Source organism: Flavobacterium notoginsengisoli, from assembly GCF_014207905.1.
Taxonomy (GTDB): domain Bacteria; phylum Bacteroidota; class Bacteroidia; order Flavobacteriales; family Flavobacteriaceae; genus Flavobacterium; species Flavobacterium notoginsengisoli_A.
Genome location: NZ_JACHLB010000007.1, coordinates 57,672 through 115,342, shown reverse-complemented (window position 1 = coordinate 115,342; position 57,671 = coordinate 57,672). Strand labels below are relative to the sequence as shown.

Annotated in this window: 53 protein-coding genes, 1 tRNA gene and 3 pseudogenes (2 of these 57 cut by a window edge); 26 read left to right on the top strand and 31 right to left on the bottom strand. The window is 32.3% G+C overall.

The features are described 5' to 3' along the window. The 9 genes and pseudogenes from HNP35_RS19615 to mobA (HNP35_RS23735) all read right to left on the bottom strand — a co-directional run. Positions 1–205, bottom strand: the beginning of a protein-coding gene (locus tag HNP35_RS19615) for a rubrerythrin family protein (protein ID WP_221433482.1). It extends 635 nt beyond the left edge of the window; only the first 205 of its 840 coding nucleotides appear in the window; its start codon is at positions 203–205; its stop codon lies off the left edge, out of view. Further along, positions 159–386: a hypothetical protein gene (locus HNP35_RS19610; protein WP_184166293.1), complete on the bottom strand. Its 228-nt coding sequence runs from the start codon at positions 384–386 to the stop codon at positions 159–161. Before HNP35_RS19610 ends, HNP35_RS19615 begins: the two co-directional genes overlap by 47 nt. 91 nt (positions 387–477) lie before the next feature. Beyond that, complete coding sequence (locus HNP35_RS19605) at positions 478–1,854, bottom strand: sensor histidine kinase (RefSeq protein ID WP_184166296.1); 1,377 nt, start codon at positions 1,852–1,854, stop codon at positions 478–480. Further along, positions 1,851–2,528, bottom strand: a complete 678-nt coding sequence (locus HNP35_RS19600; protein ID WP_184166298.1) for a response regulator transcription factor — start codon at positions 2,526–2,528, stop codon at positions 1,851–1,853. The genes HNP35_RS19605 and HNP35_RS19600 overlap by 4 nt, the downstream gene beginning before the upstream one ends. An 18-nt stretch (positions 2,529–2,546) precedes the next feature. Then, positions 2,547–3,023: a DUF2231 domain-containing protein gene (locus HNP35_RS19595; protein WP_184166301.1), complete on the bottom strand. Its 477-nt coding sequence runs from the start codon at positions 3,021–3,023 to the stop codon at positions 2,547–2,549. A 185-nt stretch (positions 3,024–3,208) separates the two neighbouring features. After that, entirely contained in the window at positions 3,209–3,973 is a 765-nt protein-coding gene (locus HNP35_RS19590; protein ID WP_184166304.1) for a phosphatase PAP2 family protein, read from the bottom strand. Between the two features lie 1,053 nt (positions 3,974–5,026). Next, positions 5,027–5,200, bottom strand: a pseudogene (locus HNP35_RS23835) (IS3 family transposase); the annotation flags it as partial. A gap of 39 nt (positions 5,201–5,239) precedes the next feature. Next, a pseudogene (locus HNP35_RS23830) lies at positions 5,240–5,532 on the bottom strand (relaxase/mobilization nuclease domain-containing protein); the annotation flags it as partial. A gap of 1 nt (position 5,533) precedes the next feature. Then, positions 5,534–5,919: pseudogene (gene mobA / locus HNP35_RS23735) on the bottom strand (conjugal transfer protein MobA). 994 nt (positions 5,920–6,913) lie between these two features. Here mobA (HNP35_RS23735) and HNP35_RS19580 point away from each other — a divergent pair. Further along, positions 6,914–7,393 carry a hypothetical protein gene (locus tag HNP35_RS19580; protein WP_184166307.1) on the top strand — a complete coding sequence of 160 codons (480 nt, stop codon included), beginning with the start codon at positions 6,914–6,916 and terminating at the stop codon, positions 7,391–7,393. 7 nt (positions 7,394–7,400) lie between these two features. On the opposite strand, the gene HNP35_RS19575 is transcribed toward HNP35_RS19580, so the two are convergent. Both HNP35_RS19575 and HNP35_RS19570 read right to left on the bottom strand, forming a co-directional pair. Then, on the bottom strand, positions 7,401–7,712 hold the full coding sequence (locus tag HNP35_RS19575) for a DUF6922 domain-containing protein (protein WP_184166310.1): 312 nt from the start codon (positions 7,710–7,712) through the stop codon (positions 7,401–7,403). Between the two features lie 47 nt (positions 7,713–7,759). Next, positions 7,760–8,449 (bottom strand): nucleotidyl transferase AbiEii/AbiGii toxin family protein, encoded by a 690-nt coding sequence (locus HNP35_RS19570; protein WP_184166313.1) that lies wholly within the window; start codon positions 8,447–8,449, stop codon positions 7,760–7,762. A gap of 216 nt (positions 8,450–8,665) precedes the next feature. On the opposite strand from HNP35_RS19570, the gene mobA (HNP35_RS19565) reads away from it, so the two are divergent. From mobA (HNP35_RS19565) to HNP35_RS19550, 4 genes are all read left to right on the top strand, one after another. Continuing rightward, a complete protein-coding gene (gene mobA / locus HNP35_RS19565) occupies positions 8,666–9,097 on the top strand; it encodes a conjugal transfer protein MobA (RefSeq protein ID WP_113666921.1) in 432 nt (143 codons plus the stop codon). After that, a complete protein-coding gene (gene mobB / locus HNP35_RS19560) occupies positions 9,094–10,383 on the top strand; it encodes a conjugal transfer protein MobB (protein ID WP_184166316.1) in 1,290 nt (429 codons plus the stop codon). Before mobA (HNP35_RS19565) ends, mobB begins: the two co-directional genes overlap by 4 nt. 280 nt (positions 10,384–10,663) lie before the next feature. Continuing rightward, positions 10,664–10,819 carry a hypothetical protein gene (locus HNP35_RS19555; protein ID WP_184166319.1) on the top strand — a complete coding sequence of 52 codons (156 nt, stop codon included), beginning with the start codon at positions 10,664–10,666 and terminating at the stop codon, positions 10,817–10,819. Then, a complete protein-coding gene (locus HNP35_RS19550) occupies positions 10,803–12,326 on the top strand; it encodes a recombinase family protein (protein WP_184166323.1) in 1,524 nt (507 codons plus the stop codon). Before HNP35_RS19555 ends, HNP35_RS19550 begins: the two co-directional genes overlap by 17 nt. Here HNP35_RS19550 and HNP35_RS19545 read toward each other — a convergent pair. Beyond that, positions 12,317–12,391, bottom strand: a tRNA-Val gene (locus tag HNP35_RS19545). The genes HNP35_RS19550 and HNP35_RS19545 overlap by 10 nt on opposite strands. 262 nt (positions 12,392–12,653) lie before the next feature. Here HNP35_RS19545 and HNP35_RS19540 point away from each other — a divergent pair. Further along, on the top strand, positions 12,654–14,444 hold the full coding sequence (locus HNP35_RS19540; RefSeq protein WP_184166335.1) for an ABC transporter ATP-binding protein: 1,791 nt from the start codon (positions 12,654–12,656) through the stop codon (positions 14,442–14,444). A 139-nt stretch (positions 14,445–14,583) separates the two neighbouring features. Here HNP35_RS19540 and HNP35_RS19535 read toward each other — a convergent pair whose 3' ends face one another. Beyond that, on the bottom strand, positions 14,584–15,753 hold the full coding sequence (locus tag HNP35_RS19535) for a proline dehydrogenase family protein (protein ID WP_184166337.1): 1,170 nt from the start codon (positions 15,751–15,753) through the stop codon (positions 14,584–14,586). Between the two features lie 241 nt (positions 15,754–15,994). Here HNP35_RS19535 and aroB point away from each other — a divergent pair, with 241 nt between their 5' ends. From aroB to recQ, 5 genes are all read left to right on the top strand, one after another. Further along, positions 15,995–17,062: a 3-dehydroquinate synthase gene (aroB, locus tag HNP35_RS19530; protein ID WP_184166340.1), complete on the top strand. Its 1,068-nt coding sequence runs from the start codon at positions 15,995–15,997 to the stop codon at positions 17,060–17,062. A 305-nt stretch (positions 17,063–17,367) separates the two neighbouring features. Next, positions 17,368–18,771, top strand: a complete 1,404-nt coding sequence (locus tag HNP35_RS19525; RefSeq protein ID WP_184166343.1) for an arginine decarboxylase — start codon at positions 17,368–17,370, stop codon at positions 18,769–18,771. Positions 18,772–18,880: 109 nt separating this feature from the next. Beyond that, entirely contained in the window at positions 18,881–19,849 is a 969-nt protein-coding gene (locus tag HNP35_RS19520) for a deoxyhypusine synthase family protein (RefSeq protein ID WP_057117936.1), read from the top strand. Positions 19,850–19,857: 8 nt separating this feature from the next. Beyond that, on the top strand, positions 19,858–20,274 hold the full coding sequence (locus HNP35_RS19515; protein WP_184166346.1) for a DNA primase: 417 nt from the start codon (positions 19,858–19,860) through the stop codon (positions 20,272–20,274). 137 nt (positions 20,275–20,411) lie between these two features. After that, positions 20,412–22,529, top strand: coding sequence for a DNA helicase RecQ (recQ, locus tag HNP35_RS19510; RefSeq protein WP_184166349.1), 2,118 nt, complete (start codon positions 20,412–20,414; stop codon positions 22,527–22,529). Between the two features lie 130 nt (positions 22,530–22,659). Here recQ and HNP35_RS19505 read toward each other — a convergent pair whose 3' ends face one another. From HNP35_RS19505 to HNP35_RS19485, 5 genes are all read right to left on the bottom strand, one after another. Then, positions 22,660–23,175, bottom strand: coding sequence for a DinB family protein (locus HNP35_RS19505; RefSeq protein WP_184166352.1), 516 nt, complete (start codon positions 23,173–23,175; stop codon positions 22,660–22,662). A gap of 21 nt (positions 23,176–23,196) precedes the next feature. After that, a complete protein-coding gene (locus tag HNP35_RS19500) occupies positions 23,197–25,782 on the bottom strand; it encodes a phosphoenolpyruvate carboxylase (protein WP_184166354.1) in 2,586 nt (861 codons plus the stop codon). Positions 25,783–25,873: 91 nt separating this feature from the next. Then, positions 25,874–26,353 carry an Lrp/AsnC family transcriptional regulator gene (locus tag HNP35_RS19495; protein ID WP_008468989.1) on the bottom strand — a complete coding sequence of 160 codons (480 nt, stop codon included), beginning with the start codon at positions 26,351–26,353 and terminating at the stop codon, positions 25,874–25,876. Positions 26,354–26,430: 77 nt separating this feature from the next. Then, positions 26,431–27,585, bottom strand: a complete 1,155-nt coding sequence (locus HNP35_RS19490; protein WP_184166357.1) for a M14 family metallopeptidase — start codon at positions 27,583–27,585, stop codon at positions 26,431–26,433. Between the two features lie 231 nt (positions 27,586–27,816). Further along, positions 27,817–28,368: a 1-acyl-sn-glycerol-3-phosphate acyltransferase gene (locus HNP35_RS19485; protein ID WP_184166360.1), complete on the bottom strand. Its 552-nt coding sequence runs from the start codon at positions 28,366–28,368 to the stop codon at positions 27,817–27,819. Positions 28,369–28,432: 64 nt separating this feature from the next. Here HNP35_RS19485 and HNP35_RS19480 point away from each other — a divergent pair, with 64 nt between their 5' ends. The 6 genes from HNP35_RS19480 (at position 28,433) to HNP35_RS19455 (ending at position 33,194) form a co-directional block, all read left to right on the top strand. Next, a complete protein-coding gene (locus HNP35_RS19480) occupies positions 28,433–29,098 on the top strand; it encodes a spermidine synthase (RefSeq protein WP_184166363.1) in 666 nt (221 codons plus the stop codon). Between the two features lie 6 nt (positions 29,099–29,104). Continuing rightward, entirely contained in the window at positions 29,105–29,782 is a 678-nt protein-coding gene (locus HNP35_RS19475; protein WP_184166366.1) for a peptidoglycan DD-metalloendopeptidase family protein, read from the top strand. 6 nt (positions 29,783–29,788) lie between these two features. Continuing rightward, entirely contained in the window at positions 29,789–30,265 is a 477-nt protein-coding gene (locus HNP35_RS19470; protein WP_184166369.1) for a hypothetical protein, read from the top strand. A 13-nt stretch (positions 30,266–30,278) separates the two neighbouring features. Continuing rightward, a complete protein-coding gene (locus tag HNP35_RS19465; protein WP_184166373.1) occupies positions 30,279–30,803 on the top strand; it encodes a hypothetical protein in 525 nt (174 codons plus the stop codon). A 48-nt stretch (positions 30,804–30,851) separates the two neighbouring features. After that, positions 30,852–31,322 (top strand): nuclear transport factor 2 family protein, encoded by a 471-nt coding sequence (locus HNP35_RS19460; RefSeq protein ID WP_184166376.1) that lies wholly within the window; start codon positions 30,852–30,854, stop codon positions 31,320–31,322. Positions 31,323–31,451: 129 nt separating this feature from the next. Next, positions 31,452–33,194 carry an APC family permease gene (locus tag HNP35_RS19455; protein WP_184166379.1) on the top strand — a complete coding sequence of 581 codons (1,743 nt, stop codon included), beginning with the start codon at positions 31,452–31,454 and terminating at the stop codon, positions 33,192–33,194. Between the two features lie 242 nt (positions 33,195–33,436). On the opposite strand, the gene HNP35_RS19450 is transcribed toward HNP35_RS19455, so the two are convergent. Next, positions 33,437–34,924 carry an aminotransferase class V-fold PLP-dependent enzyme gene (locus HNP35_RS19450; RefSeq protein ID WP_184166381.1) on the bottom strand — a complete coding sequence of 496 codons (1,488 nt, stop codon included), beginning with the start codon at positions 34,922–34,924 and terminating at the stop codon, positions 33,437–33,439. A gap of 182 nt (positions 34,925–35,106) precedes the next feature. On the opposite strand from HNP35_RS19450, the gene msrA reads away from it, so the two are divergent. Both msrA and HNP35_RS19440 read left to right on the top strand, forming a co-directional pair. After that, complete coding sequence (msrA, locus tag HNP35_RS19445) at positions 35,107–35,640, top strand: peptide-methionine (S)-S-oxide reductase MsrA (protein ID WP_184166384.1); 534 nt, start codon at positions 35,107–35,109, stop codon at positions 35,638–35,640. 173 nt (positions 35,641–35,813) lie between these two features. After that, positions 35,814–37,382 carry a protein adenylyltransferase SelO gene (locus HNP35_RS19440; protein WP_184166387.1) on the top strand — a complete coding sequence of 523 codons (1,569 nt, stop codon included), beginning with the start codon at positions 35,814–35,816 and terminating at the stop codon, positions 37,380–37,382. Between the two features lie 80 nt (positions 37,383–37,462). Here HNP35_RS19440 and HNP35_RS19435 read toward each other — a convergent pair whose 3' ends face one another. Then, a complete protein-coding gene (locus HNP35_RS19435; protein ID WP_184166390.1) occupies positions 37,463–38,431 on the bottom strand; it encodes a YpdA family putative bacillithiol disulfide reductase in 969 nt (322 codons plus the stop codon). 1 nt (position 38,432) lies between these two features. Continuing rightward, positions 38,433–38,906 carry a CYTH domain-containing protein gene (locus HNP35_RS19430; RefSeq protein ID WP_184166393.1) on the bottom strand — a complete coding sequence of 158 codons (474 nt, stop codon included), beginning with the start codon at positions 38,904–38,906 and terminating at the stop codon, positions 38,433–38,435. 182 nt (positions 38,907–39,088) lie between these two features. Here HNP35_RS19430 and HNP35_RS19425 point away from each other — a divergent pair, with 182 nt between their 5' ends. Next, positions 39,089–39,997, top strand: coding sequence for an OmpA family protein (locus HNP35_RS19425; RefSeq protein WP_184166396.1), 909 nt, complete (start codon positions 39,089–39,091; stop codon positions 39,995–39,997). Positions 39,998–40,012: 15 nt separating this feature from the next. Beyond that, entirely contained in the window at positions 40,013–40,558 is a 546-nt protein-coding gene (locus HNP35_RS19420; RefSeq protein WP_184166399.1) for a hypothetical protein, read from the top strand. A 149-nt stretch (positions 40,559–40,707) separates the two neighbouring features. Here HNP35_RS19420 and HNP35_RS19415 read toward each other — a convergent pair whose 3' ends face one another. The 6 genes from HNP35_RS19415 to HNP35_RS19390 all read right to left on the bottom strand — a co-directional run bounded on the left by HNP35_RS19415 (position 40,708) and on the right by HNP35_RS19390 (position 47,475). After that, positions 40,708–41,745 (bottom strand): o-succinylbenzoate synthase, encoded by a 1,038-nt coding sequence (locus HNP35_RS19415; RefSeq protein ID WP_184166402.1) that lies wholly within the window; start codon positions 41,743–41,745, stop codon positions 40,708–40,710. Positions 41,746–41,815: 70 nt separating this feature from the next. Beyond that, a complete protein-coding gene (locus HNP35_RS19410) occupies positions 41,816–43,054 on the bottom strand; it encodes a tetratricopeptide repeat protein (protein ID WP_317618024.1) in 1,239 nt (412 codons plus the stop codon). A gap of 166 nt (positions 43,055–43,220) precedes the next feature. Further along, complete coding sequence (locus HNP35_RS19405) at positions 43,221–43,898, bottom strand: metal-dependent hydrolase (RefSeq protein ID WP_184166406.1); 678 nt, start codon at positions 43,896–43,898, stop codon at positions 43,221–43,223. 31 nt (positions 43,899–43,929) lie between these two features. Further along, complete coding sequence (gene menA, locus HNP35_RS19400; protein ID WP_184166409.1) at positions 43,930–44,892, bottom strand: 1,4-dihydroxy-2-naphthoate octaprenyltransferase; 963 nt, start codon at positions 44,890–44,892, stop codon at positions 43,930–43,932. A 104-nt stretch (positions 44,893–44,996) separates the two neighbouring features. Further along, positions 44,997–45,830: a 1,4-dihydroxy-2-naphthoyl-CoA synthase gene (locus HNP35_RS19395; RefSeq protein ID WP_012024845.1), complete on the bottom strand. Its 834-nt coding sequence runs from the start codon at positions 45,828–45,830 to the stop codon at positions 44,997–44,999. Between the two features lie 793 nt (positions 45,831–46,623). Beyond that, positions 46,624–47,475, bottom strand: coding sequence for a CvfB family protein (locus HNP35_RS19390; protein ID WP_184166412.1), 852 nt, complete (start codon positions 47,473–47,475; stop codon positions 46,624–46,626). Between the two features lie 160 nt (positions 47,476–47,635). Between HNP35_RS19390 and HNP35_RS19385 the strand changes: the two genes are divergently transcribed. Further along, entirely contained in the window at positions 47,636–48,985 is a 1,350-nt protein-coding gene (locus HNP35_RS19385; RefSeq protein WP_184166415.1) for a M20/M25/M40 family metallo-hydrolase, read from the top strand. A gap of 43 nt (positions 48,986–49,028) precedes the next feature. On the opposite strand, the gene HNP35_RS19380 is transcribed toward HNP35_RS19385, so the two are convergent. After that, positions 49,029–49,370 (bottom strand): DUF2853 family protein, encoded by a 342-nt coding sequence (locus tag HNP35_RS19380; protein WP_184166418.1) that lies wholly within the window; start codon positions 49,368–49,370, stop codon positions 49,029–49,031. An 89-nt stretch (positions 49,371–49,459) separates the two neighbouring features. Continuing rightward, positions 49,460–51,121, bottom strand: a complete 1,662-nt coding sequence (menD, locus tag HNP35_RS19375; RefSeq protein WP_184166421.1) for a 2-succinyl-5-enolpyruvyl-6-hydroxy-3-cyclohexene-1-carboxylic-acid synthase — start codon at positions 51,119–51,121, stop codon at positions 49,460–49,462. A 178-nt stretch (positions 51,122–51,299) separates the two neighbouring features. Here menD and HNP35_RS19370 point away from each other — a divergent pair, with 178 nt between their 5' ends. Beyond that, positions 51,300–52,475, top strand: coding sequence for a thioredoxin family protein (locus HNP35_RS19370; protein ID WP_184166425.1), 1,176 nt, complete (start codon positions 51,300–51,302; stop codon positions 52,473–52,475). 14 nt (positions 52,476–52,489) lie between these two features. After that, on the top strand, positions 52,490–52,987 hold the full coding sequence (locus HNP35_RS19365) for a GNAT family N-acetyltransferase (RefSeq protein ID WP_184166427.1): 498 nt from the start codon (positions 52,490–52,492) through the stop codon (positions 52,985–52,987). 158 nt (positions 52,988–53,145) lie between these two features. On the opposite strand, the gene HNP35_RS19360 is transcribed toward HNP35_RS19365, so the two are convergent. After that, the gene (locus HNP35_RS19360; RefSeq protein ID WP_184166430.1) at positions 53,146–53,733 is read right to left on the bottom strand and encodes a glutathione peroxidase; all 588 of its coding nucleotides are present in this window, start codon (positions 53,731–53,733) and stop codon (positions 53,146–53,148) included. 873 nt (positions 53,734–54,606) lie between these two features. Between HNP35_RS19360 and HNP35_RS19355 the strand changes: the two genes are divergently transcribed. Beyond that, on the top strand, positions 54,607–55,137 hold the full coding sequence (locus HNP35_RS19355; protein ID WP_184166433.1) for an RNA polymerase sigma factor: 531 nt from the start codon (positions 54,607–54,609) through the stop codon (positions 55,135–55,137). Then, positions 55,137–55,925 (top strand): anti-sigma factor, encoded by a 789-nt coding sequence (locus HNP35_RS19350; protein ID WP_184166435.1) that lies wholly within the window; start codon positions 55,137–55,139, stop codon positions 55,923–55,925. The genes HNP35_RS19355 and HNP35_RS19350 overlap by 1 nt, the downstream gene beginning before the upstream one ends. A 467-nt stretch (positions 55,926–56,392) precedes the next feature. Here the strand turns inward: HNP35_RS19350 and ccsA are convergent, their stop codons facing one another. Continuing rightward, positions 56,393–57,671: the end of a cytochrome c biogenesis protein CcsA gene (ccsA, locus tag HNP35_RS19345; protein ID WP_184166450.1), read on the bottom strand. The gene runs 1,937 nt beyond the window's last position; only the last 1,279 of its 3,216 coding nucleotides appear in the window; the start codon falls outside the window, past its right edge; the stop codon is at positions 56,393–56,395.

The following is a 57,671-nucleotide window of genomic DNA, read 5'->3' as shown; positions in this document are numbered from 1 at the left end:
CATTATCATTAGAATTTTTACAAGATTGTAAAGCAAGGCCGATAAATAAAGCAAGACTAAATAGGATAACCCTTTTTCTATTGCTACTAAAAAGATTGTTTTCTGGATATTCGCGATTTACTGTTTTCATAATTTCTTTATTTTTTTTGATTTTTTGATTAATCTTTGTCGTTTTTTTCGTTTGCTTCATTTTCTTCTTTCTCAAGAGTTTTTGTTGTGGTTTTTGCCGTTGTGTCTTGAACTTGGGCAGGTGGTTCTGCTTGAGTAGTTGGTGCAACCTGAGTTGTAGTTACAGGAGTTTCTGCTTGTGGTGCTTCATTATTTTTACAAGATGTAAAACTAAGCGTTGCAACAAGTACTGCGAAGGTGAAAATTTGTGTTTTCATAATATAACTGTTTTTAAGTTTTTAATAGTGTAAAGGTCAAGCTAGTTGTCTTTTACCTATCTAAGTGAAATCTTAAATTCAGCTAAAGTTTTTAGGAAGGAAATTGCAATTGAAATGTGGTGCCTTGATTTTGTATACTATCTACTGAAAGAAAAATATTTTGAACTTCACATATTCTTTTTACGATAGAAAGTCCTATACCGTTTCCTGGTACTTGAGAATTTCTTGAATCATCAATTCGGTAAAATCGATTAAAAATTAATTGCAATTTATCGGCTTCAATACCAACACCTTCATCTTTGATTGACAATAATCTATCTGATTTGTCCCAAGATATATATATGTTGCCTCCGGTTTTATTGTATTTAATGGCATTAGAGATTAAGTTGTCTAATATCATTTCTAATAAAAGTGTATCTGCTAAAACTAGCACTTCATTAGGCACCGTGTTATTGATTATAACCTTATTTTCATTAACGATTACTTCGTGATTGTTTATACATTTTTCAATTGATGTATGGAGAACAATTTGTTTTTTGTTGCTCTTTAATACATTGGACTCTAGACGTGCCAACAGAAGTAATTGATCGTATAATTGAGATAACCTGTTTGTTTGATTTAAAACTTCTTTCATCTTTAACTCATACTGCTCAGCTGTTCTCGGTTTTCTTAAAAGCACTTCTATAATTCCTTTAATTGCTGCCAAAGGTGTTTGCATTTCGTGAGAAGCATCTGATGTAAATTGTTTTTGTTGGTAAAAACTATTTTCTAATCTGGCTAGAAGTTGGTTTATAGTAGTTGCTAATTGGTGTATTTCATCTTGGTTTTCTGGTAGCGGTAATCGAGCATTAATGTTGGTGTAATTAATTTGTGAAGCGGAATCAATCAATTGATATATTGGCTCAATAGCTTTTGAAGCCACAAACGACATAATGAAATATAGAATCAGTAAAATAATAACATAGGTACTAATTAAAATTATCATCAGGTTGTGTAATACATTGTAGGATTCTTGTTGTGAAACGCCTATTGTAAGTTGACCTATTATTTTATGATTATTGTTAAATATAGGAAACTGTCCTTGTCTTATTTTTTGGTTGTTGATTATAGCATTATAAAAAACGGTTTTTGTGTTTTTTGGATTAAATAGAAAGTGATTTTCTTGTAAATTGACCGATTTGAAAATGGTATTTCCATTTAAATCGACTATTTGTATGAATGTTGGATTTACTTCAAGTTGTTTGTGTTCTGCTTCTTCCCACTCGGGCATTTTATTCATTATAATTTGGTTATCGTCCCAATCTAAATTGGAAAAAACTTCCACTTTTTCTGTTGTAATGTCATCATCTAAATGTTTGTATGAGGTATAATAAACGACACTATATATCACGACAAAAGCGATAGCTGTCAGTGTAGCAATCGCAAATAAATTGTAAGTAGCTATTCGTTTTTTAAAACTCAATCTCATTCTTGTTCATTAATTATGTATCCAACACCTCTTATGGTTTGTATGATAGATTCTTCGTTTTCAGTATCTAACTTTTTTCGTAAAGTATTGATGAAAACATCAATCACAGCTGTATCCTTATCAAAATGGATGTCCCATATTTTTTCCATAATTCTTGAACGGCGACAAACTTTTCCTTTACTTCGAAGTAATAATTCTAGTAATCCAAATTCTTTTTGGGTTAGTATTATTTGTTTGCCGTCTTTAAGTACTGTGTGCGCTTCGATATTTAATTGAATTGAACCCACTGTAAATATTGTTTGTTCGCCTGTTTTACTTCGCATTAACACTCTAATTCTAGCAAGTAATTCTTCAAAAGCAAAAGGTTTTTTTAAATAATCATTTGCACCTGTTTCTAAACCAAAAATGGTATCATCGACCGTATCTTTGGCTGTTAAAAAAATAATGGGTACTTGTTGGTTTACTTTTCTAACATTTCTGCAAATTTCTATTCCACTCACACCAGGAACCATCCAGTCGAGCAACATTACATCATACTCGTTAGTAAAATCTAAGGCTAATTCTAATCCTTTTCGTCCGTTATCAGCAACGTCCACTGCAAAACCTTCTTCTTCAAGTCCTTCTTTTAAAAAACCTGATATTGCCGATTCATCCTCTACTATTAAAATTCTCATCTTTGATACCTCTAATTATTATAGATTTAAGCCACTTTCGTTTTCATTAAAATTGGGTAATGCTAATTCTACACCTGCACCGTGATTGTAAACCAATTGTCCACCCAAATAAGCAGTACGAGAAACACCGCCAATTAGCGCCGCAAATAGTAAAACACTTGCGACTTTAATCCACTTGTTTGAATATTTAAACCAATTAACTGCACAATAAACAATTGATGTGATTATTGCAAGCCAAAGTGTTATTATTGCTGCATTTTCGTGTAGTTCAATTGCTTTGCCTAATGTTCCGCCGTCCATACCTTCACCTGCCGCATCGCCAGATAAATAGGAAGCAATAGTTCCAAAAGTACCTAAAATTAACAGGTAAAATGCTGTTTTATTGAAAAATGTTTTCTTAAAAACAATTCCAATTATTTCATTTATAAATCCGATAAGAAGCAATGCTATTGGAAAATGTATTACCATAGCGTGTAAATGTGTAGCACTAATCATAATGTTTTTATTTTTTACAAAGATTATAAAATGAGTATTTGGTTTGGATTAATGAAATCTAAAGATTGACTAAAGAAGTATTTGAATACTTTAATTTGTGTGAAATAATTATTTACGATTATCAAAAATGAACTTTAAAATTAGATTGTTGCGGTTTTAAATAATCATTTATCGCTACTTTATAATTAAAACGTTCTTAAAAAACCAATGCCCACTTGTTTTCCATTATAAAAAGGTGCAATTGAGGACATAGTATTTTTTTCTTTGGAGTTGAATATTTTCTTTTGAATAAACGGATTAATCCAATAGGCGATTTTGGTACTTAAAATCCCTATACCTGCACCTGCAACTACATCTGTTAGCCAATGCTTGTCGTTATAAATTCTAAAAGCACCCGTTGCGGCTGCAATTGCATATCCTGAAATACCATACCAAATAGAAACATCTTTATATTCTTGCCATAAAAATTCTGCACTTGCAAAAGCCGTTGCTGTATGACCGGATGGAAATGAATTGAAAGCTGAGCCATCGGGTCTTTGTATGTGAGTTATTGATTTTAAACTTAAAACTGTTGTAGACATTATTAAATAGGAAGTACCCATAATGATAGTTCTGTCTTTAAAATTATGCTTCCCTTTAATCCCAAAAGCATTTAAAGCATATACAGATGCTACAGGAGCATATTGTGAAAAATCATCGATTGTTATTTTTTTATCTATGTTTTCGTTGACTTCCTCTTTTATATTTGTGTTGAAAAATTTTAATTGATCACTTTCAATGCCAACTATTCCGTATCCAATTAATATTGAAGGTAGGATAAGTTTTTTGAGTTTGAATTGATGTGAATTGCAATTCTGAAATGTCTTTATAGTATCTTGTTGCTGTGCATTAGCAAAGTTGAACCCAATATTTAATACTACAACCACTGTGATAAATTTACGTACCTTCATTTTTTATATTGATTTTATAAATTGTATAATTGTCATTACCTATCATTTGACAAAGATTTCAAAATCAATATTTGTTAGTGCTTAATAGATTCTAAAGATTTTCTAAAGATTTACTTTTTAATGTATAAATGATTTACTGTGTATTTTAGTATTACAAAAACCAAAAGTTGTTTTTACCGAAATCGGGTAGTTTGTCTCCTTCAAATTGTGGAAATATTTGGGCTACAATTTCTGGGTATTTTATGGTTACTGTTAGGTTTTGTTGTTTTATGGATTTCCAATACATTCGGCTGAATTAATATACTTGATCTATTAACTCCTTTACTATTGGAATGTCTGTTAAATATTCTTCGTCTGTGCGGCTCAAGGTTAATTTTACCGGAAATGGATAATCTTTTGTTGTGCCAGTTTCACTGTATTTTGCATTATTGAATAGTAAGTATTTTAGCTTTGCTATAATTGTATCACTTGATGGATTAAACTCTTGACTATCAGTATCGAATTCTACATAGTCGTTTACTTCTGTTTTATTGATTGTAATTATTATTACTGGAATGTCTAATCTTAATGTTTTAATACTTTTTGAATTGGGTCTATTTCTTCTTTACGCATTGGTTTGTAGTAGTGTATTATTAATCTTTCTAAATCGTTGCCATTACCTATTAAAAATTTTAATATTTGTTTTCCAATTGCACCGGCTATTAAATCGTATTCGTGGTCACGGAAAAAATTAAAGCATTTGAATTCTCCTTTGTCATTGAAACAAAAAATACAACCTGCAAAACATGTATTGGTTTCGACTGATTTAAAAGCACCAACACCTACAATTAGTTCTTTTTTTCGTTCTCTGTCTTAACGTTACGGAATACCATCTATTTTTGTTAATAGCTCAGGTGTTATGTTTGCTAAAAACTCTACAAAACAGGCATTATTTATTCTTTCTTTATAGATTACTTGTGAAGTTATTTCGTGTTTTGGATATGCAAATGAATGCTGCACATTAAGTTAAGTTACATTCTTGTAATTAATTTGATTGTTAAATTCTTAAATGTTTTAGTAATTTAAAGCAGAATGTTTTCTTTTTCGGTTGTACCAAATTTCAATATATTCAAAGATTTCTAATTTCATTTGTTCTTAAGAAATCAGTTTGTTTCCATAAATCAATTCAGTTTTCAAAGATTTAAAGAAGCTTTCGGCTACAGCATTATCCCAGTAATTTCCTTTACGGTCAGTATCCGTGTACTTGAATACTATAAAATGTTGTTACCCATAACCCAGCTCCTGCATATATTCCTGAGCCATTAATTTGAACTTTTCATCACTTACATTATCCTTAGAATCAGGATTGAGTGAAATATGCAAAATTGTTTTTTCAGAATTGCGGTTGGCTATCAAAAAAGGTTCGAAAGATTGGGTTAATTTTGCAACAGAATACCGTCCATTGGGTGTTTCTATTATCCTATTGGTAAAAGAATTTGCCCGTTTTGTTTCCCCACTTTGAGCTGATTGTATATCAAAGCGCCGTCTAAATTGCTCCCTCTTCCGATTTTTGCTATCATTTTAGTGATATTTTTTCAAATGATTAGCTTCAAATTCTTCTGTGAGCTGAATAATTTTTTGACATAATACGCGATTTCAGCCGTTTGTTTTTCCAATTTGTAGAGATAAGCTGCCGCTTTTTTCTCCAAAAATTTGCGGTACAGCAGCTTTACGACCTGATTATAATTTACGCCAATCGAACGGAACTGGTTGTGAAAATAGGTTAACCTCATATAAAAATTCAACACAGCTTTGTCTATTTTGACCGTTTTAATCTCTCTTCCAAACAGTATGGAAAGGATAAATTTTGCTTTATTGACCATTCCAGATGCTTCAAAAAGTGATAATAATTTCACGATTTCTTCGTCCGTAAGGCGAAAAACGTGACGGTAAATACTCGGATTGATTTTGGTTGTCCGTCCCCTTTATGCTTTTTTTTACAATAGTTTTCGTTAATCGTAAATCTATTTAGAATTTTAATAAAACGCCGACTTTGGAGGCGTTTTCCAGCCCCCTGCAAGGGCAAGTGGTTTTGAGCTGCGGAAAGTATTTCAAGCAGCTCAAAACACAACTTGCTATTTTCCTGAGAAAATATTATTGGATATGGTTTTAATGGAAAGGGCTTGAGGCCCTTTTTTTTGTTTTGCGGATATTTAGGAATTGTTATGTGTTGTTATTGGTTTGAACAAAATCAGCCATGATAAGGCTATGTAGAAATAGGATAGTTTTGGCATTCCTGGTTTTAATGGGGTCAACTCTATAAATTCCAGAGAAGCTTAACTGCAGTTATCTGCCGAATTAGACAATATGCAGATACGTAACTTAAAACATAAATATTTAAATATATCTTCTCATGCCTATTGAGGTATCAATGCAATTCTGTACGGATGCACTGATTTATAGAAGTATTTAATTCCATAACTAAATGCGCTTGTATAGCTGTATGTATGTACATACGCTTTTACAGTTTTATTCTTTTACATATGTATGCTTTTACGCAAAGACATGAATACTCCCTTATGTAAATAAGTAAATAAATAGACTTTTAGATACACACATATACCCCTATCTAAAAACATAAATGTTTTTTCCAAAGAAAACCGAAAATCGGAAAAAAGAAAAAGAAAGCAATTTCAAAGGACGGGATGCAGACAGGACAAAAGGAAACGGAATAAGTCCCGAAGGGTGGTTTGTGAGGAACGAGCAAACCATTATGCCGTAGTCTTTTGGACAGACTGATCCAGCACGTCCTACCTTGTTTTTCTTTTTATTATTTCTTTAGGTAAAATATAAAGTCCAACCCGTACAAAGTCTCACATGTACTGCCAATCAAAGACTTACTGTGTCAAAAACAAGAATCTAAAAATCTAATAATTACCTTTTGTCTGAAAATAAAATATCATGAAAAAAGATAAGCATAAAGATAAAGCATCGAAAAAAAAGAAAAAACCACTATTAACTCCAAAACCTGAAGAGGAAAAAAAGAGGAAAATTAAAAAAAAGGATAATGGAAAGAAAATTCCATTTATGCAGGTAGACAGGGGTGGAAACATTTTAAGCAATTTCTTCTCTAATTTTCTCAAACAGTTTAAAAACCCAACAAAAACAGGGCTAAGCAGACTATTAGATAAGCTATTGGTTATTAAAATTACGGAAAGTGAAAAGAAGCCAGTACAGAAGCCTGAAAAACCTTTGGATATAATGGGGTCTTTAAAAACGGTTTTTCGTTATGTAAACAATGATAGCAGGAACAATTTAACTCCAAGCGAAAAAGAATCATTGAGACAGCGTACAAACCAGCCACTTAATATTGGCGTTAAGACGGAACAAAGCAAAGATGAGGAATTAAATAAACCAAGAAAAACCCGTTTAGGGATTTAGGTATTCACTAAATCCAGTGATAGGGTTTGTCTTTACGGTTGAGATAGCAATACATCTCTTCCTTTTTGAGTTCGGGAAAGAATTTAAGAGCATTCTCAATGGCATAGTTGGGAAGAAAGAAAATCTCGTCACGGATAGAAATAATTACTTTTTCATGACCATAAAAACGGACGATTTCGTCAATTTGATCCTGACCTCCACGCTCAACAATACGGGCAATTACCATTTTATATCCTCCATCCCAATCAATACTGTCGAATCTAAAATCCCAGAAGAATTTAGGGTGAAGATTAGGTATATGTTTGGTTAATGGCTTCATTGTTTTTTTAATTGGTGTAGTATCAAATATAAGTATTTTTTGCTTAATTACCTGCGAAATCCTCTCTTTTTGTTGGGATTAATCGGTAAATCCTGGCTTTCTGATTTAAATTTATACAAAGGATTTTTTACTGCCAGTTCCAGCCGTTTTTGGATAATTTTCCAGTTTTGCTCTTTTTCTTTCAGCATATCTATACCTTCAAAGGTACTAATCTTGTCATATGTATTCAGACCTATGGAAGCCCAGTAGGGATCCTTATCGTATTTTCTCTGATAGGCTTGTAGGTAGAACTTTAATGGTTCTCGTTCAAGCATAAAGTACATGTCAACAAAATCCTTGTACCTGTCTCCGCTCTGATGAATCGCATGGAGTTTCATTGCTCCAATATCTTCATTGGAAATCATGCGGACTCCTTCAGCTGTTTCCACGGAATTCAGAAGAGGGTAATTGTGTGTAACAATATCGACTTTTATATCATCGATGTAGGTAAGAACAGTGTTCGGGAAGAACTGGCTTTCCTTTTCATTTACATCGTAAGTGTCATGCAGATATTTGAGCATCATCTGCGAATTAAAAGTTTTTTTTGTAAAAAGATCTAGATCCACTGATAAGCGATGTCCCAGTCGTAAGGCTAACGCCGTACCGCCGACCAATATATAGTCTTTCAATTTTTCATCTTTCATAAGCCTTTGGAGAAGTTCCCACATCTCCTTGCTAACTGTTTCTTTGTAGAGCATAATTTCACGTTTCTCATGAAATTAATCCCGAAAGCGAGGCACTCTTAGAAAGGGTCCTGTCGTGGCTTTGTTTGACGGAAGTTGTCCTTAAGGCGAAAATCAACATGCGGAAATAGTAAGCCAAATGCTTCCATATTCTCCAATATCCAGAGGTCATTACTAATGATAAAGTATATTGGTTTTTAAATTGTTTAAACGAAACCAGTAATAACGGTAATGGAAAGCAACGGCAAAACCACCCCGCATAAAGGAGGCAGGCATCCTAAGAAAGATCCAGCCGTTCACCGCTATTCTATAAGCCTTAGTGCTGAGGAAAATGCACGATTCCTTTCTCTCTACGAAGCTTCACGCATGGATGTAATGGCCCATTTTATTACGGCATGTATTTTCCAAAAAGCAATTACGAACGTAACGGTTGACAAGGCAACCATGGATTACTATATGCGCCTGACTACCCTATTCGGACAGTTCAGGGCTGTAGGAACCAATTATAACCAAGTGGTAAAAATACTGTACCGCAATTTTTCCGAAAAGAAAGCCGCAGCCTATCTCTATAAATTGGAAAAACAGACAGCAGAAATGGCGGTATTGTGCCAAAAAATCATTCTACTAACTGAAGATTTTGAAGCAAAACACCTGAAAAAATGATAGCTAAGATAGGAAGAGGAAACAATCTGTATGGCGCATTGGCATACAATCAGCAGAAAGTGGAAAAGGAAAATGGGCAGGTTTTGTATACCAATAAGATAATTGAAACTCCTGATGGCATTTACGCCACTAGTCAACTGTTGCGTTCATTTGAACCGTACCTGCTGGCCAATCGAAAGACTGAAAAACCAATATTACATATCTCTCTCAATCCTGATCCGAAGGATAAAGTAAGTGATGAACAATTTGAAAAGCTGGCGCAAAAGTATATGCAGAAAATGGGTTACGCTGAACAGCCTTTTGTGGTATTCAAACATACTGATCTTGAGCGTACCCATATTCATATCGTATCAGTTTGTGTGGATGAAAATGGCAGGAAAATATCTGATAAATTTGAAAAAAGGCGTTCGATGGATGTCTGTCGCGAATTGGAAAAACAATACTGCCTGATATCGGCTATCGAGAAAAAGCAAAATCCACAAAATCAAATATTCAAACCCGTTGATTATAAGGCTGGTGACATAAAGAGCCAGATGGCTTCGGTAATCCGTCATTTACCAAAGAACTATAAATTTGAGGGTTTCGGCGCCTACAATGCCCTGCTTTCCCTTTTCAATATTACAGCCGAAGAAATCAAGGGCGAATTTGATGGAATCCCAAAACAAGGACTGGTATATTTTGCATTAAATGAAAAGGGAGAAAAAGCAAGCAATCCTTTTAAAGCTTCGTTGTTCGGTAAACAGGCAGGATATGTTCACCTTCAACAACGCTATGCCCAGTCCAAAGAGTTGTTGAAAAATGAGCCATCCAAAGCTTTGCTTAAGACAACCATTGAGATGTGCTTGCAGACGGCATCGGAGGAAAAAGAATTCAAAAAACGGTTGTTGGAACGAGGTATTAATACCGTTGTAAGAAGAAATACCGAAGGCAGAGTTTATGGAATAACCTTTGTTGACCATAGTTCGAAATCCGTGTGGAATGGTTCGCAATTAGGCAAAAACCTTTCTGCTAACGTTTTCAATGACTGGTGGAATAATGGCAATAAAATGGAGCAGCCTGTACAGGGAAATGGTGCTCCAAAGAACAATGCGACTATAAATGAAGATGTCAAACAATCACACAATCTGTTTGGCTTTTTGGTTAAGGAAGATCTGTCCAATAGCCACGAAGAAAACAGACTTATTGAAGTCTTTGGAGCGTTATTATCTAATGCAAAAGGAGATGACTATGATGAAGGATTATTTGCCAACCAAATGAAAAAGAAAGCCAGACGCAAAAAAAGATAGTGCATACTATCAATTTTAATCGCCAGCCTTTTTGTTGATTCACGACAAAGGAGTGATTCATCAAATTGGCTGTACAAACTCTTTTTAAAAACAAAGACTGTCCCGACTATAAATAGGGATTGTCTTTGTTTTTTTTATAACTGTTCCTAATATTGCTCTGAGACTAATGCAGCCAAAGAGTTCCTCGGTGAGACTGTATTTACTCTTAAGCCATCTATGGTATTAAATTCATTGGCTCATTAAAAAATATTGTTTTACCAAAAGACAAAGGAGGCACAAAATGAAGCATGAAGATATCAAACAGACTGATATAGATGAACATATCTCAAAAAATTATGAAGATATAGAACGGGAAAAAGAACAAAAATTCGTAGATTTAATGATTGAAATTATTGTATCATTAACATTGAAAGAATTATATGAAGAGGGCGATTAGATATTTAAGATTTAGTCAGTTAGGTCAAAGTAATGGCTCGATTGAAAGACAGGAATTGTATACCGATCAATACCTGCAATATAATAATATACAGTTGGTAGATTCCTTTATCGACAGGGGTAAAAGTGCCAAGACTTTTGACCGTCCAGATTTTATAAAATTACAGGCATTCATTGCTAAGCATTATAAATCGGTAGACTACCTTCTTGTAGACCAGCTTGACCGCTTTAGCAGGGATGCTGGTGAAGCTATGAGTTTGGTCAAACAATTCCAAAAAAAATACAGTATTCAGATTATCAGCGTGACCGAAGGGATCGTTTTTGATTATGATACACCGGGAAGCTTTTTCCGAGCAGGCTTACAATTGTTGCTAGCTGAAGAAGACAATATCAACAGGAGTATCAAAGTACGTGGGGGATTATATACCGCCCGTGCAAAAGAAGGTCGTTTCCTGACGAGGGAAAAACCTTTCGGCTACAGCAAGGTCGGAGAAGGAAAACAGCGCCACCTTGAAGTAAATGAGATAGAAGCTAAAATTGTCAAAACAATTTATGATATGTATCTGCGTGATGTGCCGTTATATAAAATCAAGGAAATAGCTTATCAATCAGGTTTTGACAGGAAAGGCAACATGGCTATTGATCGTGTGCTTGCAAATCCTGTTTATGCAGGGCTTGTAAGGGTTGAGCCGTTCAAAGATCTGCCGGGAGGTCTTTTTCCAGCCATTCATGAGCCAATAGTTGATAAGACAACATGGACAATGGTACAGTCCAAAATGAAGAAAGTTGATAAAGTAAAGGTAGTTATCGATGATGAAATACCGCTACGGGGCGTTGTAAAATGCCATTGTGGAACTCCGCTTACTGGTGCGCCTTCTCGTGGTAAATCTGGAAAATACTTCTACTATTATAAATGCAAGCATTCAAAGCATAACAACATTAGTGCTGTCAAAGCACATGAGCAATTCTTGAACGTCTGCGATCTCATGAGCGTTCCTGAAAGACAGATTAAAGAGATAAGAGATGGCAGTTACGCCTCAATTGAACAGGAAGTAAAGGCAAACAAGAAAAAAGTAGCAGACAAAAAACATGAGCTGGAGGAAGTACAGCGGCTATTAAATGCAGTAGAAGAAAAATGGTTTAGGGACGAGATAAACAAGGATACCTACGAAAGATGGTATTCAACCTACAGTGACCATATATTGACCATTACAGCAGCAATAGAAAGACTTAGCCCAAATCAAGGGAAGGCCTTCGAGATTTTAGACCGTAATCTGGATTTATTGGGTGATATCAGACATGTCTACACAAAGTCAGATACTTTGCAAAAGCGTGAGTTTGTAAAGATGGTGTTCAATGATAACTTATACTACCAAGAGGGTATATATCGAACACCTACAATTTTAGATATATTTTCTCATAATGCCAGTAAAATGGAGGAAAAGGGATGTCTTATATACAAAAAAAAGAGGGAAAACCTTTCGGTAATCCCTCACAGTGGGCGATGAGGGGTTCGAACCCCCGACCCCCTCGGTGTAAACGAGGTGCTCTGAACCAGCTGAGCTAATCGCCCTATTTTACTAGGTTGCTTTCTTTGTGATTGCGGGTGCAAAAATACGGTTAGATTTTATATTTGCAAGTCTTTTTTTGAAAAAAGTTAAAAATAATTTCAATTTATTATTTATAAATCTATTTTTCAGCAATTTAAAAAAACAGAAAAAGTTGCATTTTCTTAATTTTAGTTAAATATGATGGACTCAAAAGCTATTTCGTAATAATCCTTTTGTAATAATTTGCTATAATCATACCTTTGCATACCTTAATTGTATATTCAAATGGCAAGATTTCAAGAAAATGATTTACCGAAAGCTAAATTAAACTCTAACTCCCTTCAAAAAGCACTTCGAATTTTTAAATATGCTAAAAACCACAAATGGAAATTCTTCCTAGGTTTAATTTTTCTATTTTTAACAAGCGCCACTGCCCTAGCCTTTCCTAAATTAATGGGAATGCTGGTTGATTGTGTTACCAATAAAGATCTTTCAAAAGCAAACGAAATTGCACTTGGATTAATGGGAATCCTGGTTCTTCAGGCTGTTTTCTCTTTTTTTAGAATTTCGTTGTTTGTAAACTTCACAGAAAATTCTCTTTCTAATATTCGCTTTGCGTTATATGAAAACTTAATCAAATTGCCGATGTCGTTTTATTCTCAAAAACGAGTTGGTGAATTAAATAGCCGAATAAGCGCAGATATTTCACAATTGCAAGATACTTTCTCAACTACAATTGCTGAGTTTTTAAGGCAGTTTATTTTAATTATTGGTGGATTTATCATTTTAGGAAGTATAAGCCCTAAATTAACTTTAATGATGCTTGCCATTGTGCCAGTTGTCGCAGTTGCTGCCGTTATTTTTGGAAGATTCATTCGTAAATACGGAAAAAAAACACAAGATAAAGTAGCCGAAAGTCAAGTTATTATTGAAGAAACATTACAAGGAATTAGCAATGTAAAAGCTTTTGCTAACGAATGGTACGAAATTCAACGTTACAAAAACAAAATTAGAGAAATTGTAAAAATTGCTATTAAAGGCGGACAATACAGAGGTTATTTTGCTTCATTTATTATTTTATGCCTTTTTGGATGTGTAGTTGCCGTAGTTTGGTACGGAATTACCCTAACAATTAAAGGAGAAGTTGAAGGTGTGGGAGATTTAATTTCGTTTGTGCTTTATACAACTTTTATTGGTGCTTCTTTTGGAGGAATTGCCGAAATGTACGCACAAATTCAAAAGGCAGTTGGCGCAACAGAACGTGTTTTTGAATTATTAGAAGAAACCCCAGAAGAAATCAATGCTGATGTAAAAACTACATCAATAGAGAAAATAAAAGGAAATGTAGCGTTTAAAAATGTTGCATTTAGTTATCCTTCAAGAAAAGAGGTTCAGGTATTAAAAGACGTAAATTTTAATGCAGAATTTGGACAAAAAATTGCAATCGTCGGTCCAAGTGGGGCTGGAAAATCTACTATTTCATCTTTGTTATTGCGTTTTTACGACATTACTTCTGGAGAAATCTTAGTTGACGGAAAAAATATCCATGACTATGATTTGGAAAATCTTCGTGGTAATATGAGTATTGTTCCACAAGATGTTATTTTGTTTGGAGGAACTATTAGAGAAAACATAGCATACGGTAAACCCAATGCATCGGAAGAGGAAATTATTGCGGCAGCAAAACAAGCAAATGCCTATAATTTTGTTGACGGATTTCCAGAAAAATTTGAAACTTTAGTTGGAGAACGAGGTGTAAAACTTTCTGGAGGACAACGTCAACGTATTGCTATTGCAAGAGCTTTGCTTAAAAATCCAAGTATTTTAATTTTAGATGAGGCAACATCATCTTTAGATAGCGAAAGCGAAAAATTGGTTCAAGAAGCTCTAGAAGTTTTAATGGAAGGAAGAACAAGTATTATAATTGCACACAGACTTTCTACCATTAGAAATGCAGATAAAATTTTAGTTTTAGATAATGGAAAAATTTCAGAACAAGGAACACATCAGGAATTAATAAATTTAGAAAATGGTATTTATAAGAATTTAAGCAATTTACAGTTTAGCAATTCTTAAAGAATTTCATTTTTAAAATCTTACGTATGCTAAAACTGGACTTCACAGTTTTAGCATAACGCAAATCAATAAAAAAGCTCCAATTAAAATTGGAGCTTTTTTTATCTGTAAACTGTAAACCGAGACTGAAAACTAAAAATTATTTCCCTTTTCTACGTTTACGTTCTGCTTTAATCATAGATAATTCGCGACTTGTTTGTCCAGCAACTGAAGTATTTTCTTCAGCGCGACGAATCAAGTAAGGCATAACATCTTTAACAGGACCAAATGGCAAATATTTAGCATCGTTGTAACCGTTTTCGGCTAAGTTATAACTAATATTATCACTCATTCCATACAATTGACCAAACCAAATTCTTGGATCGTTTTTGGCAATTCCTTTCTGAGCCATCATTTCCATTAACTTGTAAGAGCTTAATTCGTTGTGAGTTCCAGCAAAAATGGCCATTTTATCGATATGCTCTAACATATATTGCACAGCATTATCGTAATTAACGTCTGTAGCTTCTTTAGAAACACAAATAGGAGAAACATAACCTTTTTCTTCGGCTCTTTTGTTTTCTTTTTCCATATATGCACCACGAACCAATTTCATTCCAATATAAAAGCCTTCTATTTTAGCAATTTCGTGAAGTTTTTTAAGGTAATCTAAACGATCCCAACGATACATTTGTAAAGTATTAAAAACGATAGCTTTTTCTTTATTGTACTTTCTCATCATATCGGTAACTAAATCGTCGGCAGCATCTTGCATCCAACTTTCTTCACCATCAATTAATAAAGCTACATCTTTTTTATGTGCTTCACCGCAAACTTTGTCAAAACGAGCTACTACTCTATCCCATTCTGCTTGTTCTGCGGGAGTTAAAGTTTGTTTTTCTCCAAGTTTTTCATACAATTCAAAACGACCTAAGCCTGTTGGTTTAAAAACAGCAAACGGAATAGCTAAACGTTCTTTGGCAAAGTCGATAGTTCTAAGAGTCATTTCTAAAGCTGCATCAAACTGCTCTTCTTCTTCTTTTCCTTCAACAGAATAATCCAAAACTGAAGAAACTCCTTTTGTAAACATTTTATCTACTACAGTAAGGCAATCATTTTCGTTTACACCACCGCAAAAGTGGTCAAAAACAGTTGCACGAATTAGTCCTTCTACTGGTAAATGAGCTTTAATTGCAAAATTAGTTACAGCTGTTCCAATTCTTACTAATGGTTCACTGTCAATCATTTTGAAAAGAAAATAAGCTCGGTCAAGTTCTGTATCACTTTTTAGAGAAAATGCAACTTGCGTATTGTCGAATATCTTTTCCATTAAATTTATTTTTTATGCAAATATAGAGAGTGTTTTGAATATTATTCACTAAATGATGTCATATTTTTTAATATCTCTAATACAATAAACAAATAAGTTACTTTATAAAGTAAATGTTTACTATAATGCATTTTACAGACTTAAAATCAGAAACTAGGATTTTAAACAAATTAGGACAGAAGTTTGAAGTTTATTTAGTTTAAAATGCCTTATTTTTGCGCTTTCAATTAACTAAAGAATTATGCAGTCTATTCAAGCCAATAATTACCTTGTACATTTTAACCAAAATGCTTACGAAGCTTTAAATAAACATTTAAGAGAAAATAAATATTCTAACATATTTATAATTGTTGATGATCAAACAAATGAATATTGCCTTCCTAAATTCATCCCTCATTTAGAAACTGATTTAGCAATTGAAATCATTGAATTTGAAGCTGGTGAAGCAAATAAAAACATTGAAACTTGCATCGAAATCTGGAATATCTTAACAGAACTTGGTGCAGATAGAAAATCACTTGTTATCAATGTGGGTGGAGGCGTTGTGACTGATTTAGGAGGTTTTGTAGCTTCTACATTTAAAAGAGGAGTTAACTTTATAAATGTTCCTACTACTCTATTATCTATGGTTGACGCTTCTGTGGGAGGGAAAACAGGAGTTGATTTAGGAAATCTTAAAAACCAGATTGGTGTAATTAATGTACCTCAAATGGTATTAATTGATACTGAATATTTAGAAACTCTGCCGCAGAGCGAAATGCGTTCTGGTTTGGCAGAAATGCTAAAACATGGTCTTATTTATGATGCGCCATACTGGAGACAATTTTCTGATTTAAAATCAATTGTTTTTGATGAATTGGATCAGCTAATTTATCGCTCTGTTGAAATTAAAAATGAAATCGTTATTCAGGATCCAACTGAGAAAAATATCCGTAAAGCTTTGAATTTCGGACATACTTTAGGACATGCTATTGAAGGATATTTTCTAGAAAGTACAGAAAAAACGACTTTACTTCATGGTGAAGCTATTGCGGCAGGAATGATTTTAGAAAGTTACATTTCTTTACAGAAAAGTTTAATTTCTCCAGAAGAGTACAGAGAAATCAAAACCATCATTAAGGGCATTTATGAGGATATTATTTTTGAAGAAAATGATATCGATCCGATCTTAGAATTACTAATTCACGACAAAAAAAATGAATATGGTTTAATTCAATTTGCATTGATTGAAGGAATCGGAAAAATAAAAATTAACCAATCCGTTGAAAATAAATTAATTCTAGACGCGTTTCAAGATTATAAATCTTAAACTTTTTTTAATCGAAAGCGTTGCATTTGGTATATTTTATTTTTTACATTTGCCCCATGAAAACAAACAATCAGCGAAGACAATTTAGCTCGTATAGAAACCGCCTTAGCAGTTCTTTATTAAGAATGCTGAATCGTTTTTACAATAGTAAAAGTCCTTTCTGTTTTGATGTTTTCCAATGTTCAAAAGCCGAGCACGAAAAACTGCCGATTATATTTGCCAATATTAGAGTTTGAATTTAAGATTTAGTTCAAAAAAACACTAAATTTAAAATACAATTACAATCTCTAAAAGTTGACAAATAAATGAATACAAAATATTCGGATCTAATAAACCAAACATACTACTTTCCACAAGAGGAATTTAAACTAAACAAAGACAACCTATTATTTCATAATATCGATTTAATGAAATTGGTTGAACAATACGGTACGCCATTAAAGTTTACTTATCTACCTCAGATTTCTGAAAATATCAACAAGGCAAAAGCCTGGTTCAGAAAATCAATGGAAAAAAACAAATACGACGCAAAATACTATTATTGCTATTGTACTAAAAGCTCTCATTTTGAATATATTATGAATGAAGCTTTCAAGAATAATATTCACATTGAAACATCATCTGCTTTTGATGTTAATATTGTAGAAAACTTACTTGAAAACGGTAAAATCAATAAAAGTACTTATGTTATTTGCAACGGTTTCAAAAGAGATGAGTACATTACTAATATTGCTAGATTAATCAATAGCGGACATAAAAACACCATTCCGATTATTGATAATTATGAAGAATTAGATTTGCTTCAAGCAGAAATTAAAGGAAAATTCAAAATTGGAATCCGTATTGCTGCTGAGGAAGAACCTAAATTTGAGTTCTATACTTCAAGATTAGGAATTGGTTACAAAAACATTGTTTCTTTCTATAAAAAACAAATTCAGGAAAATGATAAATTAGAGCTTAAAATGCTTCACTTTTTCATTAATACCGGAATAAACGATACATCATATTACTGGAATGAGCTTGTAAAATGTATTAAAGTATACATTGCCCTTAAAAAAGAATGTCCTACTCTAGATGGCTTGAACATTGGTGGAGGTTTTCCAATTAAGAACTCGCTTGCTTTCGAATATGATTACCAATATATGATTGATGAAATTATCAATCAGATTAAAATTGCCTGTGATGAAGCTGAAGTTGATGTTCCAAATATTTTTACGGAATTTGGATCATTTACTGTAGGTGAAAGCGGTGGTGCAATCTATCAGATTTTGTATCAAAAACAACAAAATGATAGAGAAAAATGGAATATGATTGACTCTTCTTTCATTACCACTTTACCAGATACTTGGGCGATAAACAAACGTTTTATTATGCTCGCGGTTAACCGTTGGAATGATACTTACGAGCGGGTTCTGTTGGGAGGTTTGACTTGCGATAGTGACGATTATTACAATTCGGAGCAAAACATGAACGCCATTTATTTGCCAAAATACAACAAAGAAAAACCTTTATATATTGGTTTCTTTAATACTGGCGCTTATCAGGAAACAATTGGAGGATACGGAGGTTTACACCACTGTTTAATCCCACAACCAAAACATATCTTAATTGATAGAGACGAAAACGGAATTCTGGCTACTGAGGTTTTCTCAGAACAACAGACTTCAGAAGACGTTTTGAAGATATTAGGATATAAAAAAAAGTTGTAAAAAAAAACGGCAAATTAAGTAATGTATATCTTTAGAAAATTCTTAATTTGCATTAACATCCAAAAAGGTTAAACTTTTTAATTCAAAAAAAAAAACAAAAACAAAAGAAATGAAAGGACCAATCAGTCAGTTTATTGAAAAACATTATTTGCATTTCAACTCTGCTTCATTAGTAGACGCTGCAAAAGCTTATGAGCAGCAATTAGCCGATGGTGCAAAGATGCTTGTGAGTATGGCTGGCGCAATGAGTACAGCTGAAATTGGTAAAATTTTTGCCGAAGTAATTAGACAAGACAAAGTACATATTATCTCATGTACAGGTGCAAATCTAGAAGAAGATATCATGAATTTAGTAGCTCATTCTCACTATGAAAGAGTTCCAAACTACCGTGATTTAACTCCAGAAGACGAGTGGGCTTTATTAGAAAGAGGATTAAATCGTGTTACTGACACTTGTATCCCTGAACATGAAGCATTCCGTCGTTTACAAAAACATATTTACAAAATTTGGAAAGATGCTGATGATAAAGGAGAACGTTATTTTCCGCACGAATTTATGTATAAAATGCTATTGTCTGGTGTTTTAGAAGAATACTACGAAATTGATTTAAAAGATAGCTGGATGTATGCAGCTGCAGAGAAAAATTTACCAATTATTGTTCCTGGATGGGAAGATAGTACAATGGGAAATATCTTTGCTTCATACGTAATTAAAGGAGATTTAAAAGCTTCTACAATGAAGTCAGGAATTGAATACATGACTTTCCTAGCAGATTGGTATTCTAAAAACAGTTCTAACGGAATTGGATTCTTCCAAATCGGTGGTGGAATTGCCGGTGACTTCCCTATTTGTGTAGTACCAATGCTATACCAAGATATGGAAATGCACGATGTACCATTTTGGAGCTATTTCTGCCAGATTTCAGATTCAACAACTAGTTATGGTTCTTACTCTGGAGCAGTTCCAAATGAAAAAATCACTTGGGGTAAATTAGACATCAAAACCCCTAAATTTATTATTGAGTCGGATGCTACGATAGTTGCTCCGTTAATTTTTGCATATTTATTAGATTTATAAAATAATTTATGAAAAGAGTTATAGTAGACTACGCTAAACTTACCAATGAAATTTTGAACCTTTTGGTTGAAAAATTTCCTGATGGTTATGATGATTCGGATGTAATCCGTTTTAGAAACGCTAAAAACGAATTGGTTGAAGCTGTTGAAGTTCGTACTGAAGATACTATTTACTTAGTAAAAATTAGTACTAAACTTGCTGACAGAATTGAAAACTACGATGAAGATGATGATTTAGATGTTGATGTAGATGCAATTGCACCAGTTAAAGGTATGGATCTTGATGATGATATAAGTGATGATGACGATGATGATGACAATCAAGACAAACCAGATTCTGACGGGGGTGATGATGATGACGATGATGATGATGACGACAAAGCAGATACTGATTATGATGAAGACGAAGAAGATGATGAAGATTAATTCATTTTCTTTATAAAATAAAAGGAACTCAACTCGGGTTCCTTTTTTTTATAGCAAAAAAATCATACTAACATAAAATTTTTATATTTATAAGATTATTCTTGTTTTTAAATTTGAAATATAAAAATTATACGCCAATGACTTCAGAAATTTTACACGCTACATTAAAAGAAAATTTTGGTTTTGAGAAATTCAGACCAAATCAAGAAACTATAATTAATACAATCCTCTCAGGGCAAGACACATTGGCGATTATGCCAACAGGTGGAGGGAAATCTATATGCTTTCAGCTTCCGGCTTTGATACTTCCTGGAATCACTATTGTAATTTCACCTCTAATTGCTTTGATGAAAGATCAAGTAGACAGCTTAAAAACGAATGGAATTTCAGCCTGCTTTATTAATAGTTCACAATCATCTCAAGAACAGCAATATTATATTGACAATTTAAAATCGAACACATTTAAATTGGTTTATGTTGCACCAGAAAGTCTTTCTTATCTAGATATGGCTTTTAACGAACTGAATGTTAGCTTAATAGCAATTGATGAAGCACATTGTATTTCTTCTTGGGGACACGACTTTAGACCTGCTTATACTAATTTAGGATATTTAAAAAACCGCTTCCCCTCTACTCCCGTACTGGCTTTGACAGCAACCGCTGATAAAGCGACTCGTACTGATATTATAAAACAATTGAATTTAAAAAAGTCAAAAACTTTTATAGCATCTTTTGATAGAAAAAATTTGAGTTTAGAAGTTCGGCCGGCTTTAGATCGTGTAAAGCAAATAGTTGATTTTATCGAAAACAAGCCAAATGAATCTGGAATTATTTATTGCTTAAGTCGTAAAACCACTGAGGAACTTGCTGAAAAACTAAAGAAAAGCGGCATTACAGCAAAAGCTTATCATGCTGGTTTAGACAACGAAACTCGTGCTAAAACCCAAGATCAATTTATAAATGACGATTGCCAAGTTGTTTGTGCAACTATCGCTTTCGGTATGGGAATTGACAAATCTAATGTTCGTTGGGTAATCCATTATAACCTTCCAAAGAATATAGAAGGCTATTATCAAGAAATTGGGCGAGCTGGTCGTGATGGTTTGCCGGCAGAAACGGTTCTTTTTGAAAGTTATGCAGATGTAATTCAACTTCAGAAATTCGCTTCAGAAGGACTAAATGCAGATATTCAGTTGGCAAAATTAGATCGTATGAAGCAATATGCGGATGCAGTTAGCTGTCGTAGAAAAATTCTGCTTTCTTATTTTGGTGAATTGGTTACTGAGAATTGCGGAAACTGCGATATTTGTAAAAATCCTCCAACTTTTTTCGATGGAACGATTCTCGCGCAAAAAGCATTATCTGCTATAACACGTTTAAAAGAATCTGAACCCTTAGCCGTAATTGTTGATTTTTTGAGAGGCTCGAGAAACGCATATATCTATGAAAAAAATTATCAAGAGCTAAAAACGTACGGAATTGGAGCCGATGTTTCTTGGTATGACTGGAATCAATATCTAATTCAGTTAATAAATTTAGGTTACTGCGAAATCGCATTTCATCAGCATAATAAAATACTATTAACGCCTTTTGCAAAAAAAGTTCTATTTGAGGGCGAGAAAGTAAAGCTAACAACAGTAGTTAAAAAGGTAATTGATAAAAATGAAATTAAAATAGCCAAAACAAAAACTGCTAAAAACTCACTTTTTGAAACACTTCGAAAATTACGCTACGAAATTGCTCAAGAAGAAGAGGTTCCTGCTTATGTGATTTTTAGTGATGCGTCACTAAGACAAATGGAAGTTTTAAGACCAATGAGTGATGATGAATTTCTTGCTGTTGAAGGTGTTGGAAAGGCAAAGCTCGAAAAATACGGAACTGAATTTATTAATGCTATAATTGAGTTTGAAAGAAATAAATCAGTAGTTAAAAAGGAAAAAAAAGACAACACTTATAAAAAAACTCTAGAATTATTTCAGAATGGATTTTCTGTTGAAGAAATTGCTGGACAACGAAATTTAGGAGAAACTACTATTATTTCTCATTTAGCCAAATTGTATGTTGATGGAAATGATATAGATTTAAGTCAGTTTGTGTCGGAGGAGGAAATTTTGAAAATTGAAAAAGCTCAAATAGAACTTGAAAACCCGAACGCATTAAGACCTTATTTTGAATATTTTGAAGAAAAAATGTCTTACGACAAGATACGATTTGGATTGGCTTTTTTAGAGAGAAAGAATCAAACTACTAAATAAAATCTTCATTTTTTTTGTCCTTTCGACGAAGGAGAAGATTAGAGGAATGCACGAGCTATCTTTATTAAAACAACAAAACCCGACAAGTTTTTAAAACTTGTCGGGTTTGCTTTATTTTAAAATTGAAGTTCTATAAATATCTCTCTTCAAAAACTTTCTGATGATGTTTTTGATGTCCAATTATAATAAAACCTAAAGCTCGAACAGAAATTTGATTACCAGAAGCAGTTCCTATTCTTTTAAGCTGTTCATCAGATAAACTCTTATAGAACAGTAAGTTTGAATGTCTTACAGCAGAAAGTTCAGTTAGTAAATCCTGAAGATGTCTTGAACTAGCATCTGTATTATCAGCATAATCTTGCTCTTCAAAACTAGGCAAAGGTGTTTTGTCGTTTCTTGAAAAACGTAAAGCTCTGTAAGCAAAAATACGCTCGGTATCAATTACATGCTGAATAATTTCTTTGATAGTCCATTTTCCTTCCGCGTAACGGTAATCAAACTTATCCATCGGTATATCCTGAACAAATCGAATGAATTGATGAAGAGAAATTTCTAACTCTTCAATTAATTTTCCATCACCTGCTTGTTTTAAATAAGTTCCAAAATGACCTGAATATTCATTTTCTGATATCTCGCTAACGTACATATTATAAAATTTGATTTTTTATTAAGCCGAATTTCTACTTGCATTAGTGTTTCCAAAAAGAGATCTCGTTACGATTTTTTCGTAAACTTTAATCAAATCTTCGTTTGGAGTTTCTGCTTTGTTTAATTCATTAATTCTAAGTAAAGCATACTGTTGAATTGTCAATAATGGCAATACAATACGCTCTCTAATCTGAATTGAAGCAATACCGTCAGGATAGTTTTCCATCAAAGTTTTGTGACCTGCAATTTTCAAAAGAAGTCTTTTTGTTTCTAAAAATTCAGTATGAATAATATTCCAGAATTCTCCAAATTCAGGATCTTTACTCATGTAAGCTGTTAAGGGCAAGAATGATTTTGCCAATGACATCATACTATTCTCTAATAAAGTTTTGAAAAATAAAGAGTTGTGATACAAATCACTTACTTTATCCCATTGACCGCTTTCTTCAAAATGTTTTAAAGCAGAACCTACACCAAAGAATCCTGGTACATTTTGTTTTAATTGACTCCATGAACCTACGAACGGAATCGCTCTTAAGTCAGCAAAATCAAGAGATTCTGATTTGCTTCTTTTAGATGGACGACTTCCAATGTTTGTTTTTGAGTAATATTTCAGGGTACTCATTTTTTCCAAATATGGAATAAACTTAGGATGATTTTTAAAACTTAAATACTTCTCATATCCTAAATTCGCTAAATCAGTTAATATTTGAGTTTCATCTGCTGTTAACTCGTTTTTTTCTTTACCAAAAACCTGATTGGTAACTCCGGCAGTCAATAAATTTTCAATATTATAGCGACAAGAATCTAAAGTTCCGAAATTAGAACTAATTGTCTGTCCCTGAACTGTTATCTGAATTTCTTTATTTTCAATTTTTGGTCCTAAAGAAGCATAGAATTTATGTGTTTTTCCACCACCACGTGCAGGAGGTCCACCACGTCCGTCAAAGAAAATCGCTTTAATTCCATATTTTCTGGAGATTTCAGTCAACGAAATTTTTGCCTGATAAATACTCCAGTTCGCCATTAAATAACCACCATCTTTTGTTCCGTCTGAGAAACCAAGCATAATCGTCTGCTCATTTCCTCTCGATTTCAAATGTTTAGCGTACTCCAGATTAGTATACAACTGTTCCATAATAGAATGCGCATTTTGTAAATCATCAACAGATTCGAAAAGCGGGATAACATCTACAGAAGGATTTTCCCAATTATTCAAACGAATCATCGCAAAAGTTTCCATTACATTCAAAGCGCTTTCGTTATTACTAATAATATAACGATTCGCCCCTTCTTCTCCATTATTTTTCTGAATGGTTTTAATTGCCTGAACAGATTCTAAAGTAGATCTGGTAATTTCATCTTCGAAATCAGCAGGATTTAAATCTCCTTTCACTTTAGACAAAACATCAATTTTTTGATCTTCTGTCAATTCATAATAATTTGTAGGGAAAATTGTTGAACCAGAGTTCAAATAATAATCCACAACATCTTTAAATACCTTATTGTGAATTTTGCTGTTTTGACGAATATCTAGAGTTGCAAAATGGAATCCAAATAAATTGATTTTTACTAATAAAGCCTCTAATTCATCTAAATATAAAGACTGATGTTTTTCGATTATAATGGCTCTAATAGTATTCAACTGCGTCAATAATTCTTCTAAAGTGATAAAAATATCACCTTTTGAATAGAATACAGAACGGTAAAGTTTATGTTCAAGATCGGCCACCAAATTATCTACACCTGAGAAAGTTAACTTACGTTTTAGATTTCTCATTTCAACATAATAACATTTTAAAATTGAAGTTCTTAGACGATCTGCAACTTTAAGTGTAATTTCTGTAGTTACGAATGGATTTCCGTCACGATCACCTCCTGGCCAGAAACCAAGTTTAATTAATTGGTTTTCAATCGGAGTTCCTTCTTTAATATTTTTTTGAAGATAATGTACAATTTCTCCAGCCGTAGCATAAAATACATTTTCCAAATACCAGATCAAACTTACCGCTTCATCATAAGGATTTGGTTTTTCATGCTGAATAAAAGGAGTTTTACCCAGCTGAGCTAGCAATTGTTTAATTTGCAATAAATCGTTTTGACGAATTGCTTCAGTTAAATCGTTAATAATTCCTAACACAGGGCCAGGATAAAATTGTGTTGGGTGCGCTGTTAAAACCGTACGAACGTTGAAGTTTTCTAAAAACTCAACTAATTCATCGTCTTTTTCCTTAGCGTCTGACTTTTCTTTAATGTCACGCAAAGAACCACGCCCTTCCATATTGTTTACTTCTGGAAATGCCGCATCTTCAATCGCATCAAACAATACAATTTGTCTTTCGATGTATTGAATAAATCGAAACATTAAATCAACTTTTTCTGTTTCAGATGCGTTGTTTAAAAATTTATTAGAAAAGAAATCAAAAATTTCTTTTGGAGTTTCTTGTTTTTTAAAGCCCGTTTCGCAAGTTTCTGTAAATAAAGGAAGTAAAACTCCCGTATTATCTATAGAATCAAAAGGTAATGTTATAAAAACACTATTATAAATGTGGTATTTTGAGAGAACATCTTGATTAAAACGTTCAATTTTTGGCAACGTATACATAATCGTGTTATAGTTGGTTGGTTAATTAGTCATAAAAAAACCCCAAGAATAAACTTGAGGTATATTTTAATATAGCATTCAAGAAAAGTTATTACATATTTTTGAAAATAGTATGCATCAAACGCTTCTTATCGTTTATACTTTCCTCTAAAGAAATCATAGTTTCTGTTCTGTAAACACCATCGATATCGTCAATCATAAAGATAACTTCTTTCGCGTGCTTAGTGTCTTTTGCTCTAATTTTGCAAAAGATATTGAATTTTCCTGTAGTTACAGAAGCTACAGTTACGAATGGAATTTGGTTAATTCTTTCTAATACAAATTTTGTTTGAGATGTATTATTAAGAAAAACTCCTACATAAGCAATAAATGAATAACCTAATTTATCGTAATCTAAGGCTAATGAAGATCCCATGATGATACCGGCATCTTCCATCTTTTTAACTCTAACGTGTACTGTACCAGCAGATATCAATAGTTTTTTTGCAATGTCAGTAAACGGAACTCTCGTATTGTCTATTAACATATCTAAAATCTGGTGATCTACTTCATCTAAACGAAATTTACTCATAATTGTTTAATTAATATTACTAATTGCTATTACAAAGTATAAAATTATATATAAAAAACAACAAATTCACAAAAAAATTAACTTTTTATTAATCCGTTAACAAATTTAACATTTTTATTTAAATAAAAATTTGCTTTTTGACCCACTTTTGGAAAATTTGAGAAATCGTCTGAATATTCTTGCCCTTTAGCGTCGTATTCATAATGTCCAAAATATTTTTCCAATTCGCCTACTTCTACGATGTAAGCATTAAAATGAATCTTATTTTCGATTAATTCTTCTTTGTATTGTGCGACAAAATTCGTAATAATTTCGATACCATCATAATTTATTTTGACATTTTTATACATAAAATCATAAAAAACCACATTATTTTGTGAAATATTCAAATATTCACCAAATCTATTATCAACTAAATCGTTTTCGGAAATCAATTTAAAGCTCAAAATTAACGAGAAAAATATGAATTTACGGGTAATTTCCCTTTCGTAGTCATCTGGATAGTGTCCTGCCTCAAATAATATCGTAGGAACTCCTAAAAATTGAAAAGTGTCCCCGATACAATTAATATTAAAAGAATCATCGAAGCGACCAATCTGCCCAGGAATATATTTTTGAAGTTCTTCATTAATACCTGCAATGATGTTAATTGCTTTTAATCTAACATCATTAACATCTCTTTCTTCATTATAAGAAGGAGCTAAAAAAGAAACTGTAGCAGGTTTTCCATCGGTTCCCGCTCCAAAAATGGTACGTTGATCATGTAGGTTAAAACAGTAATGAGGTTTAAATTGCTCAAATACTTTACGCAAAATATTACTTTCTGGCTGCGTTAGATTTTGTGAATCACGATTTAAGTCAATTTCATTTGCATTTGCACGTGTATAAAGTCGTGCTCCATCGGGATTTAAAATCGGGATACACAAAAAGGTAAAAGTCTCCAGCATTTTCTTAGCAAAATCGGTTTCATCATTTAGCAAGTTGATGAAGTCAAATAATGCTTTTGTAGTGGTACTTTCGTTTCCGTGCATTTGCGACCATAAATATACACGCGTTGCACCTGTACCGATTTGATAATTATATATAGATTCTCCTAAAACAGATTTTCCTAAAAGCTGAACTTGATTGTCTGTATTTAATTTATCTAAAAGAGGTTTGATATCATCTAGAGTAACATATCTTCCAGATATTGATGGTTCTTTGTATTGTGTAAAAAGCTGTTCTAAATTCATTATGTTTTGATTAGTTGACAAAAGTAAAGATCTTTATTTTTACAATTATAATACCTCGAAACCTTTAACAATTTAATAGTTTAATCATTTTTTTGAAACAACAATTGAATTGAAATAAAAGTCACTTTAAATCACAGATTTTCATAATTGAAAAATTAGCGCGTATTTGGAGATTGGTCCAGAAAATTTTCAAATATGCGATTCTCACGCGTTTGAAAAAATTCTCAGAAATTATAGCTTTACCCCATTTTCTGGAATTTTCCCCAAAACTCCTTTATAATGTTTTTTCAAAATTTCGAAATCAGCATCGTAGTTTCCAGTTGGGAAAAATGGTTTTCCTAAATTTACTTCTTTTTTACCCCAATCAAAAGCTACGGGAACAATTGGCACATTCGCTTTAAGCGCTATAAAATAGAATCCGGTTTTAATTGTTTCAACCGCTTTTCTAGTTCCTTCTGGAGCAACGGCTAAACGAAAAGTTTCTTTACGTTCAAAAATTGCTGCAATTGCATCTACTTTGTTCAATCCGCCTGAACGATCTAATGGTTCACCACCAACATTTCTAAAATAAAAACCAAAAGGAAATTTAAATAATTCTTTTTTTCCGACCCAATTCATTTGTAAACCAGAAATACCTCTAGTAAATAATCCGATATAAAAGTCGTGATTACTTGTATGTGGCATAACCATCAAAATACATTTCTTTACTTCAGCATTTTCTATTCCTACTATTTTCCAGCCCATTAGCTTAAAAAATATGAATTTGTACAATAGTTTTTTCATTAATCATTCAAAATTTCATGCAAAATAAAAGATTTAATACTAAATTTGAGTAAAAGCATTAAAAATGATTCAAAAATTTTTCAGTTATATTATTCCAATAAAAATATTCAAAAAGAAATCTGCAAGAAGCAAAATAATCGAAGTTACCTGGGCAAATGGCGAATTGGTATTGGACTCTGAAAACACTAATTATTCGTACGGAAGTCTGCAACGTATATTAAGGTACGGACTAAGAAATATTGGTTACGAAAAAATTTTAAAGATGAACCATATATTACTGCTTGGTGTTGCCGGCGGTAGCGTTGTAAAAACCTTAGTTGATGAAATTGAATATAAAGAAAAAATTACTGGAGTAGAAATTGATCCAGATATGATACAGGTAGCTAATCAATATTTTAATTTGAATCAAATTGAACAATTAGAACTTGTAATTGATGACGCGTTCGAATTTGTACTAAAAACGAAAGAGCAATACAATCTTATCATCATAGATGTTTTTGAAGATACTAATATGCCAAACTTTTTATTTGAAAAATTCTTTTTAAATAGAGTTTGTGCACTTTTAAAAGATGATGGTTTTATTTTGTTTAATACAATGATTCTAGATGAAGCTCACAATGTTAGAAACAGAAAATATATTTCTGAAGTAAATCCGAAAACCTTTACTGCTAAAATGCTTCCACGTATAGAAACTCACAATGAATTAATAATTATAAATAAAGTTGCTTAAATTTTTATGAAACCCCTTACCTCCATATTAAATGCCTTACCTCCTACTAAAATAATCGATGCTGAAATTGATCTATCAGATTATATACCATTGAATTTATCTGTTTCAAATCAAGAATTGATTGATGCAAAACTCGAAACTTCTGAAGATTTCGAAAAATATATTTCTAATTATTTAAAAGAAAACAACGCTCGAGTTGCTTTTGGAGGCTATATTGAGGGAAGGTTTTTATACCAACGAAGTTCAATATTCTTAAATGATTCCAAGCCTGAACGAAATATTCATATTGGTTTAGATTTATGGACAGAAGCTGGAACTCAAGTGCTTGCCGCTCTTGATGGAAAGGTACATAGTTTCAAAAACAATGAAGGTTTAGGTGATTACGGCCCAACTATAATCTTAGAACATAATGTAGAAAATGAGAAATTTTATACTTTATATGGACATTTATCGTTAGAAAGTATAGAAAATTTAAATATCGGAGACCATTTCAAAAAAGGCGACAAAATCGCTACTCTAGGAAAACCCGCAGTAAATGGTGATTATGCTCCTCATGTCCATTTTCAAATCATTCATAATATTGAAAATTATTGGGGAGATTATCCTGGTGTTTGCAATGCAAAAGATCTAAACTTTTATATTGAAAATTGTCCCGATCCTAACTTATTATTAAAAATTACTTAAATAGTTATGAAGAAAGCAGGATTGATTATATGTTTGTTATTGTTAATCGGATGTAAATCTAAAACAGTTAGTAGAGATACTGAAGATTTAAAAATTAAAAAAGTTTCTGTAGCAGATGTGAATGCAAATCAGCAGCGAAAAGCTTATGATTTAGGAAAAAGAGTTTTAGAAACTTGTAATACTTCAAAATTTAAACCTTTTAATGAAACTGAAGTAACCAAATCGGTAATGGATAACACCACAGAAGAGCGTTTAACCAAAACATGCCAAAGATTTAGACAGTATTACGGGAGTTTCATAGATTTAAAATTAGACGGAGTATACAAAACCAAACAAGAAGTCATTTATAGATACCATGCACTATATTCAAAAAAAGTAGCGAATAAAGAATTGCGTGTTTTTGTAAATCAAGACAATCTTGTTTCAGCTATAAAATCAATGGATTGGGATGAAAAATTTGATGCCAAATTAGCCAATCAATAAATACATTTTAACTATGAATTTTAAACTACCACTTTTTATTATATTGTTTGTTTCAACTTTTGCTTCGGCGCAGCAAAGTATTAGCGTAAAAGGCTCTGCTCCTTTTTCTGCAACACAGGAATATACTTTTATCTGTGAAAAATATGCTTACACGGGCGAAATAAAAGTTCAAATTGCGAAAACTGATAAAGGTGGTATTTTAAAAATCACTGTTGACACCGCAAATGACAAAGCAAGAATTGCAGGAGGTTTATATGTAGATTTGGCCAATGCCGATGTTATTGCATGCACAGACAAAAATGTAAAAGAATCTTCAGAGGGCAAAACAACATCGTATTACTATTTTACTCCAACAGAATGGCTAAAACTTAAAAAGAATGATATTTATGCCGTTCGATTTATTATCGCTGGAGGTCCAGATAACTTTGGCAATCAAACAGGACATTTTACTGCCTATAATAAAATGAATTACTTTTCTACCGCTTTCGATAAATCTAAAAAATCTTTTGATACCGCTAAAGAAATTAGTACATTATAATCTCTTTTTTATCTAATAAATCTTATATTTATCAGAAATATATTTCTTATGAATGCTAATGAAGCTTTAATTGCTAAATTTTATACCGCTTTTGCGAATGCCGATGCCAAAACAATGATTGAATGTTATCACCCAAAAATTCATTTCATTGATCCAGCATTCGGTTTGCTAAAAGAAAATCAAGTTGCTAAAATGTGGGAAATGCTTCTTTTGAAAAGTAAAGGAAATATAAAAATTGAATTTTCGAACGTAAAAGCAGACGATTCTACTGGTTCTGCCAATTGGGTTGCAACCTATAATTTCAGCAAAACAAACAGAAAAGTAATCAATAGAATTTATGCCGAATTCGTTTTTCAAGACGGATTAATTATTAAGCATACAGACAATTTCGATATTTGGAAATGGTCAAAACAAGCTTTTGGCACTACTGGTTATTTATTAGGTTGGACAGGTTTTTTTCAAAAGAAAGTTCAAAGTCAAGCTTTATTATCCTTACAAAAATTTCAAGAAACAAAATAAAATCCCTAAATTGAATATTCTTATGGTACTAAAAGTATATAATGAATATTCAATTTAATATCCGCCTCTTCCTCGATTCTAATTATTTGTTACTTATTGTTTTTTGCTTAAAGTGTTAAATAAATACTGATGAAAGAAATTGTACACAAAAAATTAAATCAATTACAGGCAACTGCAATTTGCGGAAACGATATTAGCTCTTCCTGTTTGTATGTTTCAGCATTAACTATTTTATATGCAGGACAGTATGCTTGGATTTCATTATTGATCGTTGCTATTGTTTTATTTCTTTTCAGAAAAATTTATGGAGAAGTTGTTGGTGCAATTCCATTAAATGGAGGCGCTTATAATGTTCTATTAAATACTTCAACAAAACGCTTGGCCTCTTTAGCCGCAACTTTAACCGTTTTGTCTTATATGGCAACTGCCGTAATTTCTGCTTCAGAAGGAATGCATTATTTACATGGAATTTTTGAAGGATTAAATGTCACCATCGCTACTGTTGTCGTTTTGATTTTATTTACTGGACTGGCAATTTTAGGAATTGGAGAATCTGCATTTGTAGCTGTTGTCATTTTCTTGACACACATCGGAACATTGACTTTATTAGTTCTAACCTCCATTTGGTTTATATTGAATCATGGATTAGATATATTTCATTTCAATTGGCAAACTCCAATTACTTCAGGAAGTATCAGAACGGCGCTTTTTCTTGGTTTTTCAGCAGCAATGCTCGGAATTTCGGGATTCGAAAGTTCTGCCAATTTCGTTGAAGAGCAAGAACATGGAGTTTTTCCCAAAACGCTTCGAAATATGTGGGGAATTGTAAGTTTCTTTAATCCTGTAATTGCCATATTATTAATCAGTGTAATTCCGCTTACAGAAGTTGGAGAAAACAAAGAATCTCTTTTAGCACATTTAGGGCAAACAACAGGAGGAGCTTGGCTGGCTTGGTTAATTTCTATTGATGCCGTTATGGTATTATGTGGAGCAGTTTTAACGTCGTTTGTTGGTGTCTCTGGACTTTTAAACCGAATGACATTAGATAGAATTCTCCCAAATTATTTCCTCAAAACAAACAAAAGAGGCGCACATTATAGAATTGTCATCAGTTTTCTAATCCTTTGTATTTCTGTACTTTTTGCCACAAGCGGGCATTTAGAATCTCTTGCTGGAGTTTATACTTTCTCATTTTTGGCCGTTATGGCTTTATTTGGAATCGGAAATTTACTTTTAAAATATAAACGCAGTAAACTTCCAAGACCAGAACGAGCCCGTGGTATCGCAGTTGTCGCTGCAGTAAGTTTTGTAATTGCTGCTTTTATCGGGAACATGGAACTTAATATTAATTCTTTCTATACCTTTCTTCAATATATGATTCCCGCTTTAGTATTTATAGGAATCATGCTTAATCGCGTAATGCTGATTCGGTTATTAATCGAAGCTTTAGAATATTTTTATCAACCCTTAAGAAGAATGGTTATTGTCAGTAATCGTTATTTGCAAAACTTAAGCACGCAAATTAATTCGCAGGAGTTTGTCTTTTTTACCAAAGGTGATGATATCACAATTTTAAATAAGGTTTTACAATATGTTGAAGACAATGAAACAACCAAAAAACTAAAAATTGTTCACGTTAAAAATGATTCAACAAGCAACGAAGCATTGAAAAAAGATCTCGAAGTCTTAGATCGTGCTTACGACGGACTTGACATAGAATATTTGGAAATACAAGGAGTATTTGGCCCAGAAATAATCGATGAACTTTCCGAAAAATGGAAAATACCAAAAAACTTTATGTTCATTGGTTCTCCAGGAAATAGATTTTCATATCGTGTAGCAGATCTCGGCGGTGTCCGATTGATTATGTGATTTTTTTGAAGCAGACAAAATCGATTTTTCCAAGACCAATTGTCCCGCTATCCGTTGCACACGAGCGATAGCGAACTGACGAAGTAATCTTTTGTACTGAACCCCAGTACAAAAGGATTTCCACTGCTATCGGGGCTAAATTAGAAAATTCATTTTCATAAGAAACAACAAACCCGACAGATTTCAAAAAATCTATCGGGTTTAATAATTATACTATAAACGTTTAATAGTTTCTAAAATCCTTAAGATTTAAACCATCCTTCAACTAATTCATCTTCAAAAGAAGTAGCATTTTTATGGATAAATTCATTTCTCATCTTGTCATAAGAATAATCTAAAGCCCATTCTTTATGATTAGCAGCTAGCTCTTTTATACTTTTACATACAAAAGCAATTTCTTTATCTGTAGTCGTTGGGTGAATAGACATTCTAATCCATCCCGGTTTTTTGATTAAATCGCCAATTGTAATTTCATTAACCAATTTATTAGACGTTTCCTGATCAACGTGCAACAAATAGTGACCATAAGTTCCTGCACAGCTGCATCCTCCTCTAGTCTGAATTCCAAAACGGTCATTCAAAATTTTCACTCCTAAATTAAAGTGAAGATCATCAATAAAAAATGAAATTACACCAAGACGCTCTTTATGCTGGCCAGCTAAAATTTTGATATTCGAAACTGGTTCTAATTCGCTAAAAACATAATCTACAATTTCATGTTCACGCTGCATAATGTTTTCGATTCCCATTTCTTCTTTCAGCTCAATAGCAAGAGCTGTTTTTATTACTTGAAGAAAACCTGGAGTTCCTCCATCTTCACGATCTTCGATATTATCGATATATTTATGTTCTCCCCATGGATTTGTCCAGCTTACTGTTCCTCCACCAGGACAATCTGGAATCATATTGTTGTATAATTTTTTATTAAAAATTAAAACACCAGAAGTTCCAGGGCCTCCCAAGAATTTATGCGGTGACATGAATACAGCGTCTAAATAGGCTTCTGGGTCAGTTGGATGCATATCAACTTCTACATAAGGTCCAGAACAGGCAAAATCTACAAAACAAACTCCATTATGTTGGTGCATAACTTTTGCTGCTTCGTGATAAGGTGTTCTTAATCCCGTAACATTTGAACATGCAGTAATAGAAGCAATTTTAATAGTTCTATCTTTATATTTGTCTAATAATATTTCAAGGTTTTCGACATTAAAAAGTCCTTTTTCGCAAGACGGAATAATTTCAACATCCGCAATAGTTTCTAACCAAGATGTCTGATTAGAATGGTGTTCCATGTGTGAAATAAAAACAATCGGCTTTTTCTCTGCCGGAACATTCGTAAAAGACTTCAAGTTCTCAGGAACTTTTAATCCCAAAATACGCTGGAATTTATTGATCACACCCGTCATTCCAGTTCCGTCTGTAATTAGAACATCATCATTATTTGCATTAGCATGACGTTTAATAATATGTCTAGCATGATGATATGCTTTTGTCATAGCAGTACCAGATACCGTAGTTTCTGTATGCGTGTTAGCGACAAAAGGTCCAAATTCATTCAAAAGTTTTTCTTCAATCGGACGATATAATCTTCCACTGGCAGTCCAGTCAGTATATATTATTGATTTTCTGCCATAAGCTGACGTAAATTCCTGATTTATACCGACAATGTTCTGTCTAAATTCCTGAAAATAGGTCTCCAGGGTCATGGTATTATTTTTGCTATTCATTAGTTGTGCCTTGTGTTCGACTGCAAATATATCGTTTTTTTATAAAATTGCGAATTTATCAATACTAAACTTCAAACATTAAATATCTGTTTAGTATATTTAGTTAAAAGAACTTTTTTTTAATAAATTATCATAATAGCCTATCGAATTAATAGGTAATAAACAAAAAGAAAGTATTATTTATGGGAAATTTATCAGTAGCCACCTTTGGTGGTGGTTGTTTTTGGTGTATAGAAGCTGTAATTCAGCGTTTAAAAGGAATAGAATCAATAAAATCAGGATATTCAGATGGATTTATTAAAAATCCTGCTTATCGCGAAGTTTGTACAGGAAGAACTGGACATGCAGAAGTTATTCAGGTAACATTTAATTCTGACATAATTTCATATCATGACTTAATTTTTATATTCATGACAAGTCATGATCCGACAACTTTAAATCGTCAAGGTGGGGACAGTGGAACACAATATCGTTCTATTGTACTTTATCATGATGAGGAACAAAAAGCGATTGCAGAAAAAGTTTTTGAAGAAGTACAGCCTGCCTATGCCGATCCGATTGTAACACAGTTAAAACCTTTTGAGGTTTTTTATGAAGCTGAAGATTATCATCAGAATTATTATAATGAAAATCAAGAAGCGGGATATTGCCAAGTTGTAATTGATCCGAAAATTCAGAAACTGAAAAAAATGTATGCTGATATGTTAGTGAACTAATTTTTTGATAAGTCACAGATTATACCGATTAGAATTATTTATGAATTAGTTTGTCACCCTGAGCGAAGTCGAAGGGCATTCCTATTAGACTGTGGCTCGACTTCGCTCAGCCTGACAAAGAATAAGATACTTTTTAATTCTTCAAATCTGCATCAGAAATAAGAAAAATTATAATGAAAAATCTAAAAATAAACAATCGATTTACAGCAGAGTTACCTGCCGATCCTGATTTGACAAACGAAGTTCGTCAGGTAAAAAATACTTTGTTTTCGTATGTAAATCCAACAAAACCCTCAAATCCTGAATTAATACATGCTTCTGAAGAAGTTGCAGAATTAGTTGGAATCGAAAGAGAAGAAATTCTTTCTCAGGATTTTCTAAATACCTTTTCCGGAAAAGAAATTCTTCAAGAAACAAAACCTTTTGCCATGTGTTATGCCGGCCATCAATTTGGAAATTGGGCAGGACAATTGGGAGATGGTCGTGCTATAAATTTGACAGAAGTTGAAAACAACAATGAATTTTACACACTTCAACTAAAAGGCGCGGGAAAAACTCCCTACTCTAGAACCGCAGATGGTTTGGCTGTCTTACGTTCTTCAATTAGAGAATATCTTTGTGCAGAAGCAATGCATTATTTAGGAGTTCCTACTACTCGATCTCTTTCTTTAATTCTAACAGGAGATCAGGTTTTAAGAGATATTTTATACAATGGAAATCCTGCTTACGAAAAAGGTGCTGTTGTTTGCCGTGTTGCGCCTTCATTTATCCGTTTTGGAAGCTTTGAAATGCTTACAGCTAGAAATGAATTAAAAAATCTGAAGCAATTCGTAGAGTTCAATATCAAACATTATTTTCCTGAAATTTCAGGAGAACCAAAAGAACAATATTTGCAGTTTTTTAAGAAAGTAGCAGACACTACACGCGAAATGGTTTTACATTGGCAGCGTGTTGGATTTGTTCATGGGGTAATGAATACCGATAATATGTCTATTCATGGAATTACTATTGATTATGGCCCATATGGATGGTTAGAAAATTATGATCCAGATTGGACTCCAAATACAACAGACAGTCAGAATAGAAGATATCGTTTCGGAAATCAGCCACAAGTAGCACAATGGAATTTGTTTCAATTAGCCAACGCACTTTATCCTTTAATTAATGAGGCAGCTCCTCTAGAAAAAATCTTAGATTCATTTATTAGTGATTTTGAAGAAGACTATAAAACAATGTTTTTAAGTAAATTAGGATTATTTACTTCAAGTGAAGCTGATGATAAAATTATAAAAGGTCTTGAAGAAATATTGAAATTATCTGAAACTGATATGACGATATTTTTTAGAAATCTAAGTCAAATTAAAAAAGAAGATTCTGTAGAGCAAGCATTCGAAAAGATCGAAAATGCATTTTATTTGCCAGAAGAAATAAAAAATCAAATTTTGGATGCTTGGCAAAAATGGTTTTCAGTTTACTTAAAACGATTAAACTCTGAAAAGCTTTCAGATGAGGAACGCGCTTCGAAAATGAATCTCATAAATCCGAAATATGTGCTTCGAAATTACATGGCACAGTTGGCAATAGATGCTGCCGATAAAGGAGACTATTCTCTAATAGACGAATTATTCCAACTTTTGAAAAAACCGTATGACGAACAACACGATTCTGAAAAATGGTTTGCAAAACGTCCCGATTGGGCAAGAACAAAAGTTGGCTGTTCAATGCTTTCTTGTAGTTCTTAATTTTTTTTCGCCACGAATTCACGAATTATTTTTTTACAATCTATGAAAAGAAAATAATTCGTGAATTCGTGGCGGGAAAATTATTTCGAAGTAATATAATCCACAATCATATTAGCGTGAATTCTTGAGTTTTCTATAAACCATTTATGTGTTTGCATACCACCGCAGACTACGCCAGCCAGGAATAAACCTTTAACATTGGTTTCCATTGTTGCAGGATTATAAACGGGAATTTTCAATTCATCATCAGAAAGCTGAATTCCCATTTCTTTAAGAAAATTTAAATCTGGTTTATATCCTGTCAATGCTAAAACAAAGTCGTTTTCTACAGTAATTTTACCTTCTGGCGTTTCAATTTCAACTTCGTTTTCTCGAATTTCAGTTATATTAGATTGAAAATAGGCTTTAATACTTCCCTCTTCAATACGATTTTCAATATCAGGTTTAACCCAATATTTTACACGGCTATTAATTTCGTTTTTACGAATAACCATAGTTACTTCGGCTCCTTTTCTCCAGCATTCCAAAGCAGCATCAACAGACGAATTGTTTGCTCCTACAACCAAAACTTTTCTAAATGCATATTCGTGTGCTTCTTTGTAATAATGACGAACTTTAGGAAGACTTTCTCCTAAAACATTCATTTCAATTGGAATATCATAAAAACCCGTAGCAATTACAACATTTTTAGATTTGTAGTTTTGTTTATCCGTTTTAATAGCAAAAATCTCGTTTTCTTTTTGAACATTCAAAACCTTTTCAAACAAATTAATATTGAATTTAAAATAGCGATGAATGTTTCTGTAATATTCTAAAGCTTCTTGGCGTCCAGGTTTTGGCGCTAAACAATTAAATGGAATTTCTCCAATTTCCAATCTTTCTGCAGTTGAAAAAAAAGTCATGTACAACGGATAATTAAAAATACTGTTTACAATTGCTCCTTTTTCTATAATTAGATAATTCAGCTTTTTCTTCTCTGCTTCTATTGCGCAGGCAAGACCAATTGGCCCTCCTCCAACAATAATGAGGTCATATGTTGTTTCTGTCATTTTATTTTTGCCAGTCTTTAAAAGGATTTTTACTTAAATAGGCGTTGTAATATCTTTCGTCATTGGTTACTTCTTCACCAAGCCATTCAGGTTTTTCAAAAGTTTCTTCTTCAGATTTTAATTCAATTTCTGCCATAACCAAGCCTTCATTTTCTCCGTAAAATTCATCTACTTCATAAACATGAATTCCTGATTTTATTTCGTAGCGAGTTTTTTCGATTTTTCCCTTTTCACAAAGTTTTAAAAGCTCTTGAGCTTCCTCTAACGGAATTTCATTTTCCCATTCAAAACGAGACATACCGCCACTTTGGCTTATCCCTTTTATTGTTATAAAGCCCTTATGTCCTTTAATACGTACTCTAACAGTTCGCTCAGGAACAGAACTTAGATAACCTTGAGCAATTTTATTCTGAGCAAAAGCTTGCTTTTTGAAATCGTCAGATTTGACAAGAAATTTTCTTTCTATTTCAACCATTTTTAATTGGAATTATTTTAATGCAAGTTACTCATTTATATCAAGAGGTTAAAAAATTAGAAAAGCAAAAATATGTTAATTCCTTTTTTACAAAACAAAAGAAGAACATTAAAATAACTGATTATTAATACGTTACCTATTAAAATTTTAGTTAAATTTGAAAGAATCTAAACTCATCATCTATGTCTAAAAAAGTAAGTTATCTATTAGGCATTGCGATAACCATTATTTTAGGTACTTTTTTATATCTGAAATTTTGCTGCAACTGCTGTGACAAAACAACAACGGATGATGCTCCTAAAATAGTTTCCCCAGCTGTTCAAGAGCCAAATTTTGTTCCGTTTGTATTAAATGGTTCGGGAATTGAATATCAAACACATGATAATCTCAAGTTCCTTAAAAACAGTGCCATTCTCGTAATGCCTGTAAGCGATTCTGTAACGACTGGTATCGAAAAATTGAAAGCTTTCTTGTCTTCAAATCCAAAACAGAAAGTGACTATAACCGGTTATGCTACATCAGACGAAAAAAATACGACAACCTTTGAGAATCTGGGCTTAGCAAGAGCAAATGATGTCAAGAATTATTTTGTTTCGAAAGGTATGTCGGAAAATCAATTTAATACAAAAGGAGAAATAATCGACAAATGGAAAATGAATGCAGATACACTTCTTGGACCTGCAAATTATTCATTTGAAGCAATTGATTCTACTGCAACTACTGATGAATGGAGCGCATTAAGAGATAAGATTAATGCAGATCCTTTAATTCTTCATTTTAACACCAATCAATCCCGCTTAACTTTAAGCGATGCAGAAAAAGAAAAAATTACTGCAATTACGCAATATTTGGAGCATGTTAAAGTTGCTGTTGTCTTGGCTGTTGGTCATTCTGATAATGTTGGAAATCGTGATTCTAACATAATTTTAGGTCAAAAAAGGGCCGATTTCTCTAAAAACTATCTTTCTAAAAATGGCATTGATGCCGCTAGAATTGAAACGCAGTCTAAAGGTCCAGATGATCCAATTGGAGACAATAATACCTCAGAAGGAAAGGCAGAGAACCGAAGAACAGTCATTACAATTAAATAATTAAAACATACGATCATGAATATACCTTGTATCTTAATACCCGCTCTTGTAGGTCTAATATGTGGAATTTTAGGCTACTTACTAGGAAAAATGAATTCTAAAAATGATGATTCTTTAGCATTATCTTTACAAGCAGATTTAGATGCCTGCAAAGCCAATACTAGAAATTTAAATACAAAAATTGCTTCTTTAGAGGCTGATTTGGCTGCAAAAGCAAAAATAGCTCCGCAATCATTTGCTTCAGCCGCTCCAACCCTAATTCCATTTGATGCTACTTTAGCGGCTACTGTTTTAGGAAAAAAAATAAAAGAGAATGATTTGAAAGTTGTAGAAGGAATTGGGCCGAAAATAGAAGCTTTGTTTAATAATGCAGGAATAAAAACTTGGCACGATCTTTCTCAAGCATCAACAGAAAAACTACAATCTATTCTAGATGCTGGTGGAGAAAATTACGCCATCCACAACCCGAGTACTTGGGCTAGACAAGCTTTACTGGCTTATCAAGGAAAATGGCAAGAATTAAAAGATTGGCAAGATAGCCTTTTAGGAGGAAAAGAGTAAAAAAATATAGGTTTAAAGGGACAAAGTTGCAAAGGTGTAAAGGTTTAATCTTTGTGGCTACTCTGTTTCTTTTGCTTTTATCAGAAATCATAAAAAAGGCACAAAGGTTTAAAACTTTGTGCCTTTATTCCTTTGTTCCTTTGAATCTTCTAAAAAAAATCTTTCTGCCACTCTTTTTCTAAATTATACCACAGTTCTCCATTTTTAACTTCTAGTGGACAATCTATATTATTAGTATACAAAGCTCCGGTTCCTAAGCCTTGTGGCAAATTTGAATTTAAAGTAAAAGTCCATTGAGCGATTGCATTAAGTCCAATATTACTTTCTAGAGCTGATGTTATCCACCATCCAATATTATATTTTTCTGCTAAAGTTATCCATTCTTGCGTTCCCCTAAAACCTCCTATAAAACTTGGTTTCAAAATAATATACTGTGGTTTTATTTTCTGTAATAAATTTTCTTTTTCCTCGAATGAAAAAACACCAATTAATTCCTCATCTAAAGCAATCGGAAAAGGAGTTTCTTTACACAATTTAGCCATTTCTAAAACAGCACCTTTTTTAATTGGTTGTTCAATACTATGAAGCTGAAATTGATTTAATTGAATTAGTTTATCTAATGCTTCTATTGAAGTAAAAGCACCATTCGCATCTACACGAATTTCAATTTCCTCAGGAGAAAAATGATTTCTAATAAAGTGCAATAATTCGAGTTCTTTATTAAAATCAATTGCGCCGATTTTAAGTTTTATACAATTAAAACCTGTTGCCAATTTTTCTTCAATTTGTTCTTTCATGAAAGATGCTTCACCCATCCAAACCAAGCCATTTATTCTAATCGAACTAATTTGTTTGGTAAATTCTGAAGGAAACAAAATATATGGATTTTCATTTTTCAAAGATAAAAACGCCATTTCAACCCCAAACTGAATGGACGGAAATTCAAGCAAAGAATCCCAAAGAACTGCTTCTCCCAAATGAATGTTATCACACGTCCATTTTAGCTTTTCCTCATAATCAGAACGATCATCAGCGCTTAAGCCGCGTAAAATTCCACATTCTCCAATTCCTCTCTTTCCATTTTCCTCCAAAATAATAAACCAAGTTTCTTTTTCGGTCATTACACCTCTAGATGTTCCAGAAGGGCGTTTAAAATTTAATAGATATTTATGGTAAGAAGCTTTCATTTTTTAAGATGCTAAGATACTAAGATACCGAGGTGCTAAGTTTAATAAAAGCACCTCATATCTAAGAAACTTAATTATATAATTTTAATATTCTTTCAAAGTCTTTAGACGGAAGGCCAGCCTTTTCAAATACTGCAAAATCTAGCTTTGTTTTTGCAATCCAGCTTAAGCTGTCTGTAACATTTTGAGTTTGGTATTTTTTATAGATTGCTTTAGCAGCGCTATAATCATTGCTTACTAAATAAGTATGTGCTAAATTTAGTTTTATCATCAACTCGGTATCATCTAGTTTTTCACCTTCTAATAATACTTTCAATGCTTTAGCGTACTGTTTGGTCAAAATATAACAATAGCCGAGAGAACTATAATCTAATGCCGTTGCTTTTCCTTCGTTAACAATTGTATTTAATTTCGGAATTGCTTCATTATATTTTTGAGTTTTTATCAAAGAAGCAGCCTGAGTTCTCAAATCATTGAATACATTTTTTGAAATATCAGCGTCTTTGTAACAAGCATTTCCAAAATCTTTATACACTTTTGTTTTTTCTACTGCTAATAATTTTTGAAACTCATCATATCGATATTGTTTCATAATTTTATTTAAAATGCAAACGCAAAAATCATCTGAATTGGCCATTTTTTGGGCCATTGTAGACGTTTTGCACAAACTTATAATTTCGTTTTTATTGTCTTGATTCCAACCACGACTTAATTTGGTATCAACCCAAGGCACAACTTCTAAAACTACTTTCTGACTCAAAATCCAATTTTTGCTTTCAAAACCAAACCAAATAGTACTAATGTTTTCTTTAAGACATGAAGATCTATTTACAGATAACCTTTTTGCATCTTTACTAACGGGCTCAGCCTGCGAATAACAAGCCTTATCTATTTTACCATCTGCAATGTATTTTTTAGCATTTTCATTAGAGGTAAAAATGGAATAAGTACATTCGTCATCACCAGAAATTTTTGACATCAGAAAAACTGCTCCTGCAGAACCTTGACTTACTCCAGTTGGATCTGGAATGGCTTTTAATAAAGAAACTAAACTGTTTGCCATTTCCTGATTTTTGTCTAAAAGTGTAATTCGATACACAATTTCTGTAGTTCCAACAGGCAAATCTTCTGTCGATATTGCAATTCTATCTCTTGCAGGAACCATAATCTCCTTCGTGGTAGCGCGTTCTTTATCCCAGTAGCCATCTTTTTGGGCAAATGAGGAATAAGAGACCAGAGTTAACAGAAAGAGAATACTTTTCTTGAAAGTTGAATTTTGTGAGGTTGTTTTGATTGCCACAGATTTCACAGATTAAAATGATTTATTTTTAAAACTACAGTATTTCAATAACATAGATTATGCCAAATAACTTTCCAATAGAACCGATTGATTTGGTCTATTTACAACTATATCTTCTAAAGTCAATTTTATTTTGCCTCTAGAAGATATAGTCAATTTCAGCTTTAGCCTTTTATTATAATTCTATAGATTCTCCGATTTCTAAAAGCATCAAATCTTTTCCTTTATCGAAAAATTTACGAATAGCTTCTTCGTGATTAATTTCAATGTAACCGAAGGTATCAAAATGATATCCTAAGATTTTATCACATTCCAAAAAATCAGAAGCAATAATAGCGTCTTCAACATCCATAGTAAAATTATCTCCGATTGGAAGAATCACTAAATCTAACTCCGTACGAAGCGGGATCAATTTCATGTCGTAAGTCAAAGCAGTATCTCCAGCGATGTAAATATTTTTATGTTCACCTTCAATTACAAATCCTCCAGGATTTCCTCCGTAAGTTCCATCAGGAAAACTGCTTGAATGAATTGCATTTACATATTTTACTCTTCCAAAATCAAATTTCCAGCTTCCGCCATGGTTCATTGGGTGTGAGTTAAATCCTTTGCTACCGTAATAAGTAGCAATTTCAGCATTTGAAACAATAACAGCATTTGTATTCTTTGCAATAGTTTCAACGTCTAAAACGTGATCCCCATGCGCGTGTGTAACCAAAATGTAATCTGCTTTTAACGAATTAATATCAATTCCAGCAGCTTTTGGATTTCCTGTAATAAATGGGTCAACAATAATATTTTTTCCTCCTACTTCAATTCCTAATGAAGCATGTCCGTAGTATGTAATTTTCATTTGTAAATTTTTAAGTTTAAAAGTTCTGTTTTTATCTTCCTCCTAAAAACAAGTTTACAATGATATCTGAAATCAATGAAATCATGCAAACAGTTAATAGGATTGAAAGTAAAAATGTGCTTAATGCCAATTTTTTCAATTCTGGATCTAACAGCTTAGGATCCTGATTTTTATAAACCGTAATTAAATGTTTAGTTAATGGGATGTAGGCCAATAAAAATAAATACTGGTCAAAATTATAATCACTTAAAATGGCAAAAATAACCACTAAAAGCATTGCCGTAATGATCAAGCTATAATGATAAATTTTAGCATTTGAAGCACCAATTTGGACCACAATTGTATTTTTTCCGGCTTTTTTATCAGATTCTTGATCTCGCATATTGTTTAGGTTTAAAACTCCAACGCTCAATAATCCGATTGAAATGGCTGGCAGAATCAAAAGCGGATCAATTTCTTTTGCATACAAAAAGTTTACTCCTAATGTGCTTACTAGTCCAAAAAAGAGGAATACAAAGACATCTCCAAGTCCTCTATATCCATATGCTGAATTACCAACAGTATATTTAATTGCAGACACAATCGCAGCAACTCCAAGAGCTAGGAAGAAGATTGAATATCCGAAGTTATCTTTACCAAAAGCAAAATAAATTAAGATTATTGCAGACAACAAAGTCAATAAAGAAGTAATGATAATTGCTTTCTTCATTGCCTGAGGCGTAATAACACCGCTTTGAATAGCACGCTGTGGCCCTACTCTGTCTGCGTTATCAGTTCCTTTAACTCCATCACCATAATCATTGGCAAAATTGGATAAAACCTGTAAACCTAATGTTGTTAAAAGTGCGAAACCAAAAATTTTCCAGCTAAATACTTCTGTCGGCGTATTAATTGTTTCTGTTGGATTTGATAAAGCATAAATACTCCCAACTATAATTCCAGAAACTGATAAAGGCAATGTGCGCAATCTTGCGGCTTCAATCCAATGTTTCATATTTTAATTTTAGATTTTAAAATGTAGATTTTAGATTATTTATATTCTGATTAAAAATTAAAGATTCAAAAATCTAAAATCTAAAATCAGAAATCTAAAATTATTTACGGCAACCATTTATTTTCACCGAAGTTTGGTTTTCTTTTTTCTAAGAAAGCATTTCTTCCTTCTTTTGCTTCTTCAGTCATATAAGCCAAACGAGTTGCTTCTCCAGCAAAAACTTGCTGACCAACCATTCCGTCATCAGTTAAGTTCATGGCAAATTTTAGCATTTTAATAGAAGTTGGTGATTTCTGAAGAATTTCCTGCGCCCATTCGTAAGCTGTAGCTTCTAGCTCGTCGTGAGGAATTACCGCATTAACCATTCCCATTTCGAAAGCTTCTTGTGCTGAATAATTTCTACCTAAAAAGAAAATTTCACGAGCTTTTTTCTGACCAACCATTTTAGCCAAATAAGCTGATCCGTAACCGCCATCAAAACTAGTTACATCAGCATCTGTTTGTTTAAAAATAGCATGTTCTTTGCTTGCAAGCGTCATATCGCATACTACGTGCAAACTATGTCCGCCACCAACAGCCCAACCTGGAACAACTGCTATTACAACTTTAGGCATAAAGCGAATTAATCGTTGCACTTCTAGAATATTTAAACGATGCTGACCATCATCTCCGACATATCCTTGGTGCCCACGAGCATTTTGGTCTCCACCACTGCAAAATGAATAAACTCCATCTTTAGTAGATGGTCCTTCGGCAGAAAGTAAAACCACTCCAATTGAAGTGTCTTCTTGTGCATCGTAAAAAGCTTGGTATAATTCTGAAGTAGTTTTAGGACGGAATGCATTTCTAACATTTGGTCTGTTAAAGGCTATTCTCGCTACTCCATTGCATTTTTTATAGGTTATATCTTCAAATTCTCTGGCTGTAATCCAATCCATTTTGATTTTTTTGTTTTAATAATTATAGCGTAAAAATAAGGCATTTTTACAATTTTACCTACTCAAATTGTCTTAAGTCTTTACGAAATTAACCTCTAATGTTAACAATTGGTATTTACTTACAAAAAATAACATTTTTTAACATTAGTTTAGAAAAATAATAATTAATTTTACACCCTAGAAATCAACTAGATACATTTTATTTATTTGATTTTAGATTGATTTTCTTTCACTGATTTATTAACCTAAAAAATGATTTTTTTGAGAAAATTTAAAAAATTTGTCGCTCATTTTTTTAGGGTTTTAAGTAACAAACCTCAAAATAAAGAGCAAATGATTTATGTGTTTGTTGAAACTTCAAAAAGAAAAAAGTAACACCTAAGGTTAAAAGTTAGAATTGTATCTATAATTAGTATATGAATGATAACGAAAAAGAGAAAAAGTACTAATTCACACTTTCTAAAAGTTATTTTATAAACCAATGGATTAAGCCGTGAAATTATCTTTTTGCTTTTAAAATTTATGCATCAAATTATTTAAAAGACATACCGTCAAAGGATAGTTTCTAAAATTTATAAAGCTATTATCCTAAGAGGGATTCGAATTATTTTATTTCTGTTTTTTTTTAATTACAATTTTTTTTAAAACTAGAATAAAAAGCGAAAGGCTGCTTGTAATGAGCAGCCTTTTGTATTATAATAACTTCGTAAACTTCAAAAAATGAAATTCCAAATTCCAATTTTACTTTGTTTGTTCAATCAGATTTTGGAATTTGGAATTTTAATATTGGTATTTAATTAATCAAATAAATTCCGTCTTCTTTTATCTCTATTAATTTTTCTTTATATAAAGATCCGATAGCTTTCTTAAATGATTTTTTACTCATTTTCAAAACAGTCTTAATATCTTCTGGATGCGAATTATCATTTAATCTTAAAAAGCCTTTACTAGCTCTCAACTCGCTCAGGATTTTATCTGCATTTGGCTCAATACTTTCAAAACCTTGTGCCTGAAGCGCTACATCAATTTTATGATCTGGACGAATATTTTTGATATAGCCACGAAGTCTCTGGCCAGTTCTTATCGAATCATCGTAAACTTCGTCTTTATATAAAAGCCCTTTGTGTTTTTCATTTATAATTACATTGATTCCCATATCTGTAATATGAGAAACAATCAAATCTACTTCTTCTCCTTTTTCAACTGTCAATTGATCGTTACTCAGAAACTGATTGGTTTTACTTGAAGCCACTAAACGATTAGTCTGTTTATCCATATATAAATAAACCAAATAACGTTTTCCTTTTTCCATTGGGCGTGCCTGTTCTTTAAACGGAACAAGAATATCTTTTTCCATTCCCCAATCCATAAAAGCTCCAACATTATTTATGTAATTTACTCTTAAAAGTGCAAACTCATTCAGCAAAATATAAGGAACTAAAGTCGTTGCAACTGGTCGTTGTTCGTGATCCAAATACACAAAAACAATCAGTTCTTCTCCAATTTCAAATACTTTTGGAACGTATTTATTTGGAAGCAAAACATCATGAATTCCTTCTGGGTCACTTTCAGGATTTCCTAAAAACAAACCAACTTTGGTATCACGTAATATAGTTAGGGTATTGTATTTTCCTATTTCTAGCATTTTCTAAATATTCTAAGTTGATAAAACAACTAAGTTTGTGAGGTGCAAAGGTACGAAGTTTGAAAATGGTAAAACAAAAAATGTTTTAGATAAAAAAGACTTTATGCTTTAATCAATTTTTAGTTAAATTTGGAATATATCTATAATTTATCCCAAATCAATGAAAAAGACTATTTTTTACTCCATTTTCTCTTTTTTAGTTTTTACACAGCTTTCTCTTTCGCAAGTTGCAGAAGATCCAGAAATACGAAAAATGATTAGCGAAATTAAAACCGAAAATCTAGAAGCGACAATTCATAAATTAGTTTCTTTTGGCACAAGACACACGCTAAGCGATACAAAAAGTAAAACAAAAGGAATGGGCGCTGCTCAGCAATGGGTTAAAAGTGAATTTGATAAAGCTGCTCTCGAATCTGGAGGAAGATTAACTTCGACAATTGATTATTTTACTGCAAAAGCAGATGGAAAAAGAATTCCAACAGACAGCTACATCGGAAATGTAATGGCAACTCTTAAAGGAACAGATCCCACGGATGATCGTGTTCTTATTATTAGTGGCCATCTAGATTCTCGTGTTACAGATGTAATGAATGCAAAATCGAATGCTCCTGGCGCTAATGATGATGGTTCTGGGGTTGCAGCTCTAATAGAATTGGCAAAAGTAATGAGCAAAAGATCATTTTCTGCTACCATTATTTTTGTTGCTGTTACTGGCGAAGAGCAAGGACTTGTCGGCGCGCGTTATCTTGCAGAAAAGGCAAAAGCTTCTAATTGGAATATCGTAGCCATGCTTAACAACGACATGATTGGAAACAGTTTGTCTAGCGGAACCAATTTAAGAGACAACACTCAAGTTCGTGTTTTTAGTGAAACTATCCCGTATTTAGAAACTGAAGAAGAAGCAAAAATGCGAAAAGCGATAAGTCGAGATAATGACAGTCCATCAAGATTATTAGCACGTTACATTAAAACCACTACAGAACAATATGTTGATCAGTTAACAGTTAAATTGGTTTATCGAAATGATCGTTTTTTACGCGGTGGAGATCATACACCATTTAGTCAAAACGGATTTACAGCAGTTCGTTTATGCGAAATGAACGAAAATTTTGATCACCAACATCAAGATTTAAGAACCGAAAACAATGTTGTTTATGGCGATCTTCCCGAATTTATGGATTTTGAATATCTAAGAAAAAATACTTGTGCTAACTTAGCTACGTTGGCAAATTTGGCTTCATCACCAAAAGCACCTACAAATGTAGGTATCGAAGTAAAAAAACTTTCTAATTCTTCGACACTTATTTGGTCAGCGCCGGAAAATAAAACTCCATACGGTTATCAAATCTTGATGAGAGAAACTGCCTCTTCTCATTGGGAAAAAACATTTTTCACCAAAGAAACTCAAATTGAAATTCCATATTCTAAAGACAATTACTTCTTTGCAGTACAAGCAGTAGATGCTTTCGGACATGCAAGTTTACCTGTTTTTCCGATTCCAATTCGATAAGATTATAAAACAAAAAGCGCCTTTACAGGCGCTTTTATTTTTTCTATTTGTAAACACTTTCTTTCTTGAAATGCACTGTCAATAAATAATAGACTACTGCTCTATATTTGTGTTTATTAGACTTTCCGTACTTTTCCAATACTTCGTGAATTGCTCCAAACAACTCAGGACTGTCTTTAAGACCAAGTTTTTTTACTAAAAAGTTCTTTTTAACCGTTTCTAATTCTGATTCTTGAGTTCCAGCAACAACAGACGCGTCATCGTTGTATATAGAAGGACCACAGCCAATTGTAACTTTTGTCAATAAATCCATGTTTGGAGTCACACCACATTTTTCCTTCAAATCTGAAGCATACTTCTTAATTAATTCTTCTCTTTTGCTCATAACTATACATTTTTTTGGTCTTTATTAAAGTCCAAATGTAGAGTAAAGGCACAAGTAAAACAAAATTTTAACAATATTTTTCTTTCAAATTAATTCAAAAATTTAAAATACTGTTTTAGAATCTGATCATTAACCAATGTAGGCGTAAAAATCTCCAAAATACCTGGAGCATCATTCGTTTCATAAAGCGATTTTAATCCACTTTCAAGAGAATCAACATCATTAGAAACAAAATAATTCATCTTATACATTTTTGCTAAATGTTCAGCAGTTAAATGATGAGAAGTTTCGAAATAAGTATTAAAAACAGGTTTCTCTTCATGTCCTGGAAGAATTCTGAAAATCCCTCCTCCTCCATTATTTACCAGAATAATTTTAAAGTTTTTAGGAATATAAGCATTCCAAAGCGCATTGCTATCATATAGAAAACTAATATCTCCTGTAATAAATACATTTTGTTTTTCATTCCCGACTGCTGCACCAATAGCTGTAGAAGTACTACCATCAATACCACTAGTTCCTCGGTTACAGAAAACTTCAATTGATTCGTCTATATCAATTAATTGTGCATAACGAATTGCTGAACTATTACTAATCTGAAGCTGGCTATTTTTAGGAAGAGATTCTATTACTTTTTCAAAAACTTTAAAATCTGAAAAATTAATTTGACTTAAATATTCCTTTCTCTTTTCTAATCTTTCTTTGTAAACAGAATCAATGCTTGAGAAATAGTCGCTTTCTGCAAAAGATGATTTTGAAAACAAATCTTTAAAAAAGTCATTTGGTTTCATTTCAAAATGCTTAGTCAATGCTCCAAATGTATCATAAGCACGTAAAGTATCTATATGCCAATGCTGTTTAGGTTTGTATTTTCTTAAAAAACCTTTAATTCTTTTTGAAACTACCATTCCACCAAAAGTCACTAAAACTTCTGGGTTAAATGCCGTAAAATCAGAATCATCAAATGGAGTAATTAAAGTATCTATTGAATTAATAAAATTAGGATGATGCAAATTAGAAGTTGTTTCAGTCAATACAACAACTGAAGGATCTGAAGCTAGATTTTCGATAATTTCCCTATCTATTACATTAGCTTCGTTTACTCCAACTAAAATTAACTTTCGCTTTGCATTATTCCAAATTGAAACAAATTCTTCTCTGTTTTCGATTGTTTTTAAGCTGTTCTCAACTTCTGTATGACAAATTTTAGGTTTTACAGAAAGCTCTTCTGTAGTTTCATACAAAGGCTCTTCAAAAGGTGCATTAATATGTACCGGACCTTTTAAGCGAATCGCAGTTTCGATAGCCAAATTGATTTTTAAATCATTTTCCTCTGAGGCATCTTCAGTCAAATTAGCATTAAAAACAGAATGATTTGCAAAAACATTTTCCTGACGAATGGTTTGTCCATCACCTATATCTATTTTACTTTGCGGTCTATCGGCAGAAATTACAATTAAAGGAATTTGGCTGTAAAACGCTTCCGCTAAAGCTGGATAATAATTCAGCAAAGCCGATCCAGAAGTACAAACAATTGCAGTTGGCTGTTTAGTTTGCTGTGCAATTCCTAAAGCAAAAAAAGCGGCGCAACGCTCATCTGCAATGCTATAACATTTAAAATTAGAATTTTGAGCAAATCCGATAGTTAAGGGAGCATTTCTAGATCCTGGAGAAATAATAATATTGACAATCCCTTTGGCAGATAAAATTTCGATAATGCTTTGTGCAAGCGCTATTTTGGGGTAAATCATTCTAGTCGTGTATTACTTTTTTTTGAGAGAAAATTGATAATCTAAATTTTCTTCTTGTTGCTTACAAAGTTACAAACTTCGCAGTTCATTTAAATTATAATTAGGAATATATTAAGGCTCTTTCGCAAAAAAGGAAATATATTTGTAAAATCGAATAATTATTAAAAGCCAACTCGATATGCGTTTCTTATTTATAGCCATTTTTACAATCATTTTTCAAGTCGCAATTTCTCAAAATCAATTTGTTCCTATTGATATTCCGTATAAAACAGCTTTAGAAACGGCTAAAAAAGAATCAAAACCACTTTTTGTGATGCTATATGCTGATTGGTGTCCGCATTGCAATTTGATGAAAAGTGAAGTTTTAAGTGATTCAGCAGTGAAAGATTTTTTAAATAAGAATTTTGTCTGCACTTATAAAAACATTGAAAAGGAAGAAGGAATTGCTTTAAAGAATAAATTCAAAACCAAATCGTTGCCTACTTTTTTGTTTTTAGATTCGAACGAAAATTTGATTTATGCTTTGAAAGGAGAAATGAAAAAAGCAGATTTTTTAAATGAGCTTCAATATTCTTTAAATCCAAAAATGCAATTGCCTTATTTAGAAAAAGAATTTATGGCAGATCCGAGTAATTCGGACAAATTCTTTACTTATTTGAATACTTTAAAAAAAGGAAAAGACAGAACAGAATTATCTCCAGCTACGCATATTTACCTAAATACGCAGTCTGATAAACAGTTAATTAGCGAATTAAACTGGAGAGTTATTGCAAATGGTGTGACAGATATAAAATCGAGAGAATTTCAATTTGTTTTACAGCATCAAAAAGAATTTGCTGCTGTTGCATCTCAAAATAGAATTGACAAAAAGATTGAAAATATTGTAAATGAATTACTTCGCCCATTGGTTGACAATTTAGATACTATAAATTATTATAAACAAAGGGAAGTTGCCAAATCGATTCGTTTACAGAAAACAGATTCTTTAGTTTTTAAATATGATTTAACTTTGGCTGAAAGAACCGAAAAATGGGATTTTTATAAAAAAGTGACTCTTGAAGACACTCAAAAATTGGTTTGGAATGATGCTAGTTTCTTAAAAGAGATTGGAAATACATATTTCAAACATATTAATGACACTGAAAGTCTTAAAAAAGCTATTTTTTGGGTCAATCATTCTTTAGAATTAAATGACTCTTACGACGGAAATTTACTAGAAGCTAAACTTTACAACAAAATAAAAGATAAAAAGAAAGCTTTAGAATATGCTAAAAATGCCAAAGCCATTGCAAAAGAAATGGGTTGGGATTCTAAAGAAATCGATATTCTACTAACAGAACTAAACAAAAAATAATATAATAATTACCAATGAGCATTATTTTAAGACCAGCAACTGAAAACGATTTGCAAAAAATATTAGAAATTGTAAATCACTCCATTTTGCATACAACTGCCAATTACAGCTACGAAATCCAGACTTTAGAAGTTCAAAAAAAATGGTTTGAAGATAAAACAGCTAAAAATCTTCCGATTGTCGTTGCAGATTTAGATGGTGAAGTAGTTGGTTTTGGAAGTTATGGTCAGTTTCGCGAAAAAATTGGGTATCAATACACTGTTGAGCATTCTGTTTATGTGGTAGATAATATTATTGGAAAAGGAATTGGTTCTAAACTTTTAACTGAATTAATTCGTCTAGCGAAAGAACAAGGTTATCATGTTATGATTGGCGCTATTGACGCCGATAATGCGGGAAGTATTGCTTTTCATGAAAAATTTGGTTTTGTTGCAACCGGAACAATTCGTGAAGTTGGATACAAATTTGATCATTGGCTAGATTTGGTTTTTATGCAGTTAATTTTGGTATAAATTAACCGTAAAGACCGCAATGATTTACGCGAAAGTTCGCAAGGATAAATTTTAAAAAACTTTGCAACTTTGTCACTTTGCCTCTTTGAGCCTCAAAAAAAAATCCACAAACTTGAATAATCAAATTTGTGGATTTTTCGGGTTTAGATAGTTACAGTTTAACTTTTAATCCAATTTATAATTTCTGGATCTGTTGGTAAAGTTTTCGGTTTAATCACTTTAACCAATTCTCCTTTTTCGTTGATTAAATATTTTTGAAAATTCCATTCAACTTCAGAATCTTGCAAACCATTTTTAGATTTTTCTGTTAGGAATTTATAAACTTCACACATATCGCTTCCTTTTACAGAAACTTTGTTCATCATTGGGAAAGTCACGCCGTAATTTTGTTGGCAGAAAGATTCAATTTCTTTAGCTGTTCCAGGTTCTTGAGATGCAAAATTGTTTGCTGGAAAACCAACAATTACAAAACCTTTATCTTTATACTGCTTGTAAATAGCTTCTAAATCTTTATACTGAGGTGTTAAACCACATTTTGAAGCCGTATTTACAATCATGATTTTTTTGCCCTTCAAAGATGCGAAGTCAAAAGTATCTCCTGATAAATCCTCTACTTTAAATTGATAAATTGTTTCTTTTGCCATGGTTTTATCTATTTTAGATAATTTGTTCTTACTTGTTTGGGCATTTGTGCCTGTCGTAAACAAAGCTGCTGCTCCAAATAGTATAAATAGTATTTTTTTCATCTGATAATTTTTTATAAAATTAGCTAAAATACATTTCATTAAAACTATTTTATTCCTTTAAATTTTGCCAATCAAAAGTTAAAAAAAATGAAGCCTAACGTTAATCAGACGTTAGGCTTCCCCCCATACAAACAAATCAAACCATGAATTAATTATTATGCAATCTTTTATATAATGTATTTTGTTTTTAAAAAGTTGATGCCTCGGTTATGTGAAAATCTTTTTAACCCCTAAATGTCACACATGATTCAAAATATTTTCAAATGGCTTGTATCTAATCTAAACTCTTTATAATTGTTGTGACATATTAAAAAAATATTCGGTCTGGAAGTCCGAGAACATCAACTATTAAAAATTACTAATCATTTTTTCAGAACGTATTTTTAAGTTTTACTGCTTATAGATTGAAATAAACAGAAGAATAAAAACGAGCAAAACAAATATTTTCAAAAGATTCATCAATTGTTATGTCTTATAGATAATACATTGATTTTGAGCAATAACTTTCAAAAAGTCATTTTTTGAAATTGTGCACAATGCCAAAACTGTCGTCAAACCAACTATAACTATTTTAATTATTTTGCTATCCATAATTCTGTTTTTAAAATTGGATTCAACAACAGTTTTATTATTTAATTAGCATCTTTTAATTTCTTAAGATGTTTCTCACGTTTATAAATACATTTACGTAATTGGATTGTTTTTGGTTTTAAAAAAATGTAAAAAAAATCACATTTTTTTTTAACCCCTTGATTTTCCTAGGGTTTGGACTACAAAAAAAAATAAAAAAAATAAAAAAAAAATAATTTATCTTTATAACAGGTTACCTAATAACGTCTAGCTATTAATGTTTAAACTTAAAAATCCAAATCTATGAGTCAAGAAGAATTGTTAGTTTTAATTTACAAAAAGGACGAAAAAGCTTTTACACATTTATACGATATGTATTCAAAAAGTTTGTTTTCAGTCATTCATGTCTTAATCAAAAATCGAGAAGAAGCAGAAGATGTCCTGCAAGATGTTTTTGTAAAAATCTGGAAGAACATCGATTCTTATAACGAAAGCAAAGGCCGATTTTACACTTGGATCCTTAATATTGCTCGAAATACTTCGATCGATAAACTCCGTTCTAAAAATTATAATAACAGTCAAAAAAACCTTTCCTCAGATAATTTCGTAAATCTGTTAGATGAGAGCAATAAATTAAGTCACAAACTCGATGCAATTGGAATTCAGGAATTCGTAAAGAAACTAAAACCAAAATGTATTGAAATAATTAATTTGTTATTCTTTAAAGGATATACCCAACAAGAAGCTTCAGAAGAATTGGCCGTGCCACTGGGAACTATCAAAACACAAAACAGAAACTGTATTAACGATTTACGTAATTATTTGAAAATATAATGGAAGCACAAGAATATATAGAATCAGGTATATTAGAGCTGTATGTTTACGGCTTACTAAGTGAGAAAGAAAACATAGAAATTGCTGAGCTAGCAAAAAATAATACAAATGTAGATGAAGAGATTATTTCGATAGAAAAAGCCATAATTGCCTTATCTTCAAGCTTCTCTCCTTTCCACTCTGTAGAAAACTTTGAGAAAATAAAAGCTCGCTTAGAACTTAAACATGGCAAAGTAGTAGACATGAAACCTACCACAAAATGGTCGCAATATGTGGGTTGGGCAGCTGCAGTGTTATTATTGTTAGGTTTAGGCTATCAAACTATGGAACTGACAAAAACAAAAGAAGCTATCTCTACTGTTGGAAATGAGAAAAATAAAATCCAAAGAGATTATGCTTATTTAGGTCAGGAAAATAAAGAAATTAAGAAAAGCTTAAATATTGTAAGAGATATTAAAAACACTGGTGTAACTCTTGGCGGACAAGCAGTTTCTCCAAAATCTTTTGCAAAAGTATACTGGAATCAAGAAACCAAAACAACTTATATAGATGCCGCTGGTTTACCAACGCCTCCAAAAGGAATGGTTTACCAAGTTTGGTCTCTTAAATTGAGTCCAGTTCTTACTCCTACTAGTATTGGTTTATTGGATAATTTTGAATCTAACTCGCAAAAAATCTTTGCTGTAAGCCAAACAGATTCTGCCGAAGCTTTTGGAATTACACTAGAACCTGCTGGAGGAAGTCCAACACCAACAATGGAGCAACTTTATACTTTAGGAAAAGTTTAAAATTTAATTTTGCATAAATTTAAAAAGGAGCTATTATTAAATAGCTCCTTTTTTTTAGCTTCGGAGAAGCCAAATATTATTGACAGAAATATGCGGTTACAATATAAAACTTCAGCGGAGCGAGATAAATTACATAAAAAAAAATGTCGCTCCGCTGGAGCTTTTTATATTCGTATTATTAAAATTCTATAAATATTTGACCCCGCTGGGGTCCTGATAAATAAAATAATTTTTATAAAAATTTATACAATCTTAGGAGTTTTTCTTTAAATAGCTTTTTTTGCTAAGCTTCGGAGAAGCTAAATATTTATAGAAAGCAAAGCTATACAAAATAAAGCTCCAGCGGAGCGACGTATTTTAAACCTAATATTTCGGTCGTTGAAGTTTTTTCATTCTAATAAAACACAAAAAAAGCTCAGAATTAAACTGAGCTTTTTCTATACGAATCAATAATTAATTTTTGAGGCTTATTTTTTTACTTTTTTCGTTTTATAATACTTTCTATATTTTGGATAAGTTACAGCTCCAATTAAAGAAATTGTAATTAAACAATAGTAAATCCAATTTAATGAATGCGCTTCTCCGCTTGCGTATGAATGCAAACCAACCAAATGGAAGTTTACTCCGTAATACGTAAACAAGATTGAAACAAAGGCATACATACTCATTAAGTTAAAGAACCATTTTCCTCTCAAAGCAGGAACAAAACGAGCGTGAATAACAAATGCGTAAATCATAATAGAGATTAAAGCCCAAGTTTCTTTTGGATCCCAACCCCAGTAACGTCCCCAGCTTTCGTTTGCCCATTGTCCTCCAAGAAAGTTTCCAATTGTCAACATGATTAAACCGATAGTTAAAGACATTTCGTTGATGTATGTTATCTCTTTAATGTTTAACTCCATTTTGGCTTTGTTTTTCTCAGTTGTAAACAAAATCAATAATAATGATACAAATCCTAAAATCATTCCTAATGCCGTTGGACCATAACTACCTACAATTACCGCAACGTGAATCATTAACCAATAAGAATTAAGAACTGGCTGTAAGTTTGCAATTTCTGGATCAATCCAGTTTAAGTATGCTGCCATTAAAATCATTGCTGTAACGAAAGCAGATGAAGCAACAGTTAATTTTGATTTTCTGTCAAAAGCCAATCCGAAGAACATAGTTGACCAAGCCACATAAACAATAGATTCGTAAGCATTACTCCAAGGAGCGTGCCCCGAAATATACCAACGTGCTATTAAAGCTAAGGTGTGAATCGCGAATAATAATCCAACAATGATATGGAAACCATTAATTGTAATTCTAAGCCATCTTTTTTCAAAGAAAATATTAACAATGATAAAAGCTAGCATAAAGATTGACGCAGTAATATACCAATAAGGCAATTTCTGTAAAACGTCATATTTGTTATAAGCAATCTCAGCATCAATTTTCTTCTCGCTTGGTCTTACTTTTGCTCCAAATTTCTTTTGAAACCCATTGATACTTTCTACTAAATTATCTGCTGTATCAAAATTCTTGGCAATAGAACCGTTATTTAAAGCGCTAAAATATAAAGGAAGAATTTGTTTTACATAAGTAGAATCCATTCCTTTAAAACCTGCGTTATCACGTTCTAAGTAAGAAACCCATTTGTTTCCAGGATCGTTTGGTACAGGAAATATTTTTAAAATACGACCGCTTAAAGCAGACTCCATTAAGTTTACTTTTTTGTCAGTTTCGATAAAATCTTTCTCAAAA

Bases quoted from the DNA above. Each gene is read 5' to 3' on its own strand.
- HNP35_RS19520 (WP_057117936.1), top strand. From the start codon at position 18,881: ATGAAAGGACCAATCAGTCAGTTTATTGAAAAACATTATTTGCATTTC.
- HNP35_RS19380 (WP_184166418.1), bottom strand. From the start codon at position 49,370: ATGAGCAAAAGAGAAGAATTAATTAAGAAGTATGCTTCAGATTTGAAG.
- HNP35_RS19610 (WP_184166293.1), bottom strand. From the start codon at position 386: ATGAAAACACAAATTTTCACCTTCGCAGTACTTGTTGCAACGCTTAGT.
- HNP35_RS19350 (WP_184166435.1), top strand. From the start codon at position 55,137: ATGGAAGCACAAGAATATATAGAATCAGGTATATTAGAGCTGTATGTT.
- HNP35_RS19440 (WP_184166387.1), top strand. From the start codon at position 35,814: ATGAAAAATCTAAAAATAAACAATCGATTTACAGCAGAGTTACCTGCC.
- HNP35_RS19405 (WP_184166406.1), bottom strand. From the start codon at position 43,898: ATGAAAATTACATACTACGGACATGCTTCATTAGGAATTGAAGTAGGA.
- HNP35_RS19460 (WP_184166376.1), top strand. From the start codon at position 30,852: ATGAATGCTAATGAAGCTTTAATTGCTAAATTTTATACCGCTTTTGCG.
- HNP35_RS19465 (WP_184166373.1), top strand. From the start codon at position 30,279: ATGAATTTTAAACTACCACTTTTTATTATATTGTTTGTTTCAACTTTT.
- HNP35_RS19485 (WP_184166360.1), bottom strand. From the start codon at position 28,368: ATGAAAAAACTATTGTACAAATTCATATTTTTTAAGCTAATGGGCTGG.
- HNP35_RS19500 (WP_184166354.1), bottom strand. From the start codon at position 25,782: ATGTATACGTTGCCAAAAATTGAACGTTTTAATCAAGATGTTCTCTCA.
- HNP35_RS19450 (WP_184166381.1), bottom strand. From the start codon at position 34,924: ATGAATAGCAAAAATAATACCATGACCCTGGAGACCTATTTTCAGGAA.
- HNP35_RS19495 (WP_008468989.1), bottom strand. From the start codon at position 26,353: ATGAGTAAATTTCGTTTAGATGAAGTAGATCACCAGATTTTAGATATG.
- HNP35_RS19555 (WP_184166319.1), top strand. From the start codon at position 10,664: ATGAAGCATGAAGATATCAAACAGACTGATATAGATGAACATATCTCA.
- mobB (WP_184166316.1), top strand. From the start codon at position 9,094: ATGATAGCTAAGATAGGAAGAGGAAACAATCTGTATGGCGCATTGGCA.
- HNP35_RS19470 (WP_184166369.1), top strand. From the start codon at position 29,789: ATGAAGAAAGCAGGATTGATTATATGTTTGTTATTGTTAATCGGATGT.
- HNP35_RS19395 (WP_012024845.1), bottom strand. From the start codon at position 45,830: ATGGATTGGATTACAGCCAGAGAATTTGAAGATATAACCTATAAAAAA.
- HNP35_RS19570 (WP_184166313.1), bottom strand. From the start codon at position 8,449: ATGCTCTACAAAGAAACAGTTAGCAAGGAGATGTGGGAACTTCTCCAA.
- HNP35_RS19595 (WP_184166301.1), bottom strand. From the start codon at position 3,023: ATGATTAGTGCTACACATTTACACGCTATGGTAATACATTTTCCAATA.
- HNP35_RS19420 (WP_184166399.1), top strand. From the start codon at position 40,013: ATGAATATACCTTGTATCTTAATACCCGCTCTTGTAGGTCTAATATGT.
- HNP35_RS19455 (WP_184166379.1), top strand. From the start codon at position 31,452: ATGAAAGAAATTGTACACAAAAAATTAAATCAATTACAGGCAACTGCA.
- recQ (WP_184166349.1), top strand. From the start codon at position 20,412: ATGACTTCAGAAATTTTACACGCTACATTAAAAGAAAATTTTGGTTTT.
- HNP35_RS19430 (WP_184166393.1), bottom strand. From the start codon at position 38,906: ATGGTTGAAATAGAAAGAAAATTTCTTGTCAAATCTGACGATTTCAAA.
- HNP35_RS19385 (WP_184166415.1), top strand. From the start codon at position 47,636: ATGAAAAAGACTATTTTTTACTCCATTTTCTCTTTTTTAGTTTTTACA.
- HNP35_RS19505 (WP_184166352.1), bottom strand. From the start codon at position 23,175: ATGTACGTTAGCGAGATATCAGAAAATGAATATTCAGGTCATTTTGGA.
- HNP35_RS19605 (WP_184166296.1), bottom strand. From the start codon at position 1,854: ATGAGATTGAGTTTTAAAAAACGAATAGCTACTTACAATTTATTTGCG.
- HNP35_RS19370 (WP_184166425.1), top strand. From the start codon at position 51,300: ATGCGTTTCTTATTTATAGCCATTTTTACAATCATTTTTCAAGTCGCA.
- mobA (WP_113666921.1), top strand. From the start codon at position 8,666: ATGGAAAGCAACGGCAAAACCACCCCGCATAAAGGAGGCAGGCATCCT.
- HNP35_RS19515 (WP_184166346.1), top strand. From the start codon at position 19,858: ATGAAAAGAGTTATAGTAGACTACGCTAAACTTACCAATGAAATTTTG.
- HNP35_RS19360 (WP_184166430.1), bottom strand. From the start codon at position 53,733: ATGAAAAAAATACTATTTATACTATTTGGAGCAGCAGCTTTGTTTACG.
- menA (WP_184166409.1), bottom strand. From the start codon at position 44,892: ATGAAACATTGGATTGAAGCCGCAAGATTGCGCACATTGCCTTTATCA.
- HNP35_RS19355 (WP_184166433.1), top strand. From the start codon at position 54,607: ATGAGTCAAGAAGAATTGTTAGTTTTAATTTACAAAAAGGACGAAAAA.
- HNP35_RS19590 (WP_184166304.1), bottom strand. From the start codon at position 3,973: ATGAAGGTACGTAAATTTATCACAGTGGTTGTAGTATTAAATATTGGG.
- HNP35_RS19540 (WP_184166335.1), top strand. From the start codon at position 12,654: ATGGCAAGATTTCAAGAAAATGATTTACCGAAAGCTAAATTAAACTCT.
- HNP35_RS19475 (WP_184166366.1), top strand. From the start codon at position 29,105: ATGAAACCCCTTACCTCCATATTAAATGCCTTACCTCCTACTAAAATA.
- menD (WP_184166421.1), bottom strand. From the start codon at position 51,121: ATGATTTACCCCAAAATAGCGCTTGCACAAAGCATTATCGAAATTTTA.
- HNP35_RS19435 (WP_184166390.1), bottom strand. From the start codon at position 38,431: ATGACAGAAACAACATATGACCTCATTATTGTTGGAGGAGGGCCAATT.
- aroB (WP_184166340.1), top strand. From the start codon at position 15,995: ATGCAGTCTATTCAAGCCAATAATTACCTTGTACATTTTAACCAAAAT.
- HNP35_RS19525 (WP_184166343.1), top strand. From the start codon at position 17,368: ATGAATACAAAATATTCGGATCTAATAAACCAAACATACTACTTTCCA.
- HNP35_RS19575 (WP_184166310.1), bottom strand. From the start codon at position 7,712: ATGAAGCCATTAACCAAACATATACCTAATCTTCACCCTAAATTCTTC.
- HNP35_RS19580 (WP_184166307.1), top strand. From the start codon at position 6,914: ATGAAAAAAGATAAGCATAAAGATAAAGCATCGAAAAAAAAGAAAAAA.
- HNP35_RS19600 (WP_184166298.1), bottom strand. From the start codon at position 2,528: ATGAGAATTTTAATAGTAGAGGATGAATCGGCAATATCAGGTTTTTTA.
- HNP35_RS19415 (WP_184166402.1), bottom strand. From the start codon at position 41,745: ATGAAAGCTTCTTACCATAAATATCTATTAAATTTTAAACGCCCTTCT.
- HNP35_RS19390 (WP_184166412.1), bottom strand. From the start codon at position 47,475: ATGCTAGAAATAGGAAAATACAATACCCTAACTATATTACGTGATACC.
- HNP35_RS19490 (WP_184166357.1), bottom strand. From the start codon at position 27,585: ATGAATTTAGAACAGCTTTTTACACAATACAAAGAACCATCAATATCT.
- HNP35_RS19425 (WP_184166396.1), top strand. From the start codon at position 39,089: ATGTCTAAAAAAGTAAGTTATCTATTAGGCATTGCGATAACCATTATT.
- HNP35_RS19550 (WP_184166323.1), top strand. From the start codon at position 10,803: ATGAAGAGGGCGATTAGATATTTAAGATTTAGTCAGTTAGGTCAAAGT.
- msrA (WP_184166384.1), top strand. From the start codon at position 35,107: ATGGGAAATTTATCAGTAGCCACCTTTGGTGGTGGTTGTTTTTGGTGT.
- HNP35_RS19365 (WP_184166427.1), top strand. From the start codon at position 52,490: ATGAGCATTATTTTAAGACCAGCAACTGAAAACGATTTGCAAAAAATA.
- HNP35_RS19535 (WP_184166337.1), bottom strand. From the start codon at position 15,753: ATGGAAAAGATATTCGACAATACGCAAGTTGCATTTTCTCTAAAAAGT.
- HNP35_RS19480 (WP_184166363.1), top strand. From the start codon at position 28,433: ATGATTCAAAAATTTTTCAGTTATATTATTCCAATAAAAATATTCAAA.